This window comes from Pelorhabdus sp. sgz311001, assembly GCF_055901755.1.
The window spans coordinates 1,088,554-1,146,224 of record NZ_JBVXUT010000001.1; the positions used below are offsets into that span (position 1 = coordinate 1,088,554).

54 protein-coding genes and 1 riboswitch (2 of these 55 only partly in view) are annotated in these 57,671 nt (G+C 42.5%); of the genes, 1 reads left to right on the forward strand and 53 read right to left on the reverse strand.

All coding sequences use genetic code 11. The features are described from left to right. The 6 genes from AC0MXB_RS05610 to AC0MXB_RS05635 all read right to left on the reverse strand — a co-directional run. A protein-coding gene (locus tag AC0MXB_RS05610; protein ID WP_474038624.1) for a regulatory protein RecX crosses the window boundary here: on the reverse strand, positions 1 to 333 show its 5' portion. It extends 132 nt beyond the left edge of the window; the window shows 333 of its 465 coding nt (coding positions 1-333); its start codon is at positions 331 to 333; its stop codon lies beyond the left edge, outside the window. Next, positions 323 to 1,369 (reverse strand): recombinase RecA, encoded by a 1,047-nt coding sequence (gene recA / locus AC0MXB_RS05615; protein ID WP_474038625.1) that lies wholly within the window; start codon positions 1,367 to 1,369, stop codon positions 323 to 325. Before recA ends, AC0MXB_RS05610 begins: the two co-directional genes overlap by 11 nt. A 71-nt stretch (positions 1,370 to 1,440) precedes the next feature. Then, positions 1,441 to 3,030, reverse strand: coding sequence for a DEAD/DEAH box helicase (locus AC0MXB_RS05620; RefSeq protein WP_474038626.1), 1,590 nt, complete (start codon positions 3,028 to 3,030; stop codon positions 1,441 to 1,443). A 14-nt stretch (positions 3,031 to 3,044) separates the two neighbouring features. Then, a complete protein-coding gene (locus AC0MXB_RS05625) occupies positions 3,045 to 4,286 on the reverse strand; it encodes a competence/damage-inducible protein A (RefSeq protein ID WP_474038627.1) in 1,242 nt (413 codons plus the stop codon). Between the two features lie 39 nt (positions 4,287 to 4,325). Further along, a complete protein-coding gene (rimO, locus tag AC0MXB_RS05630; RefSeq protein WP_474038628.1) occupies positions 4,326 to 5,660 on the reverse strand; it encodes a 30S ribosomal protein S12 methylthiotransferase RimO in 1,335 nt (444 codons plus the stop codon). A gap of 12 nt (positions 5,661 to 5,672) precedes the next feature. Continuing rightward, positions 5,673 to 6,707, reverse strand: coding sequence for an ABC transporter substrate-binding protein (locus tag AC0MXB_RS05635; protein ID WP_474038629.1), 1,035 nt, complete (start codon positions 6,705 to 6,707; stop codon positions 5,673 to 5,675). Between the two features lie 171 nt (positions 6,708 to 6,878). On the opposite strand from AC0MXB_RS05635, the gene AC0MXB_RS05640 reads away from it, so the two are divergent. After that, the gene (locus tag AC0MXB_RS05640) at positions 6,879 to 7,244 is read left to right on the forward strand and encodes a hypothetical protein (protein ID WP_474038630.1); all 366 of its coding nucleotides are present in this window, start codon (positions 6,879 to 6,881) and stop codon (positions 7,242 to 7,244) included. A gap of 70 nt (positions 7,245 to 7,314) precedes the next feature. On the opposite strand, the gene AC0MXB_RS05645 is transcribed toward AC0MXB_RS05640, so the two are convergent. The 47 genes from AC0MXB_RS05645 to AC0MXB_RS05875 all read right to left on the reverse strand — a co-directional run. After that, positions 7,315 to 9,285 carry a YgiQ family radical SAM protein gene (locus tag AC0MXB_RS05645; RefSeq protein WP_474038749.1) on the reverse strand — a complete coding sequence of 657 codons (1,971 nt, stop codon included), beginning with the start codon at positions 9,283 to 9,285 and terminating at the stop codon, positions 7,315 to 7,317. Positions 9,286 to 9,298: 13 nt separating this feature from the next. Further along, on the reverse strand, positions 9,299 to 10,027 hold the full coding sequence (locus AC0MXB_RS05650) for a helix-turn-helix domain-containing protein (RefSeq protein ID WP_474038631.1): 729 nt from the start codon (positions 10,025 to 10,027) through the stop codon (positions 9,299 to 9,301). 172 nt (positions 10,028 to 10,199) lie between these two features. Beyond that, positions 10,200 to 12,455, reverse strand: coding sequence for an FtsK/SpoIIIE family DNA translocase (locus AC0MXB_RS05655; RefSeq protein ID WP_474038632.1), 2,256 nt, complete (start codon positions 12,453 to 12,455; stop codon positions 10,200 to 10,202). Positions 12,456 to 12,554: 99 nt separating this feature from the next. Further along, positions 12,555 to 12,767, reverse strand: coding sequence for a YlzJ-like family protein (locus tag AC0MXB_RS05660; RefSeq protein ID WP_474038633.1), 213 nt, complete (start codon positions 12,765 to 12,767; stop codon positions 12,555 to 12,557). Beyond that, on the reverse strand, positions 12,764 to 13,528 hold the full coding sequence (locus AC0MXB_RS05665) for a ClpP family protease (protein WP_474038634.1): 765 nt from the start codon (positions 13,526 to 13,528) through the stop codon (positions 12,764 to 12,766). Before AC0MXB_RS05665 ends, AC0MXB_RS05660 begins: the two co-directional genes overlap by 4 nt. A 148-nt stretch (positions 13,529 to 13,676) precedes the next feature. Beyond that, positions 13,677 to 15,341 carry a ribonuclease J gene (locus tag AC0MXB_RS05670; RefSeq protein ID WP_474038635.1) on the reverse strand — a complete coding sequence of 555 codons (1,665 nt, stop codon included), beginning with the start codon at positions 15,339 to 15,341 and terminating at the stop codon, positions 13,677 to 13,679. Between the two features lie 318 nt (positions 15,342 to 15,659). After that, the gene (dapA, locus tag AC0MXB_RS05675; protein WP_474038636.1) at positions 15,660 to 16,547 is read right to left on the reverse strand and encodes a 4-hydroxy-tetrahydrodipicolinate synthase; all 888 of its coding nucleotides are present in this window, start codon (positions 16,545 to 16,547) and stop codon (positions 15,660 to 15,662) included. A 34-nt stretch (positions 16,548 to 16,581) separates the two neighbouring features. After that, positions 16,582 to 17,799: an aspartate kinase gene (gene dapG / locus AC0MXB_RS05680; RefSeq protein ID WP_474038637.1), complete on the reverse strand. Its 1,218-nt coding sequence runs from the start codon at positions 17,797 to 17,799 to the stop codon at positions 16,582 to 16,584. A gap of 10 nt (positions 17,800 to 17,809) precedes the next feature. Continuing rightward, positions 17,810 to 18,841, reverse strand: coding sequence for an aspartate-semialdehyde dehydrogenase (locus AC0MXB_RS05685; RefSeq protein ID WP_474038750.1), 1,032 nt, complete (start codon positions 18,839 to 18,841; stop codon positions 17,810 to 17,812). A 47-nt stretch (positions 18,842 to 18,888) separates the two neighbouring features. Beyond that, positions 18,889 to 19,689 (reverse strand): 4-hydroxy-tetrahydrodipicolinate reductase, encoded by an 801-nt coding sequence (gene dapB, locus AC0MXB_RS05690; protein WP_474038638.1) that lies wholly within the window; start codon positions 19,687 to 19,689, stop codon positions 18,889 to 18,891. Positions 19,690 to 19,809: 120 nt separating this feature from the next. Continuing rightward, positions 19,810 to 19,985, reverse strand: a riboswitch (Lysine riboswitch). Positions 19,986 to 20,088: 103 nt separating this feature from the next. Then, positions 20,089 to 20,793: a general stress protein gene (locus AC0MXB_RS05695; protein ID WP_474038639.1), complete on the reverse strand. Its 705-nt coding sequence runs from the start codon at positions 20,791 to 20,793 to the stop codon at positions 20,089 to 20,091. A gap of 85 nt (positions 20,794 to 20,878) precedes the next feature. Beyond that, positions 20,879 to 21,133 carry a YlmC/YmxH family sporulation protein gene (locus AC0MXB_RS05700; RefSeq protein ID WP_474038640.1) on the reverse strand — a complete coding sequence of 85 codons (255 nt, stop codon included), beginning with the start codon at positions 21,131 to 21,133 and terminating at the stop codon, positions 20,879 to 20,881. A 13-nt stretch (positions 21,134 to 21,146) separates the two neighbouring features. Then, complete coding sequence (locus AC0MXB_RS05705; RefSeq protein WP_474038641.1) at positions 21,147 to 21,455, reverse strand: hypothetical protein; 309 nt, start codon at positions 21,453 to 21,455, stop codon at positions 21,147 to 21,149. A 57-nt stretch (positions 21,456 to 21,512) separates the two neighbouring features. After that, a complete protein-coding gene (dut, locus tag AC0MXB_RS05710) occupies positions 21,513 to 21,959 on the reverse strand; it encodes a dUTP diphosphatase (protein ID WP_474038642.1) in 447 nt (148 codons plus the stop codon). A gap of 1 nt (position 21,960) precedes the next feature. Further along, positions 21,961 to 23,208: a M16 family metallopeptidase gene (locus AC0MXB_RS05715; protein ID WP_474038643.1), complete on the reverse strand. Its 1,248-nt coding sequence runs from the start codon at positions 23,206 to 23,208 to the stop codon at positions 21,961 to 21,963. 161 nt (positions 23,209 to 23,369) lie between these two features. After that, on the reverse strand, positions 23,370 to 24,248 hold the full coding sequence (locus AC0MXB_RS05720) for an N-acetylmuramoyl-L-alanine amidase family protein (RefSeq protein WP_474038644.1): 879 nt from the start codon (positions 24,246 to 24,248) through the stop codon (positions 23,370 to 23,372). Positions 24,249 to 24,260: 12 nt separating this feature from the next. Continuing rightward, a complete protein-coding gene (locus AC0MXB_RS05725; RefSeq protein WP_474038645.1) occupies positions 24,261 to 25,454 on the reverse strand; it encodes a glycosyl hydrolase family 18 protein in 1,194 nt (397 codons plus the stop codon). Between the two features lie 123 nt (positions 25,455 to 25,577). Then, entirely contained in the window at positions 25,578 to 26,294 is a 717-nt protein-coding gene (locus AC0MXB_RS05730) for a polysaccharide deacetylase family protein (RefSeq protein WP_474038646.1), read from the reverse strand. A gap of 139 nt (positions 26,295 to 26,433) precedes the next feature. Next, entirely contained in the window at positions 26,434 to 27,171 is a 738-nt protein-coding gene (locus tag AC0MXB_RS05735) for a FadR/GntR family transcriptional regulator (RefSeq protein WP_474038647.1), read from the reverse strand. A 39-nt stretch (positions 27,172 to 27,210) separates the two neighbouring features. After that, positions 27,211 to 28,614, reverse strand: coding sequence for an FAD-binding oxidoreductase (locus tag AC0MXB_RS05740; protein WP_474038648.1), 1,404 nt, complete (start codon positions 28,612 to 28,614; stop codon positions 27,211 to 27,213). 226 nt (positions 28,615 to 28,840) lie between these two features. Beyond that, complete coding sequence (locus AC0MXB_RS05745; protein WP_474038649.1) at positions 28,841 to 30,427, reverse strand: L-lactate permease; 1,587 nt, start codon at positions 30,425 to 30,427, stop codon at positions 28,841 to 28,843. A gap of 332 nt (positions 30,428 to 30,759) precedes the next feature. Further along, positions 30,760 to 32,868, reverse strand: a complete 2,109-nt coding sequence (locus AC0MXB_RS05750) for a polyribonucleotide nucleotidyltransferase (protein ID WP_474038650.1) — start codon at positions 32,866 to 32,868, stop codon at positions 30,760 to 30,762. A gap of 162 nt (positions 32,869 to 33,030) precedes the next feature. Continuing rightward, positions 33,031 to 33,297 carry a 30S ribosomal protein S15 gene (gene rpsO / locus AC0MXB_RS05755; protein WP_474038651.1) on the reverse strand — a complete coding sequence of 89 codons (267 nt, stop codon included), beginning with the start codon at positions 33,295 to 33,297 and terminating at the stop codon, positions 33,031 to 33,033. Between the two features lie 129 nt (positions 33,298 to 33,426). After that, positions 33,427 to 34,353 carry a bifunctional riboflavin kinase/FAD synthetase gene (locus tag AC0MXB_RS05760; protein WP_474038652.1) on the reverse strand — a complete coding sequence of 309 codons (927 nt, stop codon included), beginning with the start codon at positions 34,351 to 34,353 and terminating at the stop codon, positions 33,427 to 33,429. A 1-nt stretch (position 34,354) separates the two neighbouring features. Continuing rightward, positions 34,355 to 35,233 carry a tRNA pseudouridine(55) synthase TruB gene (gene truB / locus AC0MXB_RS05765; protein WP_474038653.1) on the reverse strand — a complete coding sequence of 293 codons (879 nt, stop codon included), beginning with the start codon at positions 35,231 to 35,233 and terminating at the stop codon, positions 34,355 to 34,357. Further along, on the reverse strand, positions 35,230 to 36,180 hold the full coding sequence (locus AC0MXB_RS05770) for a DHH family phosphoesterase (protein WP_474038654.1): 951 nt from the start codon (positions 36,178 to 36,180) through the stop codon (positions 35,230 to 35,232). Before AC0MXB_RS05770 ends, truB begins: the two co-directional genes overlap by 4 nt. Position 36,181: 1 nt before the next feature. Then, positions 36,182 to 36,538, reverse strand: coding sequence for a 30S ribosome-binding factor RbfA (rbfA, locus tag AC0MXB_RS05775; RefSeq protein ID WP_474038751.1), 357 nt, complete (start codon positions 36,536 to 36,538; stop codon positions 36,182 to 36,184). Positions 36,539 to 36,556: 18 nt separating this feature from the next. Next, positions 36,557 to 39,196: a translation initiation factor IF-2 gene (infB, locus tag AC0MXB_RS05780; protein ID WP_474038655.1), complete on the reverse strand. Its 2,640-nt coding sequence runs from the start codon at positions 39,194 to 39,196 to the stop codon at positions 36,557 to 36,559. Between the two features lie 21 nt (positions 39,197 to 39,217). Next, the gene (locus AC0MXB_RS05785) at positions 39,218 to 39,532 is read right to left on the reverse strand and encodes a L7Ae/L30e/S12e/Gadd45 family ribosomal protein (protein ID WP_474038656.1); all 315 of its coding nucleotides are present in this window, start codon (positions 39,530 to 39,532) and stop codon (positions 39,218 to 39,220) included. Beyond that, complete coding sequence (rnpM, locus tag AC0MXB_RS05790; RefSeq protein ID WP_474038657.1) at positions 39,529 to 39,798, reverse strand: RNase P modulator RnpM; 270 nt, start codon at positions 39,796 to 39,798, stop codon at positions 39,529 to 39,531. The genes AC0MXB_RS05785 and rnpM overlap by 4 nt, the downstream gene beginning before the upstream one ends. 2 nt (positions 39,799 to 39,800) lie before the next feature. Continuing rightward, positions 39,801 to 40,847, reverse strand: a complete 1,047-nt coding sequence (gene nusA / locus AC0MXB_RS05795; RefSeq protein ID WP_474038658.1) for a transcription termination factor NusA — start codon at positions 40,845 to 40,847, stop codon at positions 39,801 to 39,803. A 26-nt stretch (positions 40,848 to 40,873) separates the two neighbouring features. Then, positions 40,874 to 41,332, reverse strand: coding sequence for a ribosome maturation factor RimP (locus tag AC0MXB_RS05800; RefSeq protein WP_474038659.1), 459 nt, complete (start codon positions 41,330 to 41,332; stop codon positions 40,874 to 40,876). Positions 41,333 to 41,517: 185 nt separating this feature from the next. Continuing rightward, complete coding sequence (locus tag AC0MXB_RS05805) at positions 41,518 to 45,198, reverse strand: PolC-type DNA polymerase III (protein WP_474038660.1); 3,681 nt, start codon at positions 45,196 to 45,198, stop codon at positions 41,518 to 41,520. Positions 45,199 to 45,317: 119 nt separating this feature from the next. Further along, positions 45,318 to 47,024: a proline--tRNA ligase gene (locus AC0MXB_RS05810; RefSeq protein ID WP_474038661.1), complete on the reverse strand. Its 1,707-nt coding sequence runs from the start codon at positions 47,022 to 47,024 to the stop codon at positions 45,318 to 45,320. An 18-nt stretch (positions 47,025 to 47,042) separates the two neighbouring features. Further along, positions 47,043 to 48,098: a flavodoxin-dependent (E)-4-hydroxy-3-methylbut-2-enyl-diphosphate synthase gene (ispG, locus tag AC0MXB_RS05815; protein ID WP_474038662.1), complete on the reverse strand. Its 1,056-nt coding sequence runs from the start codon at positions 48,096 to 48,098 to the stop codon at positions 47,043 to 47,045. Positions 48,099 to 48,125: 27 nt separating this feature from the next. Then, a complete protein-coding gene (rseP, locus tag AC0MXB_RS05820) occupies positions 48,126 to 49,157 on the reverse strand; it encodes an RIP metalloprotease RseP (RefSeq protein ID WP_474038663.1) in 1,032 nt (343 codons plus the stop codon). A gap of 40 nt (positions 49,158 to 49,197) precedes the next feature. Next, positions 49,198 to 50,355, reverse strand: coding sequence for a 1-deoxy-D-xylulose-5-phosphate reductoisomerase (locus AC0MXB_RS05825; protein ID WP_474038664.1), 1,158 nt, complete (start codon positions 50,353 to 50,355; stop codon positions 49,198 to 49,200). Positions 50,356 to 50,365: 10 nt separating this feature from the next. Further along, the gene (locus tag AC0MXB_RS05830; RefSeq protein WP_474038665.1) at positions 50,366 to 51,181 is read right to left on the reverse strand and encodes a phosphatidate cytidylyltransferase; all 816 of its coding nucleotides are present in this window, start codon (positions 51,179 to 51,181) and stop codon (positions 50,366 to 50,368) included. 13 nt (positions 51,182 to 51,194) lie between these two features. Beyond that, positions 51,195 to 51,971 carry an isoprenyl transferase gene (locus AC0MXB_RS05835; RefSeq protein WP_474038666.1) on the reverse strand — a complete coding sequence of 259 codons (777 nt, stop codon included), beginning with the start codon at positions 51,969 to 51,971 and terminating at the stop codon, positions 51,195 to 51,197. Between the two features lie 125 nt (positions 51,972 to 52,096). After that, positions 52,097 to 52,309 (reverse strand): hypothetical protein, encoded by a 213-nt coding sequence (locus tag AC0MXB_RS05840; protein ID WP_474038667.1) that lies wholly within the window; start codon positions 52,307 to 52,309, stop codon positions 52,097 to 52,099. Between the two features lie 3 nt (positions 52,310 to 52,312). Continuing rightward, complete coding sequence (gene frr / locus AC0MXB_RS05845; RefSeq protein WP_474038752.1) at positions 52,313 to 52,834, reverse strand: ribosome recycling factor; 522 nt, start codon at positions 52,832 to 52,834, stop codon at positions 52,313 to 52,315. A 28-nt stretch (positions 52,835 to 52,862) separates the two neighbouring features. Continuing rightward, entirely contained in the window at positions 52,863 to 53,597 is a 735-nt protein-coding gene (gene pyrH / locus AC0MXB_RS05850) for a UMP kinase (protein ID WP_474038668.1), read from the reverse strand. Between the two features lie 76 nt (positions 53,598 to 53,673). Next, the gene (tsf, locus tag AC0MXB_RS05855) at positions 53,674 to 54,321 is read right to left on the reverse strand and encodes a translation elongation factor Ts (protein WP_474038669.1); all 648 of its coding nucleotides are present in this window, start codon (positions 54,319 to 54,321) and stop codon (positions 53,674 to 53,676) included. 79 nt (positions 54,322 to 54,400) lie between these two features. Further along, positions 54,401 to 55,105 (reverse strand): 30S ribosomal protein S2, encoded by a 705-nt coding sequence (gene rpsB, locus AC0MXB_RS05860; RefSeq protein WP_474038670.1) that lies wholly within the window; start codon positions 55,103 to 55,105, stop codon positions 54,401 to 54,403. 184 nt (positions 55,106 to 55,289) lie between these two features. After that, positions 55,290 to 56,141 (reverse strand): DUF6115 domain-containing protein, encoded by an 852-nt coding sequence (locus AC0MXB_RS05865; protein ID WP_474038671.1) that lies wholly within the window; start codon positions 56,139 to 56,141, stop codon positions 55,290 to 55,292. Positions 56,142 to 56,163: 22 nt separating this feature from the next. Further along, entirely contained in the window at positions 56,164 to 56,505 is a 342-nt protein-coding gene (locus AC0MXB_RS05870; protein WP_474038672.1) for a hypothetical protein, read from the reverse strand. A 28-nt stretch (positions 56,506 to 56,533) separates the two neighbouring features. Then, positions 56,534 to 57,671 carry the 3' portion of a DUF342 domain-containing protein gene (locus AC0MXB_RS05875; RefSeq protein WP_474038673.1) on the reverse strand. 485 nt of this gene lie beyond the right edge of the window, so 1,138 of the gene's 1,623 nt are visible here — the last part of the coding sequence; the start codon falls outside the window, past its right edge — the gene reads right to left on this strand; the stop codon is at positions 56,534 to 56,536.

The window sequence follows — 57,671 nt, forward strand, 5'->3', positions numbered from 1 at the left end:
CACCGCTTGTGCTAAAGCAGTTTCTTGATCATAATCGTCAAAACAACTTTCAATGATCGAATCCGAAAAGCCCTTTTGCTTTAACTTCAGACCAATTAATTTAGCACCATATTTCCCACTTGCCGTAAATTTACGATAATACGCCTTAGCTAGAGCCAGATCATCTAGAAAACCATAATACGATAATTTTGCCACAGCTTCTTGCTGTTCCACTTCCGTATATCCCTGCCGCTGCATTTTTGCTGTCAGTTCCTGCACACTATAGCCGCGATGCGATAATAAGAAAAGTCCGTAAGAATAAGCGCTTTTTTGCTGTTCTTTACTAGTCTTCACGAATTGTCTCAACCTCTAGGAAACTATCGGCTTCTGTAGCTGGTTTTGCTGTGCCAATAGAAAGGGTTTCACGAATTTTCGCTTCGACTTCCGCTGCCATAGCAGCATTTTCTTTAAAAAACTCTTTGACATTTTCCCGGCCCTGGCCTAATCGGTTCGCTCCGTAAGAATACCAAGTACCGCTTTTCGTTAAAATATCCAGTTCCGTGCCAATATCGACAAGCGCCCCTTCACGTGATACGCCCTGACCATACATAATATCAAATTCAGCTTGCTTAAAAGGCGGCGCTACTTTATTTTTTACAATCTTCACTTTTGTCCGGTTCCCTACGACGTCGTTGCCGTTTTTAATGGCTTCGCCCTTGCGCACTTCCAGACGAATCGAAGCATAAAACTTTAAGGCACGTCCGCCTGTAGTCACTTCAGGATTCCCAAACATAACGCCCACTTTTTCACGAATCTGATTAATAAAAATAACGGTACAATGGGATTTACTTACAATTCCAGTAAGTTTTCTAAGCGCCTGCGACATAAGCCGAGCATGAAGACCGACATGCGAATCACCCATTTCCCCCTCAATTTCGGCTTTCGGCACAAGAGCTGCTACTGAATCAACAACGATCAAGTCTACAGCCGCACTTCTTACCAAGGCATCCGCTATTTCTAAGGCTTGCTCACCATAATCAGGCTGAGAAATTAAAAGATTTTCAATATCAACACCGAGATTGCGAGCATAATTGGGATCAAGAGCATGTTCCGCATCAATAAAAGCAGCAATTCCGCCTAATTTTTGCGCTTCCGCAATCACATGGAGCGCAACTGTCGTTTTACCGGAAGATTCCGGTCCATAAATCTCAATACAACGACCACGTGGAATTCCACCAACGCCAAGCGCAATATCCAGCGGCAGCGCACCTGTTGGAATCACTTCAATATTCATTTTCGCCGCCGCTTCGCCAAGCTTCATAATGGAGCCTTTACCAAAATCCTTTTCAATTTGACGCATAGCTATCTCTAGGGCTTTTGCTTTATCCATCTACGATCCCTCCCAAGCAGTAAATAAAATGGAAGCGGAGAGCCTCTAGCCCTCCGCTTCTTTCGGCAGTATTAGCGCCCTTTGGCCACTTCTACATTAATTTTATAACCTTTTAAAGTATTCTTGTGCATAACGGCAATCACTCGTTCGGCTACGTCTTCTGGTACTTCCACAAAAGTGAATTTTTCATAGATATTAATAACACCAATGGTATTACCAGGAATATCAGCTTCGCTCGCGACGGTCCGCACAATATCTTCTGGACGAATCTTCTGGGCTTTACCTACATTAATAAAGAGGCGAACCATACCGGGTTCTGCGCCGGAAGAACGATAATTCGGCTTTTCCGTCGCCTCCGATGCCTTTTCTTTATAACCTTCCTGCGAAAGTTTCAAGGCAGCAGCAGCAATCTCTAACGGATCATAATCTTGTACAAGTTCAGTGACGATCGACTGATAATCAGCAATCCGGCCTTGCTCGATCGTCTGAACAAGCCGTTCTTTAATCACTTCTCTCTGACGTTCTAGTACATCAGCTGGCGAAGGTAAAGCTTTACGGATAATTCGTGTTTTTGTAACTTTTTCAATGAGCTTTAATTGACGATACTCACGTGGTTGGATAAAGGTAATAGCAACACCTTTTCGTCCAGCGCGGCCAGTACGACCAATACGATGAACATAACTTTCCGGATCCTGCGGAATATCATAGTTAATAACATGAGTAATATCATCAATATCAATACCACGAGCCGCTACATCCGTAGCAATTAAAATATCAAGTTTGCTATCGCGGAATTTTTTCATCACGCGATCACGCTGTGCTTGGCTTAAATCACCGTGTAAACCATCAGCTAGATAGCCACGTGAAGAAAGCGATGCTACAAGATCATCTACGCCTTTTTTCGTACGGCAGAAAATAATCAATTGACCTGTAGTTTCACTATCAAGAACGCGGCACAAGCCTTCTAATTTTTCGCGCGTTTCATAGTACACCTGATCAATCAGTGGAACTGTTAGTTTTTCTTTGCTTATTGAAACAACAACAGCATCTTTCATATAACGCTTGGTTAAGTTCATAATCGGTCTTGGCATCGTTGCCGAGAACAGCAATGTCTGACGTTCTTCCGCCACAATGGTTTCCATAATGGCTTCAATATCGTCAACAAAGCCCATATCAAGCATTTCATCGGCTTCATCCAAAACAAGCATTTTTACATGGCTTAACTTAATCGTATTACGGCGAATATGATCAAGTAGACGTCCAGGAGTACCAATAACCACATGAACGCCGAAGCGCAGTGATTTAATTTGTCTATCAATCGCCTGACCGCCGTAAATCGGCAATGTTTTCACTCGTTTAAATTTACCAATGCGCGCTAGCTCTTCAGAAACCTGAATAGCCAGTTCTCTAGTCGGTGTAATAACAAGCCCCTGGATATTGCGGCTTGCTTCATCAATTTTTTCAATCATGGGAATCCCGAAAGCAGCTGTTTTTCCTGTACCAGTCTGAGCCTGTCCAATGACGTCATGACCTTCTAACACAAGCGGAATCGTCTGACTTTGAATCGGCGATGGTTCTTCAAATCCCATATCCTGTAATGCCGAAACAATTTTCTTATTTAACTGTAAGTTACCAAAAAGGGTATTTTCTTTATCCTTCAAAAGTACCAACCTCCTCATATTGTTAAAACATAGCGATATAATTTATTGAGCGCCGCTAAAGCGCTACGTGTTTTTATTTCCTTTCGCGTACCGGCAAATCGGTATTCCTGCCAGTTAGTTCCCCGTTCGCTGGCAAGCGCAATATAAACAAGCCCAACCGGCTTTGTTTCGGTAGCTCCTCCTGGTCCGGCAATTCCTGTGATTGCCACGCCAATCGAGGTATGAAACCGTTCACGAATGCCTTCCGCCATCTGGCAAGCAGTTTCTTTTGAAACTGCCCCATAGTCACGCAAGGTATCAGATGAGACAGCAAGTTCCTGCATTTTCACTTCATTACTATAAGATACAACGCTGCCCATAAAATAAGCAGAACTGCCGGGGACGTCAGTTAAACGACTGCTGGTTAGACCACCAGTGCATGATTCAGCTAAAGCTACGGTAAGTTCTTTTTCAAGTAAAAGACGACCGATGATCCCTTCCAGAGTATCATCATTGACACCATAAATATAGCCTTGCAGACGTTCACGAATTTTTTTCTCTAAAGAAAAAATTTTCATTTCAGCTTCCGCTTGATCCGCTCCTTTGGCCGTTAAGCGAATAATTACTTCACCGCTTCGCACTAAAAGAGCAATCGTAGGATTATTTTGGGCTAAAATATAATCACGAATTTCTTCTTCTAAGTAAGATTCGCCGATTCCGTAAGTGCGCAAAATTTTGGAGACGATCGTCCCTTGCTGACCAAACCGTTGCTCCAAGTAGGGAACAACCGATGAATGAAACATCGGCTCTAATTCAAAGGGCGGTCCTGGCAAATGGATGATTGTTTTTCCTAAATGTTCCAAGATCACTCCAGGTGCTGTTCCCCGCTCATTCTCAATCGCTAAAGCGCCCTGAGGAATCATAGCTTGACGACGATTATTATCAGACATAGTTAGTTTACGCCGCTTAAAAAACTCCGTAATTCGGTCCAGACTAACAGGATCAAGCATGAGCGGCAAAGAAAAAATTTCTGCAGAAACTTCCTTCGTAATATCTCCCTGCGTCGGCCCTAACCCACCTGACGTAATCACAATATCGGCACGCTCTAGAGCGTTTTTAAAAACCTGGGCCATCCGTTCGCGATTATCGCCTACTGTTGTCTGGTATAATACGTGAAATCCGAGAGCGTTTAACTGTTCCGCTAAAAAAGCCGCATTTGTATTAACAATCTCTCCTAGCAGCAATTCCGTTCCCGTGCTGACAAGTTCGACAATCATGCCGAAGCGCCTCCCTGTAAGGGGTTTTATCACTCCCCTTTATGATTCCAGCTTTTCTGCTAAAATATCATAAGTAAAGCCTTGTACTATTTTGGCCAAAACAAGGTCGCCTGCCTGCAGTGATCCAGCATTTTCTATATAGACGCGGCCATCCACTTCCGGCGCTTCCCGATAGGAGCGGCCGTAGACAATCTCCTTATTATCATCGGTTCTGCCTTCCACTAAAACCTCGATTATCTGTCCCTCGCTAGCAAGATTCAATTCTTCACTAACGCGGCTTTGTTCGGCCATAAGACGGTGATAGCGATCTTCTTTTACAGCTTCATCAACTTGGTTTGCCATTTTCGCCGCACTAGTACCCTCTTCTTGAGAATACATAAACACGCCGACGTTTTGAAAGCGTTGTTCTCTGACAAAATCAAGTAATTCTTGAAAATGCTCCTCTGTTTCACCAGGAAAGCCCACAATAAAAGACGTACGCACAACCACATCGGGAATGGCATCTCGCAGCTTTTGCAGCAAAGTTTTAATTTCTGCTTGCGTCTCCGGACGATGCATCGCCCGCAAAATATCATCATGAGCATGCTGCAATGGCAGATCTACATAATGAAGAATTTTCGGTTCTTTAGCCATTAATTGAATAATTTCATCAGAAAAATGAACGGGATAACCATAAAGTAACCGAATCCATTTCAGATCATTAATTTTCACAAGCGCTTTTAACAGCTCAGGTAGGCTTGGTTTACCGTAAAGATCCTGTCCATAGTTTGTGGTGTCCTGTGCAATCAAAATAATTTCTTTTGTTCCTTGCGCTACAAGACGTTTGACTTCATTTTCGATAGATTCAATAGAACGACTACGAAAATCGCCGCGAATAAAAGGAATAGCGCAATAAGCACAACGGTTGTTACAGCCATCAGCTACTTTTACATAGGCGCTGTAAAAAGGCGTTGTAGTAATCCGAGGCGTTGTATCGTCATAAATCGTCGTATTTGCATCGGCAATTAACAGACGCTGTCCCGAGAGAACTGCATTGACAGCTTCCATAATACGATGCCACGATCCAGTACCGACAATCGCGTCGATTTCCGGTAATTCATCCAAAAGATCTTGCCGATAGCGTTCACCTAAACAGCCAGCGACAATTAAACCGCGGCATCTTCCTGTCTGTTTATACTCAGCCATAGATAAAATTGTAGAAAGAGATTCTTCTTTGGCTGAATCAATAAACCCGCAGGTATTGACAATGAGTAAATCAGCATCGACCGGATCTTGTACAATCTCAACATGATTTTCAGTCAAAATACCAAGCATAACTTCTGTATCTACAAGGTTTTTGGCACAGCCAAGGCTGAGAAAACCTGCTTTTAACATGCAATTTCCCTCCTAGAGCGAACGAGGACTTAGACGAACAGACTGAATCCACTTATCCATAATAGTATGCTGCTCCACAGGCGTAAGCGGTTGACTGTCGAAAAGTTTCATATGTTTCGTCTCGTAAAATTTAGCAATATTCGTTTCAGGATTTGTTGGAACAAAATAGAATCGGTGATTTTGCAATAACTCCTGGGCTTCATTTTGCAAAATCCAGTCAATAAAGGGCGCTGCGTCAGCGCTATGCGGCCCCTGCAAAGTCAAGGCAATGCCAGTTAAAGAATAAGCCGTTCCTTCATCAGGATAAACAATCGTTAGAGGAAACCCATCATTATAATAACGAATTGTTTCACTTTGAACAGCAATGGCCACATCCGCTTCACCCATACCAGCCATTCGCACTGGCGTAGCTAAAAACTTGGCATACTGAATCACTTGAGGATGAATTTTCTTGAAGAAAGCCAAAGTAGGCTGTTCTCCCTGCAGAGAACGCAACGAATAAAGTAAACTAGCTGACGCTTCCGACGCTAAGAAATCAGTCATAGCTAAACGTACCTGACTGTCTTTCCCTAAGTCAGCCCACCGTTGAATTGGTTGAGAAAGCTTCTTGGCAAAATCGCGATTTACGGCAAATACAATCGGGTCATACCAAGTACCAACCCAAAAATTATCTTTATCCTTAAACCGGTCAGGAACTATATCGGTTTGCTCTGAGGTTACAGGCGCGAGAAGATGCTCTTTCTGGACCTGCCTCAGAACAGCCTCTGTAGCTAAAACAAGATCAGCCTGTGGCGTTTGGCGCTCATTCTGAAGTTTTTGCAACAGATCCTGGTCAGACAAAGGCACCATTTGAACTCTAATTTTTGCGGACTTTTCATATTCCTGCGCAAAAAGCGATACTTGTTCTACAGGCAAATTTGTATAGACAACGATTGACTTAAGGTTTTCCGGTGTTTGATTACCAGCGTGTCCTAATAAATCGGTACCAATAATCGCAGCAAAAACCAGAAAAAAAGATAGAAACAAGAGTGGCACATAACGTCGCATGCACATTCCTCCGTCTTGAATACGTAAAGTATCAACCTATACTATAACCTTTCTCTTCCTGATATGCAAGCAAATTATGGGCAAAGCCATAGGTTTGTCAGAAAAAATATGCTAAAATATAAGAAGACTGAAAAATCAATAACCTAATTCACCTTATAAGGAGCGAATAAAATGCAACTTCCCGCAGGACTTTTATTATTAGTTGGTTACTTAGGACTCATTGCTTTAGGTAATATAATTGGTCTATTCCATAGCTTATTTTTTGGAGATGTCGCAGGCATCTATACTTCACTTCCCGGCATCTTTCTCTACGCGTTTCCTGCCTATGGCTTGTTTAAAACCAAAAGATGGGCTTGGTTTGCAGAAATAGCCATATCCACCCTTGCTGTTTTATTAGGTCTTTTGGTATTTTTGCTCTTCAATCCACTCATGGGAATCATCGCCTGTCTGATTCATGGTCTAATTCTCTACTATTTATTCCGTAAATCCATTAAAACTCTTTATTTATCCAAACCGTCCTCAGAATCGCTTGTATAAAATATCGTAAGTTAAAGCAGGAATCTTCAGCTGGTATGCCAAAGATTCCTGCTTTATTTATACATATACATCATGACCGACGCTTTTTAAAAGGCTTTTGGCCTTTTTGTTTTGGCGACCTTGACGATTTTGGCGGTCTTGACGATTTTGACGACTTTGAGAGATTTGATGGCTTTGAAGATTTTATTGGTTTTTCTACTGTTTCTACAGTTTCAGTTTGGAGCAAATTTGCTTTCCCCTTGAAACTACGTCTAGGCCTAATAAAGCATTTAGAACCAAGACCAATCAAATCAAGTCGTCCAGCTTCTTCCAAAGCTTCATAAACGAGATCATAATTTTTAGGGTCACGGTACTGTAGGAGAGCTCGCTGCAGTCTCTTTTCGTGAGGCTGGCGCGCTACATGGACAGCTTCGCCTGTAAAAGGATTGATCCCCGTATAATACATACAAGTGGAAAGACTGCCTGGCGTTGGAATAAAGTCTTGCACTTGTTCCGGTTGGCAGTGAGTATCACGCAAGAATTCCGCCAACTCAATCGCCTCAGGCAATCCGGAGCCGGGATGACTGGACATAAAGTATGGTACAAGATATTGTTCCTTGCCCACTCTTTTGTTCATAGTCATAAAAGCTTCTTTAAACTTCAAATACACTTCCTTACTAGCTTTCCCCATGAGTTTCGTAACCGTCGGTGCTACATGTTCCGGCGCAACTTTTAACTGCCCACTCACATGATGCTCACAAAGTTCTCTAAGAAATTCTCGGTTGTTATCGGCTAGTAAATAATCATAACGAAGCCCCGAACGAATAAACACTTTTTTGACTTTCGGTAATTTCCGTAGTTGACGCAATAAGGAAAGATACTCGTCATGGGAGGTATCAATTTCTCGGCAAGGGCCTGGAAACATACACTGTTTTCCCTTACAAGCACCGCGTTCTTTCTGATGGGAACAAGCTTGATGACGAAAATTAGCTGTAGGCCCTCCTACATCATGAATATAGCCTTTAAAATCAGGAAGTTTCGTCATACCCTGTGCTTCTTTTAAGAGTGAGTCTTGACTGCGGTTTTGAATAATTCGACCTTGATGTGATACAATGGCGCAGAAAGAACACCCGCCAAAGCAACCGCGGTGACTTACAAGCGAAAACTTGACTTCTTCAATGGCTGGAACACCACCTTGCGCTTCATAGCGAGGATGGTATGTTCTTGTATAGGGTAAATCATAGACAGCATCCATTTCTTCTGTCGTCAGTGGCAAAGCGGGCGGGTTTTGCACTACATAAACAGGTCCATGGGCTTGAACAAGCTGCTTGCCGCGAACAGGATCCTGCTCTTCGTACTGGATTTTAAAAGCTTTAGCAAACGCTTGTTTATCTTGTGCCACATCATCATAGGACGGCAATTCGACATAATCCCAAAGAGCTTCTAAAGAACGGGTAGGATAACAGGTCCCACGGACAGAATGAAGTTGGTCAATAGGAATGCCTTGCGCTAGTTGATGCGCAATATCCAGAATCTGTTTTTCTCCCATCCCATAGACAACAAGATCCGCCCGGCTATCAATCACGATAGATCGTCTTACCGTATCAGACCAATAATCATAATGAGCAAACCGACGCAGACTTGCTTCGATGCCGCCTAAAATAATCGGTGTATGTTTAAAAGCTTCTCTCAGTCGCGTACAATAAACAAGACTGGCTCGTTCCGGACGATAGCCAGCCTTGCCGCCAGGTGAATAACTATCAGTACTGCGCGTTCTTTTTGCTGCTGTAAATTTATTTAACAATGAATCAAGATTTCCCGCCGAAACTAATACACCAAGCTTCGGCTTACCTAATGCTAAAAAATCCTTCGTTGACTGCCAATTAGGTTGAGCAATAATCCCGACTCGAAACCCTTCTTTTTCTAAAAGTCGACAAAGAATAGCCGGACCAAAGCTGGGATGATCTACGTAAGCATCGCCGCTTACAAACAGAAAATCAAGCTGTTCCCAGCCGCGTGCCTCCATCTCAGCCTTACTCATGGGAATAAACGATTGTTCCATCATGCACTCCTTACTATTTTACTCCCGTAGGCGTAAAGGTTTTTACTACAACATCGCCTTTTGTTCCAAGTTTTCCCTGGCTCTGTCCATTAAAAGTCACATCGACGGCGGCAGCATTTCCTGCTTTAATCACTAAAGTCTTATCAGCCTGCCACGTAAATGATTCGTTGATTTTAGGAATTCCTTCATAAAGCTGCTTACCGTCAGCCGTCACCAAAGTCCAGCACTCTGCAGTAAATTTAGCTTGCACATAAACCGGTTTTGCGTCAGCTGGTTTCGTAGCAGTCGTTGGCGTTGGCGGCACTTGAGCTGGCTGCTGTGTTTTCGCTTCTGGCGCTGGCATAGGTCCCGGTGTCTTACCGCTACTCTGGTAGGCCCAAAAGCCAATCCCCACAACAGCTACAAGCAAAATTACCATGGCAACTAGCTTGCTCGGAAAAGAACGTCCTAGAGAATCCTGTTTAATCGGTTGCGGCGTTTGCGCGATCGGCTCAGCCTCTTCCTCTGGCGGTTTTTGTGTTTGTCGATAAAGCTCTACAAGCTCTGGGCCATTTAAGCCTAAAAAATTAGCATAATTACGAATGAATCCTTTTAAATACACTTCACCTGGAATCACCTTATACTGATCTTCTTCAATTGAGGTGATATACAAAGCCCGAATACTCGTTGCCTTTTCTACTTCACTGATCGATAAATTCTGCTTTTCTCGTTCGGCACGAAGTATTTGACCTACTGTTTCCATTGTCACAACCCCCTTGATGGTTTGCCTACTTATTCGTAATGCTTTTCTGATAAAAACTTACAAATTCATATTCTCTATGAAAGACTTAGCAGCAAAGAAGTTTCTTCTAAGAAACATCAAAAAATAGTTGTTGTATTTTATAGCATAACAGAAAATTGCTTTATACGCAAAATTACTTTTCGAGAAAGTACTTCTCATAGACCTCAGCTGAGGTCATGGTGATTTCTCTCGCTTTACTGCCTAGGCTTGGTCCCACAATATGCATTTCTTCCATTGTATCAATTAAACGAGCCGCTCGTGAATAACCAACACGGAATTTTCGCTGCAACATGGAGGCGGAAGCCTGTCCTGTCTCTAGTACCAATCTTACGGCTTCTGGTAGAAGCTCATCTTCATAACTGGGCGTCTTTTCCGGTTCTTCCGTTTCCTGACTTTGAGTAACCCCTTCCGTATACTCAGGTTCGGCCTGACGAGCGCAAAAAGCGACAAGTTCCTCAACTTCATCATCTGAAATAAAAGAGCCTTGTACTCGTAGCGGCTTGGCGGCTCCCACCGGATAAAACAACATGTCCCCTTTACCTAACAATTTTTCAGCTCCAGCCATATCAAGAATTGTCCGCGAATCAATTTGTGATGAAACAGCAAAAGAAATCCTTGATGGAATATTGGCTTTAATCGTCCCTGTAATAACGTCAACGGAAGGTCTTTGCGTGGCCAGAACAAGATGGAGCCCTGCAGCACGAGCCATCTGGGCTAAACGGCAGACTGCATCTTCCACATCAACAGGCGCTACCATCATTAAATCAGCCAACTCATCAATAATAATCACAATAAGCGGTAATTTCTCTTCTGGTGTTATTTCATTATAACGGCTAATATCGCGTACGGAAGCTGCTGCAAACAGCGCATAACGCCGTTCCATTTCACGTACTGCCCAACGCAAAGCCGATGCTGCTTTTTTGGCATCCGTTACAACAGGTGTCAATAAATGAGGAATTCCATTATAATTCGATAGTTCGACCACTTTGGGATCAATTAAGATAAATTTAGCTTCTTCTGGTTTCGCCTTAAATAAAATGCTTGTAATCAGCGTATTAATGCAAACGCTCTTTCCCGAACCAGTAGCGCCTGCTACAAGCAAATGAGGCATTTTAGCTAAATCAGCAATAATGGTCTGTCCGGCAATATCTTTTCCTAAAGCTACAGAAAGATAGGATTTAGCTTGTTGAAAAGCGTCACTCTCTAGAACTTCCCGATGGGGTACACTAGCTACTTCTTTATTAGGAACTTCAATGCCAATTGCTGCTTTACCGGGAATTGGCGCCTCAATACGTACGCCAGGCGCAGCTAATTTCAAGGCAATATCATCAGCAAGATTGACTATTTTACTCACTTTTACCCCTGCGGCAGGCTCTAGTTCATAGCGCGTCACAGCTGGCCCTTGACAAGTATGAGTAATCTTAGCACTTACATGAAAGCTTGCCAAAGTAGACTCTAAAATATGGGCATTTTCCATAATCTCTTTAGCGGTTTTGTTAGATTTTTGCCGCACAGGTTTTTTCAGCATCGATAAGGGCGGCAGGCGATAAGGCAGAATCGTTTCGCCATTTTCTGCTTTCAGCGGCACTTGAAGTTCAGCCGATTCCTTATTTTCTTCACCAACCTTAGCAGACGAAAGACAAGCGACATCTTCTGGCGCTGTTTCATTTTCTTCTAACAAAGGCTTTTCCCTGTCATAAAAACTGTTTTTTTGCATATCATGAGACAAAAAGTCATCTTTTACTACTTTTTTTTCCCTCTCTTGATTATAAAAAGCATTTGATGACTTGGCAATAGGTTCCTCGTCACCTATTTCGTCATCTTGCTGGCGCCGTCGCTCCTCTAACGCACAAGCTAAGCTTTCCTTAGCCTGCAACAAGCCTTCGTCCGCCTTATCTTTTGCCTTGATTAGCGTTTCACCTAACGACCAATTCGTTGCCACCATTAAAGCACCAATCACCGCAGCAGTTAACAAAACAAAAGTCCCATAAAAACCAAACAGCTTGCGCAAGCCAAACACAATGAGCCCGCCAGATAATCCGCCGCCATTAATAAGGCTCTCGGGATAAATTTCTTGATTTAAGGGCGTTAACCAGTGATGATATAGCGCTAAAAAAAATAAAAAAAGCAAAACAAGGGCGACAAATTTAAGCGAAAAACTGATGCCTCGCCGCATCCAGACATAACGCGAACCAATAATTATGATAACAAGCGGAACTACTAACGCACCAATACCAAAAGCATAATGCAGCACTTTCGCCGTCAGTAAACCAACAGCGCCTGTACTGAGATCAAGTAAACTAATCATTGAAATAAGGCCAAGTGCTACAAGAAAAATACCCCATAATTCGTATTTAAACTCGGAGGATACTCCCGAGAAAAAGTTCAACAATGCAACCACCTCTGAGGAAATTTTCTACATTTGCCTAAGAAAACCTTTTTTTCCAAATAGACTCAAAACAAAGCCGCAAAAAAACGCTCTCTAAAGTTAAGAGCGTTTGGTAAGAATGCGCCCTGGTTGCAATTCAGGTCGCAAATAATCAGCGGGATCGGTCGATAAAAGCCGAACAAGACGATACTTACTGACAGAAAGCTCTTCAGCGAAAATGTTGCAGCCTAAATAACGCATCTGCTTATAGCCATGCTCTGGATTTGCTTCAGGAAATACAGCTTCCGGCGGCATTATTGTCCAAAGAATCATGATAAGAGCGTTCCTTTGGCTATCTTCTTGTATTCAATCAGTTGCTGTAATTTTTGCATAGCCTGAGAAACGCCGCCAATTTCGCCAATTAGGCCATAATTTACAGCATCTCTGCCGCCGACTGATGTGCCGATATCTCGCGACAAATCACCAATTTTGTAAAGCAGTTCTTTCCATTTTTCTTCAGCAATATGTGAATGAGAAACAACAAATTTATTGACTCTTTCTTGCATTTTCTCCAAATAGTCAAAAGAACTTTGCGCACCAATTACTAGCCCTGTTAGGCGGATTGGATGAATCGTCATTGTAGCACTTTCGACAATAAAAGAATGAGTTGCCGAAACAGCAATTGGTACGCCAATACTATGTCCGCCGCCCAAGACAATGGATACGGAGGGCTTAGACATACTGGCAATCATTTCGGCAATGGCTAAACCTGCTTCTACATCGCCGCCAACCGTGTTCAAAAGCAGCATAAACCCTTCAATATCGGGATTTTGTTCAATAGCTACAAGCTGGGGCATCACATGCTCATACTTTGTTGTTTTATTATTAGGCGGTAAAATCATATGTCCTTCAATCTGGCCAATAATCGTCATCACATGCAAATTACTTTTTGCTGTAGGAATTTCTGTTGTACCAAGGTCCTCTAAAGCTTCAGCAGACGGCGATTTAGCTAGCGATGTTTTTGACTTTTCTTGCTGTGGCACATTCGTTTTATCAGGACTTGGGGCAACAACTGGGTTGTCATCATGAATCACAAGTACATCCCTCCATTGATACAATACTTTTCTATTGCTAGTATTGACCATAGAGCCCATGATTCATACGTTGCTTTCGCCTAAGCGCAAAAGATGATCCGCCTAATAAGGCGGATCATCAAAAACCAGTATTTAATTTCCAGTTAAATTACACTTCCATGATAATTGGCAAAATCATCGGACGGCGCCGCGTACGTTCATACAGATATTTCCCTAACGTATCCCGTACAGTTGATTTAATTGCCGCCCACTCAGTTACACCATTACCACTACACTTTTCGAGGGCTTGCTCTACGCGCGTACGCGCTTCATCCATAAGCTGTTCTGACTCTCTTACATAAACAAAGCCACGCGAAACAATATCAGGTCCGGCTACAACACAGCCTTTTTGTTTGTCCATTGTAACCACAACAATCAAAATGCCATCTTGTGATAATTGACGACGATCGCGCAATACAATATTGCCGACATCACCGACACCTAAGCCATCAACAAGTACTTTACCTGCTGTGACTTTACCATTAATCTGGGCCTTATCCTGACTAATTTCTAAAACTTGGCCGTTTTCGCCAACAAGAATATTCTGTTTTTCCATACCAAGTTCTTGCGCTAATTTGGCATGTTTAATTAAATGCCGGTACTCGCCGTGAACAGGAATGAAAAATTTGGGACGAATTAAATTATGAATCATCTTTAATTCTTCTTGACTAGCGTGTCCTGATACGTGAATACCCGAATTTTTATCATAAATCACTTCTGCCCCTTGCTTAAACAAGAAGTCAATCGTTCTAGCAACAGATTTTTCATTCCCAGGAATGGGTGTTGCCGAGATAATCACTGTGTCCCCTGGTACAATATCAACCTTTTTATGATCAGACATAGCCATACGCGTTAAAGCGGACATCGGCTCGCCTTGACTGCCTGTTGTCAAAATAACTACACCTGAAGCGGGATAATTATTAATTTCATCAATATCAATAAGAATCCCTTCGGGAATGTTCATATAACCAAGTTCCATAGCAATATTCACTACATTGACCATGCTGCGGCCAATAATAGCCACCTTGCGCTTATACTTGCAGGCCATGTCAATCGCCTGTTGCAAACGATGAATATTGGAAGAAAAAGTTGCAATAATAATGCGTTCTCTGGCATTGCGGAATGTTTCATCAAAAGCAATACCGACTGAACTCTCGCTTTTGGTATAACCAGGTCTTTCTGCATTCGTACTGTCAGCTAACAGTGCAAGAACGCCTTGGTCGCCTAGTTCTGCAAAACGGTGAAAATCAGTTACTTTACCGTCTACGGGAGTTTGATCGAGCTTGAAATCGCCGGTATGGACAATCGTACCAAGCGGCGTTTTTATGGACAAAGAAACAGCATCGGCAATGCTGTGACTTACACGAATAAAACCAACTTTAAAAATTCCCAACTGAATTTGATCTCCCGGCTGAACCGGAACAAGATTGGCTGTCGAAACATTATTTTCTTTCAAGCGACCTTGCAAAATTCCCAGAGTCAGTCGCGTACCATAAACAGGTACATTCAGTTGCTTCAATACGTAGGGCAACGCCCCAATATGGTCTTCATGGCCATGAGTTAAAACAATTGCTTTAATCATGTCACGATTTTCAATCAAATAAGAAATATCAGGAATGACAAGATCAATCCCTAACATGTCATCTTCAGGAAACATTAGGCCGGAATCAATAACAAGTATCTCATCGCCATAACGAACGACAGTCATATTTTTTCCGATTTCGCCTAAGCCGCCCAAAGGAATAATCTGAATTTTCTGCGGTATTTTAGCCAATAAAATATACACCTCCAAAAAAACAAGTAGATTCAATTACCATAAAAGCAAGCATAGTAAAATTGCCGATTTATTTGTCCGCTCTCTCATCGGTAAAAGCCGTTCATTTACTTACAAAAAACTACTGCCGAACAATTCTTCCAGATTTATTATACACTATTTACATGTTAGCAACAAGCAAAACTTATAATTGCAACTTTATTATATACGGATTTAGATAAAGTAATACAAATGTAACACAAAGTAATACAAAAGGCTTGCCACAACAAGTAGCAAGCCTATCTGCAGTCTTTTTTCTTTTAACTTTTTAACGATAATTTATAGAGATAGCGACTGAGCCAGCTTCACGGTTGCCGCAATTTGAAGCCGCTCCTGTTCTGTTGCTGCGATCAGCGGCAACCGTAGCGGCCCTACCGCAAGGCCTAACATGGACACAGCTGTTTTAACAGGAATCGGATTTGTTGTGATGAAGAGTCCTTTATAAATGGCTAAGAGAGCCTGATGTAATTTAGCGGCACGTTTCGTATCGCCTGCCAAGAAAGACTGTATCATGCTCTGCATGGGCTTTCCGGCAATATGCGCAGCTACGCTGATTACGCCATGAGCGCCGACAGCTAAGCCTGGTAAAGCTAATGAATCATCACCGCTGTAGACTAAAAAGTCCTCAGGCGTATTGCTGACAACCTCAGCAAACTGATCAAGATTGCCGCTCGATTCTTTGACAGCTACGATATTTTTTATTTCACTAAGACGAATAATCGTACTAGGCAAGATATTGGAAGCGGTTCGGCCTGGCACATTATATATAACAATCGGCAAAGTCGTTGCATTTGCTACTGCTTTAAAGTGCTGATAAAACCCTTCTTGCGGTGGTTTATTATAATAAGGGCCTACTACCAAAGCGCCATGTACGCCTACTGCTTCAGCGGCCTGCGTCATATCGATGGTAGATTGCGTATCGTTCGTTCCAGTACCAGCAATAACGGTCGCTTTATCGCCTACTGCGGCCAGTACTGTTTTAAAAAGTTCAATTTTCTCTTGTTTCGTCATTGTAGCAGCTTCGCCAGTACTGCCAGCAACAACGAGTCCGTCTGATCCGTTACTGACAAGATACTGAGCCAATTGACTCGCGGCTTCATAATTGACCGAGCCATTGTCATGAAAAGGCGTGACCATAGCTGTTAATATTCGGCCAAAAGAATTCATGTAATTTCCTCCTCAGATAAAAAGCGTCTGCCTGTTAGGCCAGGCCAAACCGTTCATGAAGCGCTAAGAGTGCAGCTTTTACATCATCTTGCCGCACTAGTGCTGAAATGGAGGTGTGCGAATCTACTGTTTGCAAAATTTCGATTCGGCTTGTTGTCAAGGCATCAACGAAATTCGCCATAACCCCAGGAACTTCGCGCATACCGCCGCCAACTACAGAAACCTTAGCACAATCAGCTAAAATTTCTGGAGAAAAGTCAAGGTCTTTTAGCTTGGTCTGCGCAAGCGGAATATATTCCTGTTTTACTGTAAACATAATTTGCCCAGGATGAACATTAATCAGATCAACGCTAATATTGTTTTCCGCCATAGCCCGAAAAACCTGAGATGCTGCTTCATGGGACGCTGTCGAGTTTACATCAATCTTAACCTGAGCGATCGAACCAAGATAAGCAACACCGGTAGCCACTCGATCAGACACGGCAGAACCTTCACCAGTTTCTGCCGCTAATGTTGTAATGAGCGTACCAGGAGCGTCACTGAAAGTTGACTTTACAACAAGCGGGATATTTTTCTGCATAGCAATTTCTACCGCTCGTGGATGAATCACTTTCGCACCTTGATGCGCCATTTGACAAATTTCACCGTAACTCACACAGTCAAGAATCCGGGCATTCGTAACCATCCGTGGATCAGCTGTCATAATTCCGTCTACATCTGTATAAATTTCTACGCGCTCTGCCTCTAAGGCGGCGCCAAGCGCAGCGCCTGTCGTATCACTGCCGCCCCGCCCTAGAGTGGTAAATTCACCATTTTTTGTGACGCCTTGAAAACCACAAACCACAGGAATTTTACCGGCCTTAAGCAATCGTAGCAAAGGAGCTGTATCAATTTTTAGAATGCGTGCGTTGGTAAATTGATCATCTGTAATAATGCCGGCTTGACCGCCTGTCAGCATTACGCTAGCCACATCGGCAACTTGCAGCGTTGCTGCCATAACGGAAGCAGAAATCATTTCACCGCAGTAAAGCAGTGAATCCACTTCTCGCTTTGCTACTTTAGGATTGGCTTCGTTAAGGACTGATAACAGCGTATCTGTCGCATAAGGAGCGCCTTTCCGCCCCATGGCTGATACAACAACTACTGGTGCATACCCTTCAGCCATAGCTTCTTTTACTTTTTTAACAACCCGTTGGCGTGCCTCTGGCGTAGCCACAGAAGTCCCGCCAAATTTCTGAACAAGTATCCGCATTTACGACACCTCAAACTAATTCTTCTTGAATCATATACTCGGCAATTTGGAGCGCGTTCAGTGCGGCGCCTTTTCGAATCTGGTCGCCTGTTACCCAAAGATTCAAACCGTATTGTACCGACTTATCAGGACGAATTCGTCCGACAAAAACATCATCTTTATCAGAAGTAAACAGCGGCATAGGATAGATCTGCTGCGCTGGATCGTCTTCTACAATTACGCCTGGGAAAGCTGCCAAAACCTCTTTAGCTGCCTCGACAGAAAGCGGCCCTTCAAGTTCCAGATTAATGGATTCAGAATGGCTGCGATATACAGGAACGCGTACCGTTGTTGCCGTTATACCTATAGTATAGTCATTTAAGATCTTATGTGTTTCATGTACCATTTTCATTTCTTCTTTGGTATAGCCGTCTTCCACAAAAACATCAATCTGTGGCAGTAAATTAAAAGCAATCTGGTAATGCTTTGGTAAGGAAGCGCTAGGCAAAATATTCGCTTCAACCGAACGATGATTCATGACAGCTTCCACCTGATTCGTTAATTCTTCGATGCCTTCTTTACCAGCACCAGATACGGCTTGATAGGTAGAAACAACAATCCGTTTAATTTTCACGCGGTCATAAATTGGTTTTAAAGCCATAAGCATGATGATCGTTGAGCAATTCGGATTGGCAATAATACCTTTATGTTCTTTAATCGCTTCAGGATTCACTTCCGGCACAATTAAAGGAACCTCAGGATCCATACGGAAAGCGCTGGAATTGTCAATCACAACGGCACCGCTTTTTACCGCAGCAGGCGCAAAAGTTTTGCTGGCTGAACCACCGGCAAAAAGAGCAATATCAATCCCTTTAAAGGAATCTTCCGTTGCTTCTTCCACAATATAAGTTTTCCCCATAAAATCAATTTTCGTACCGGCTGAACGTTTGGAGGCCAACAATTTTAAATCATTAAAAGGAAATTTCCGTTCTTCAATCAGCGTTAAAAACTCTTTGCCAACAGCACCTGTAGCTCCTAAAATAGCAACATTTGGTTTTTTCATCATATCCACACTCCAACTCATAAAAATTTAGAATCATTTGATAAGAATTAGTCCAAAATATTTTCTAAGCCAAAAGTTAAGCCAGATGTAGTAAGCACTTTCTTACAAGCCAACGTAACGCCAGGCATAAAAGACTCGCGTGAAATACTATCGTGGCGCAGCGTCAAGGTTTGCCCTAAACCACCGAAAATAACTTCCTGATGAGCTACATAGCCTGGCAAGCGAACACTGTGCAACGGAATTCCCGCAAGCTGACCGCCGCGGCTACCAGGAATTTTCTCTACCTCATTGGGATGACCTTGTTTCATTTCTCCTCTGACTTCAGCAATCAGCTCAGCAGTGCGAAGCGCTGTACCTGAAGGAGCATCCAGTTTCTGATCATGGTGTAGTTCAATAATTTCTACATGAGGCATATATTTCGCCGCCTGCACCGAAAGCTTCATAAGTAAAATGGCGCCAATCGCAAAGTTTGGTGCTATCAAAGCATTCACACCTGTTTTTTGGCAAAGCGCGCGTACTTCCTGTACATCATCAGTAGAAAATCCGGTTGTCCCAACAACAGGTGCAACCCCATTATTCAAAGCCAAACGAATATTGGGCATCACGGCGTCAGGGTTCGTAAAATCAACCATAACGGAAGCTTTTCCTTGCTGCAAAGCTTCGGCTAAATCGGCAACAATGGGGACATTGAGCTTTCCTAAACCTACAATTTCACCAATATCTTTGCCTGCATGATGTTTATCGACTGCTCCGACCAATTCCAAAGATTCATCTCTCACAACAGCCTTTACAACCTCTTGGCCCATGCGGCCGCAAGCGCCGCTGACTAATACGGTAATCTTCTCCATGATGAAACCTCCTAAAATAAAATCAAAATAAAAACAGCCGGCTTTCAATTCACCGGCTGATAATTCTAGAAGCGCATAGAAGTAAAAAGTAAATTCCTTCAAAGGTTTTCTTCTTACATCAAATGAGATAGCGCTCCACCAAGCTTATCATTGGTGACAGTCTTATACCTATTTGGCACAAAACCAGTATAATAACCTAGCAGTTACTTATACTTCGGCAGTTAACCCTTTTCTTCCAGATCATCAACGCTACTCTTCCTGAAAGTACTCTTGTTACCTGCACCTCTATATCATAAAGATTCACAAATATGAAATTAGTAACAGTTTACACCATTCTCCTAATAGCTGTCAATGAAAATTACCAACTTTTTTGTCTTTATCAAATTTATTAACAGCGTATCACGATTGACCAATCGCGTGAGTATTCACCTCACTAGCCCCATTTTGTGTAAAAATCGAGCTTGCTTGTGATATTTTAGTTCCCGTAGTACGAACCATAGCCAAAATTTTCCCTTGCGTAATCTTTTCTTCATAATCTTTGCTGGCTTCTGCCGGAATACCATAATCAATTAAACCGCCAGCAATCCCGCCAGCTACAGCACCACTTAGAGCTGCCGCAATCGGACCGGCAGCGGCAATCGGACCAATACCGGGAATTGCCAAGGCGCCTGCGCCAACTAGCAACCCGCCAATGCCGCCAAGCGTACCGCCAGCCAAAGCCCCGTCCGTTACATCGTCATTATAAAAATCAGTCGATTCGGCGCCTTCGGCTTGCTGTTTAGCCACAATGTTAATTTCTTCTGTCGTAAATCCTTGCTGACGAAGCTGATTTACAGCCTGTTCTGCCTGGTTTTTCTGTTCAAATGAAGCAACAACCATCGTTACAGAACTGCCTGCTCCCATAGAGCCGCTTACTTGATTTCCCGATTGTGAAGATTTCGCATTAGAAACTTCTGTAGCAAGGGGCGCGCCAGATTCTATCTGACTTGGCTGATTCATAGCTCCCAGCGTAGTCGTTGACCCCGGGCGAACTGTTTGCGACAACGAAGCGTCATAAGCAGACGTAACAGTCCCCGTTTGTGAAGTATCAGTACCTTCTCTCATGTATTTCCCTCCTTAAAATGACAATAAACAAGAATGACTCTTCTTATATTGTCTCTTAAAGCAAGAGAAATATACAAAAGCAAAATTATTCGATTGCTTTCGATGAGCGTCCGTCAACTAAGATAAAATCCTGGCCAATTCGTTTAATCGTCGGCCAAGGAATCGCAGCAATTTTTTCTGAGCGGAAAAATTGCCAAAAGTCGCCATACCGTGGTAGCAGCATAGACTGAATTCTTCCTGTTGCTTCATCAAAACAAAGCTCACATTCATCAACTACGCCAAGACGTGACCCATCAGCAAGGTTAATGACTTCTTTGCCTTTCATTTCCCATAAGCGCATGCAGTCCACCTTCTCATTCTTTAGTAAAGAATATCCCCCATAAGGGCTGTAGTAAAGTGACAAGGAGCGAGAAAAAAGCGAGAGGGTCAAAGCTTAGTCCATAAATAAATAACACTTCCGGGACAGCAATTTTCAAAAAAGCCGCAGCCATAATCAGCGATAAATAAATTCCCCCTGCCGTTGCCACCAGATCTGTCAATGCCATTGATAACGGTGAAACAGCTGTTTTAAGGGCTGGGCTTTGGCGAATTCGCTTCAGTCGCCATTTGAGCGAAAAGAAAAAGCTAAGGCCCAAACAAGCAAGTAAAAATAATTCGGCCATAATCAGCCTCCTCTTTTTACTAGCTTATGCCAAAGCTTTTCCTTTAAGAAGAAAAATTTACTTGCCAGTACTGCCAAAGCCACCTTGGCGCTCTGCTGGCGTTTCATCTTGATCTACCGTGAGATAAGAATAAAAAATCCCCTGAGCTAGACGCATGCCAGGAACTATTTCAAAAGGCTCTTTGCTAAGATTTAGTAAAGCCAACATAATATGGCCCTCATTGTCTGGATTATCATAATAGTCAGCGTCAATAATTCCTTGCCCATTGGCAAGACAAATTCCAGATTTTACAGCTAAAGAAGATCGTATATGAATACCAAGATATTCATTAGACTGCATATACGCCTTTAAGCCAGTCGGTACAAGCGTTACCGTCTGTGGCATTAGAGTAAGTGTACTCACAGCGGCAATATCATAGCCAGCGCTAAAGCGAGTACTTCGCTTCGGCAAAGCAAAACCAGCTGTTTCATATTGTTTTACCCAACAAAAACCGCGTTGTTTCATCTTAAGAAAACTCCTTTCCTATCTCGAGACTTTGGATCGGACCTAAAGCGGTACAGGACACATCAGCCAAATGGATCGTATCGAGAAAATGCTGTAAGCTCTTTGGAGTAACAGCATCAATTTTAGCCACTACATCTTCTAAAGAAACAAAGCGCTCCAAAGTCAGTTCATTGCGGCCTATACGCGACATACGGCTTCCTGAGCTTTCTAAGCCTAAAAATAGATTACCCTTGAGCTGTTCTTTGCTCTTCTCTAATTCCTGAGCTGAAAATTTTTCTGATTTTAACTTTTGCCAATTTGTTAAAATCAAGTTAAGTACTTCCTGCGCGTTGGCGGGACGAGTGCCGGCATAAACGCTAAAAAGGCCGCAGTCGCGATAACTTGTCTGATACGAATACACAGAATAAGCAAGACCACGTTCTTCGCGAATTGATTGAAATAGACGCGAACTCATGGAACCGCCTAAAAGATTATTCAAAATATGCACATTATAAATATCCGGCGAAAGATAAGTAACACTGGGGAAACTGACACAAATATGAACCTGTTCTGTATCTTTTTCTTCTACTTTTAACGCAGCTTGATAGGAAGGTCGTTTGATCTCTACCGCCTTCGCCTTTCCCTGCAAAGCGCCAAAATATTTTTCTACTACGCGAACTACTTCCTCATGCTGTAAATGTCCGGCAGCAGCAATTACCATATTATCGGGCTGATAGCGAGCCTGATAATATGCCAGTAGCATTGACTGATTAAATCGTTCAATTGCTTCTTTCGTGCCCAAAATATTGCGTCCCAAGGCATGCTGAGGCCACAACTGCTGTAAATGAAGATCATGGATCATTTCTTCCGGTGCATCTTCATACATATGCAATTCCTCTAGTACAACTTGACGCTCTTTCTCTAAATCCGTTTCTTGAAATTTAGAATGAATCAACATATTCGCTAAAAGGTCCGCTGTGAATTCTAGATGATGATCTAAGACTTTCATATAAAAACAAGTATATTCTTTAGCCGTAAAGGCATTGATTTGTCCGCCGATGGCGTCAACGCGTTCCGCAAGTTCCTGTGCCGTAAACCGATCAGTTCCTTTAAATACAAGATGTTCGAGGAAATGAGAAATCCCATGATTTTCTTCTGTTTCAAAGCGCGATCCCGTACCAATCCAAACACCAAAGCTGATCGACTTTACATGTGATAGTTCTTCCGTGACAACGCGGATTCCATTTGACAGCACCGATTTTTGATACATGATAAGCTCCTTTTTTTCCATAATTCGATCTATTCTTTTCTTAATGTTCGCTTAAGCCGAATTAAATCCTGCCTTTTTCGCGTTTTCTAAAAAATGAAAGCCAAAACAAAGCAATTTAATATACTCTGTTTCGGCTTATTTGTCAATTAAAATCAGATTTTTTATAAGTTAAAATAAGAAGATATGCCTTGGAAAATTCCTTGTGCAATTTGGTTTCGGTAAGAATCACTATTTAACTGGATCGCTTCTTCCTGATTGGACATAAATCCCATTTCAATCAAAATACTTGGCATAGATGGATTACGAATTACGTAAAAATTAGCTTGCTGAACACCCTTATCAACTGCTCCAGTCGTTTGAACCAATGCCCTTTGGACTAATTGAGCCAACTGTGTTGAAGCAGCGCTAGAGTAATAAGTCGTAGCTCCATGAATTGTTGTATCATTATTTTCATTAGAGTGGATGCTGATAAATAAATCAGCCTGATTTTTTTCAGCCATCGCCACTCTTGCTGCTAATTCTTCCGTAAGTGTACTTCCGATCGGAGCCACCGTCTGATCACTGGAACGAGTCATAATCACGGTAGCACCGGATTGCCGCAACAAGTCTCTCACTTTAAGACCAACAGCTAGGTTATTATCAGACTCACGAAAACTACCGACTACTGAACCAGGATTTGTGCCACCATGACCGGGATCTATCAGAATTGTTTTACCGTAAAGAGCTCCTTTACTATTACTGCTCCCGCTATGACTTCCGCCGCTTATCCCTGTTGGCGGTAAACTCCCAGAACTGGAAGAATTACTAGAACTAGAAGCACCAATATGCAGCAGTGGTCCTAATATTTTTTCAAAAATAAAGCTAAACAAACCACCTAATAAACCACCGCCTGATGTAGGAGCTGCAACGGTTGATGTAGTAGCAGCCGTTAAAATTTGTGCTACATCAGGCGTAGCTGCGATAGCCGTGGCACTAAAAGATGCAATTTGCACGATACAAAAAATCAACAAAATTAGAATAACTCGTTGTTTCGTTCGCATAAAACTCCTCCTCTATGGAATCCATTTTGTCTGAAGCATTGGCCAAAAATCAGGATCTTCTTCACCTAACTTCCAAAGCGCCGCACCTGCTAAATCATATTTTTTCACCAAATCTAACTTATAGGCCAGACTGCGACTATTCTCAAACCATACTTGATGGCTTGTCCCATCTTTTTCTTGATAGGAAAAATGAGATGATTTACTTGTTTCGTCCCAAAGAACATTCGCTTGGTACTTTTGCTGCAACTTACTGACTTCTCCATACTCTAAACTAGTCACGCCTTTTACTGACCAATCATAACCATAGCCAGCCAAGCCAAGATATAATTTCTTCTTAGGAATAAAATTCAGAGCATAAACTACACTGCGATCTACCCAGCTTATATCAGCAATGGCTCCCGCATCACTCCAAGTTCCGTGATGATCGTAGGTCATTACAATCAGCTTGTCAGTATAACTTGCCAGGGCGGCATAATCATAGACCGCTGCCACATCATTGTTTTCATTTTCTTTTGGAAAAACATCCATCGATACGATATAGCCCTGCGGCTTTAACTCACGACTCAATTCGGCCATAAACGTAGTTAAATCTTGCTTACGTGCAGCTGATACGCCTTCAAAATCAATATTTACGCCATCTAAATGATATTTCTTAATATAGGCGCTTATACTTTCTATCGCTTGACTTCTTGCTGCTTGATTTTCTAGCATAGTATCAATTGGCGCAATTCCAGTTGTCGCTTTTGCATTATTAACAAGCAAGAGTACCTGTCGTTGATTCCTATGAGCTAACGCTACAACAGCTGTATGATCGTCGCCGCCACGATTCGTAAGATCTCCCGTCTCACTCAGAGTAGCCCAAAACGGAGCAATCGTTCCAATTTGATTTGTATGACTCAAAAAATCCTGGTAGGATGATTGATCTTGACCATACCATTCCGCATAAAAGCCAATCAGTTCTTTACCAGAAGAATTCAAAGTATTCTGGCCGGAATGATCTGCAGATGCTGATTGACCAAAAAACTTTCCTAGTAAAAGACCTATTAAAAGATCCATAATGTTTACTTGTCCAGAGCTACCGCTTGTACTAGCTGTCGTAAACAGATCCTGTGCTGAAAAAGCGGCGGCAGAGCGAAGGGGCAAAAACAAGTGAAAAACTAAAGTAATAAACAAGCAATAAGCAAATAACACCCGGCGTTTCTCCATGAAATCCTCCCGACTAATAGCTGACACAAAAAAGCGTAACAAACTCCTTATAACATTATGTAAACAATGATAACATAGCCTCCCCCAAGGGGCAATTGAACTATTTGGCAAAAAAAGCAGGCCTCACTGGGCCTGCTTTTTCGAAGCAATTACATCAGATACGGTTGTAATTTGATAACCTTCTTCCGTTAATTTTTGGATCAAACCAGGCAAAGCCTGAGACGTTGCAGCCATTGGATGCATTAAAATAATGGCGCCTGGATGAATTTTTTTCATAACTCGGCTCATGATGACTTCTGGCGATGGTTTCTGCCAATCTATCGTATCAATACTCCACAACGTCGTTGTATAACCAAGTTCTTGAGCAGCGAGAAGGACAATATCATTAAATTCACCATAGGGTGGCGCATATAAACGATTTGTTTGCCCTGTAATACTTTCAAGCAATGCAGCTGTTTGCAAAATTTGTTCTTGATTTTTTTCTTTACTCAAACGATTGGGATGAGGATGGTTATAACTGTGATTGGCAATTTCGTGACCTGCTTCAGCTAAACTTTTAACAAGATCCGGATGCTTTTCTGCCCAAATTCCGCCGATAAAAAAAGTAATATGGTAAGGCTTTAATCGTTCCGCCATAATTGGTAAAATATCTTCGCCCCAAAACACATTGCAAGCAAAAGCCACTTTCTTTTCGGCCGCGTTGCCTTGATAAATTGGCTGCGGCTTTTCAAATGCTAAAAAGGGCATAAAGAAAAGAGTAAGACACAACGCGGCACCGCCAAAAAGAAAGCACCAATTTTTCCACCTGCGTGAACCAGAAAAGATCCATACCCTAACCATCTTATCGCCGCCTCATATGATTCGTTTTCTGAAAAAAACTGACTGCCTATATTATATATATTGAACAACTAGGACGCCTATGCAAAAAGAGTCGGCATAAAGCCGACTCTTAAAAAGTAATCATTCTGTTGTAGTTATCCTAGATTTGCTCTCGCGTCTCAGTACGAATTTCCATTTCATATTTTGAATCAAATTGACTGCGTACAAAAACCATATGTTCTGTCATCGCTTCCCTAGCCTTTTTCACATCACCAGTGGCAATGGATTCATAAATTGCTTTATGCTGATGCAATAAAATGGAAGAATTTTGTCTATCACTGATAATCAAATAGCGCATATTCACGATATGATGACTCACCACTTCATGAATCGAAGAATATAAGTGATAGAGAAGACGATTATGGCTAGCTTTGGCAATCAGCGTGTGGAAATTCTTATCTACTTCCGCAAGAAGCGGACTTTCCTGAGATGTTTGAAACTCCTGTACACACGCCGCTAAAAGTTGCAATTCCTCAGGTTTAATTTTTTCAGCAGCGAGGCCGGCGCACTGTATTTCAAGCATCGCCCGCACCTCGCTTAACTCTGTCGGATTGTCCTCAAGCATAAAAACAAGTGAGAGTGGTTCAAAGAGTTTTTCTTCCGGAAAAGCAGAAGCGATAAAAGTTCCCTCACCGTGATGACTCACAATAAGGCCAAGCATCTCTAACGCTCTTAAAGCTTCTCTGATCGCTGTACGGCTTACGCCGAGTTGTACGGCCAAGTCTCTTTCTGACGGCAGCTTATCCCCCTTCACCAATCGTTTGTGATAAATCATTTCTTTGATTTGATCAATCACAAGCTCATATAATTTCCGGGTTACAATCTGCTGGAATTTCATTCTGGAGACCCCTTTTCTACAGTCAGTAAAACCAAAAAATCAATCTACAGCAATTACTTTGCCTGGGTTAAGAATATTTTTCGGATCTAAAGCTTGTTTAATTGCTTTCATCATTTTGAGTTCGACAGGATTGCCATATTCTTCTAACAGTTTCAAGCGTTTATAGCCAATGCCATGTTCACCTGACAATTTTCCGCCAACTTCGTAAACAGCTGAATAAATTTCATGCTGCAGTTTCGGCAGTTTATCATGCCATTCTTCTTCAGACAGCTGATCTTTCAAAATATTAGCATGAATATTGCCATCACCGGCATGACCCGCGCAATGAATTGCGATATTATATTTTTGACCAATTTCAGCGATTTTTTCTACAGTCTCAGGAATTTTATTCATCGGAACTACAATATCTTCCATGGAGAAAATCAAGCTGCGAGACCGATCAGCTTCAGCATAAGCTTTTCTTGCTTTCCAAATTCGTACAGGATCAGCTACAAGAACGCTCATAGCGCCATGTTCAGTAGCCAATTCATCAATTGTAACGCATTGTTCTTCCAGAAGTTCTTCATTGTCGCCTTCAATAGAGATAATGATATAGTGACCATCTTCACTATTTGGCAATTTTTCATTCAAGAACTTTTCACAACATTTAATCGACTCATTGTCCATAAATTCAACACAAACAGGCGTAATTCCTGCTGCCATAACCTTAGGTACAATGCCAATTGCTGTCTTCAAATCAGGGAATACAGCTAAAAGATCAAATACATTTTTCGCCAAAGGAACCAGTTTGAGATAGCATTTGGTAATAACGCCTAGCGTTCCTTCCGAACCAATCATCAAATTAACAAGGCTATAGCCAGTAGAATCTTTTTTGCATTTGCCGCCTAATGTTACAAGTTCGCCATCAGCTGTTACAATTTCCACACCATTAACCTGTTGACGAGTCGTACCGTATTTTACGGCTTTATTACCGCCAGCGTTTGTAGCTACGTTACCTCCGATAAAAGAACTGTCACCGCTGCAGGGATCGCCAGCATAGAGGAAGCCTTTTTCATTGGCAGCTTTTTGTACATTGGCTGTCGTAGCGCCAGGTTCTACCACCATAAACATATTTTCTTCATCAATTTCTAAAATTTTATTCATCCGTTCTACGGAAAGAACGATGCCGCCGTATAAAGCAACTGATGCGCTTGTGAAAGCCGTACCGCCGCCACGAGCGATAATGGGTACATTGTTATCAGAAGCCAATTTTACAATTTTAGCTACTTCTTCTGCCGTTTCTGGTAAAACAACCGCTTCCGGCAATTTCGTATAGTGAGAATCAGTCAATTCATCATGAGAATAAGGTTCTAATTTGTCTGCATCAGTATAAACAAATTTTTCACCAACAACGCCTTTTAACTGTTCAACTAATTCTTTTGTCACTTGATTGTACTTGCTCATGATATCGTCTCCTTTTTTATAAGTGGTAAAGTGGTATTACCAATTTTCCTTACTCTCAGAATACTTTGTTTACTATTTTTTGTCTATCAGAGAAATTCGGCAAAAAAACTTCTTATTGAGCCTTATAGGCAGTATTTAGCAAATTCTTTGCCTTCATTCAAGTCTTTGCGATATTTTACAATAAATTTGATCCCTATCCGATAAATCTTCATCGCTACTATGATTTTTATAAAAAGAGATGAGTAGCGTTTACGAAATATACCCAAGCCCCTAACAGCAGCGTATAAAGTAAACAATATCCAGCTGTAGCACGAAGAATATCGCCTTCAATTCCGACTTGCCCGGTCGCCGATGTAGCAATAGCAATACTTTGCGGCGAAATCATCTTGCCAGCTGTAGCGCCGCTTGTATTGGAAGCTGTGATCCAGGTTGGATCGGCGCCAATTTGAATCGCTGTCTGTTTTTGTAAAGCGCCAAACAAGACATTGGCATTTGTATCACTGCCAGTAACAAAAGTGCCAAGAGCGCCGATAATCGGTGCAATAAAGGGATAAAAGCTGCCTGTAGTTTGGGCAAGAGCAAAGGCAATATCCGATACCATGCCAGCATAACCCATAACTTTAGCCAAAGCAACAATCGAAACAACTGTAATTGTTGTTTTCTGAAGTTGTACGCAGGTTTTTTTGAAAACAGCACCCAAATCGCTGCCAGAAGCACCTTGCAATAAGCCGCCAATCAGTGCGCCTAGCAAAATTAACGTGCCAGGTGTTAAAATCCAGGCAATCGACATAGGCTTGCCGCCTGGTCCGTAATAAATCTGCACGGAAGATTGAATGGTTCCCAGCATTTTGCTTACAGCCGGCCAAACGGCGTTGTTCGTTCCTAAAATAAACACAAATAAAAGTACATAAGGTGACCAAGCAATACATTGCTCTTTAAAAGTCGTTTCAAAAACAACTTTTTTCTGCGCCGTATTTGCTTCATCAGGGAAACGCCAATCCTCAGCAGGCGGCGATATTTTATTCCAAAGAACAATGACAGCCATTGAGCAAACAGATCCAACAATGGATGTGAGTTCCGGTCCCATATAAGCGGCAATAATCAATTGCGGCACGGCAAAAGCAAACCCGGCAGCAATCGCCATACCAGTGACCCCTTTAAAACCGGAAACACTTTTTGTCATAATCCAAATTAGCGCAAGTGGTATTACAATTACGAAAGGAGTTAACTGAATCGCACAGTCTAAAGTCAATCTAAGTACATCAAGATCAGCTACTTTAGCCAAGGTAATTACAGGAATCCCTACAGCGCCAAAAGCAACTGGCACTGTATTGGCAATCAAGCAGATGACAGAGGCGAAAAAAGGATGAAATCCTAAACTGATTAGGATGGCAGCTGGAATTGCAACAGCCGTACCAAACCCGGCAGCCGCTTCCAAAAAAGCGCCGAAGCCCCAAGCGATTAAGAGCGCCTGGACACGGCGGTCACTGGAAAAGCTAGCCATGACACCTTTAATTTTATCCATTGCCCCTGTTTGTAGCGTCATATTATAAGTAAAAATAGCTGCAAAAATAACCCATAGAATTGGCCAGATAGCCAAAACAGCTCCGTCTAAAGCGCCTGTTATTACCAGACTAACTGGCATTTGCCAGGCAAGAGCCGCGAGAGCCATACTTAGAACCATAGCAATAAAGCAGGTCTTATGAGCCGGCATTTTCCATACGCCAAGACTTAACAAAAGCCATAAGAGTGGAATAAAAGCTACAAGAGCTGATAATCCAATGCCAAGCGGATGTTGGACAATTTGCCACATAATATTGAATCCCCTCACTTATTCTTTTATCTGTGACGAAAAAAACGATGGCGATTTTCCATAAATCACTCTGTGTAAACGCTAGACGCCTTTCTGACCGCTCATACCCTTTTCTGTAACTGTTTCTCCCCTATATCCAAGCCTCCTTTCATCATTCGATTAAGGAAAGAGACCTGATGGTCAGACCAGTAATCCAACAATTTCATTATAAAACTTTTTATCTATATAGTCTATATTTTTAAATATTTGTGAAAAAAATAACCATTCAAAACAATTTGTAGGCAAAATATTTATATAAAAAAAGAACCAGCTATCAGCTGATTCTTCTGTTATTATTCGGCTTTATCGCTACTTTGTTCTTTTTCTTGCTGCAATAAAAGCTCTTTGTGTGAAAGATTTACACGGCCCTGACGATCAATTTCAGTGACTTTAACCTGAATTTCATCACCGACAGCAACAACATCTTCAACCTTAGCCACTCGTTCCTTGGCTAATTGGGAAATATGAACAAGTCCTTCTTTCCCTGGCAAGATTTCCACAAAAGCGCCGAAATTCATGAGACGTGTTACCTTGCCATTATAAATACCGCCAACTTCTACATCGCGTACGAGATTCTCAATCCAAGCAACAGCCTTATCGCCAGCTTCGCGCTGCACAGCAGCAATAAAGACTTTACCATCATCTTCAATATCAATGGTAACGCCTGTTTCTTCAATAATCTTTTTGATAATCTTACCACCTGGCCCAATTACATCGCGAATTTTATCAGGATGAATCTGCATAGTAATAATGCGTGGCGCGTAAGCAGAAAGCTCACTGCGTGGTACAGAAAGCGCTTCAAGCATTTTCCCGCGAATATGCATACGGCCTCGTTTGGCTTGTTCCAAAGCCGCTTGAAGAATTTCTCGCGTAATACCGGCAATTTTAATATCCATCTGAATCGCTGTAATCCCTTGATCTGTGCCAGCTACCTTAAAGTCCATATCGCCGAGCGCATCTTCCATCCCTTGAATATCCGTCAAAATAGTGAAGTGCTCGCCGTCTTTTACAAGCCCCATCGCCACACCGGCTACAGGCCGTTTAATAGGAACACCAGCATCCATCAAAGACAAACTGCTGCCGCAGACACTGGCCATAGAACTAGAACCATTTGATTCTAAAATTTCTGATACAAGTCGAATGGCATAAGGAAACTCAGTTTCTGATGGAATAACTGGTAACAAGGCTCGTTCTGCCAAGGCGCCATGACCGATTTCACGGCGACCAGGACTACGCTGCGGTCGTGTTTCGCCAGTGCTATAAGGTGGGAAGTTGTAGTGATGCATGTAGCGCTTCGAATCTTCCACGCCAACACCGTCTAAAATCTGAGCGTCGCCTAAAGCGCCGAGAGTAGTCAAAGTTAAGGCTTGCGTTTGCCCACGCGTAAAGAGCGCTGAACCATGCGTTCTCGCGAGTAAGCCAACTTCGCAAGTAATTGGACGAACTTCTTCTAGCGCACGACCATCAGGACGAATTTTATCAACAGTAATCATGCGGCGTACAATTTGTTTTAAGAGCTTTTGCATTACATAGCTTACAGCCTTGCCGTTTTCCGGATAGACTTCTGCAAAGTGTTCCGCTGCCTGACTTTTCACTGTCTGAATCTGTTCTTCGCGGATCTGTTTATCAGGATGCTTTACAGCCTCTGTTAACGGATCTGTCAAATAGGCACGTACAGCCGCATCGATTTCAGGATCTACAGCAAAGAGTTTTACTTCCATTTTTTCTTTGCCCACTTCGGCCATCATTTTCTCCTGGAATGCCACGAGTTCTTGAATGACTTTATGGCCAAACATAATTGCTTCTAACACGGTTTCTTCGCTGAGTTCATGAGCGCCGGCTTCTACCATCAACACGGCATCTTTCGTACCAGCTACAGCCAGATTTAATTCGCTTTTCGCTTGCTGATCCACACTAGGATTCACAATATATTCGCCATCAATCAGACCAATACGCACCCCACCGATCGGACCATTAAAGGGAATATCCGAAATACTTAAGGCGCAGGAAGCACCGATCATCGCGGCCATATCTGGCGGATTATCCTGTTCAACTGATAAAACTGTTGCAATGATTTGTACGTCATTACGGAAACCTTCCGCAAATAAGGGACGAATGGGGCGGTCAATCAAGCGGCAAGTTAAGATTGCCGACTCACTAGGACGCCCTTCCCGTTTAATAAATCCTCCAGGAATTTTCCCTACAGAATAAAGTTTTTCCTCATAATCCACTGTCAAAGGAAAAAAGTCAACGCCTTCGCGCGGCGCTGCTGAAGCAGTAGCTGTAACAAGAACAGCCGTATCGCCATAACGGACAAGAACGGCGCCGTTTGCTTGTTTTGCCATCTTGCCTGTCTCTACGGTCAGCTCACGCCCACCTATTTCAATAGAAAAACTATGCATACCCGATAATCCTCCTCTTTTTCTAACCCATTTCTTTATCCAAAGATAATCTCTTCGACATTTTTCTTATTATTTCCTGTTTCCAAGAAATTAAACAAGAGAAAAAGGAAACAGGCCATATTCTTTCCCATATAATAAAAAAGCGGTCTAAGCCGCTTTTTTTTACTTGCGAAGATGTAATTTTTCAATAATGGTGCGGTAACGTTCGATTTCAGTTTTGCGAAGATAGTTCAGCAAACCACGACGCTGACCAACCATTTTCAAAAGACCACGACGAGAATGATGATCTTTCTTATGTTCTTTCAAATGATTCGTCAAGTAGTTAATTCTTTCCGTAAGAATTGCAATTTGTACTTCCGGTGATCCCGTGTCACTTTCATGAACACGATAGGTTTCAATTAGCTGTTGTTTTAATTCTGGTGTTAACATAATAAAAAAGCCTCCTTAAAGTCATTAGAATCGCCAATAGCCAAGAACATCGCTGGAGAATCGACGACCCTCGCTATGGTTTCCTTCGAATCCTTGCTTATTTTAGCATAGGTCTTTGCAAAAGTAAAGCTAGCCCTTAGAGAAAAATTTGCGAGCCTTTTGTATATCTATTTCCATTTGCGCAATTAAAGCATTAACATCTGAAAAAGTGATTTCTTGGCGTAAATGTTCCTGCATAAATACAGAAACTTCCTGCCCGTACAAACTTCCCGAAAAATCCAGCAAAAATACTTCTAGGCGCCGCTCTTCACCATGAAAAGTAGGATTTGAACCAATGTTAGCCACTCCTTGGTAAACCATTTCAGCCACTTTCATAGTTACCGCATAAACACCGTCAGCAGGTAATAATATACTTGGATCTACCGCAACATTCGCGGTGGGAAACCCGAGCAGACGGCCACGCTGATCACCAGTAACGACAAGCCCCTGCAATTCATAGGGCCTGCCAAGAAAGTTCATCGCTTCCTGTACTTTTCCGTCTGTTAACAAACTGCGAATTAAAGTAGAACTAACAGTGGCACCGTCTTTCGTAACCATAGCAAAAACCTCAACGGCAAACCCCAAGAGCTGACCGGCTTGGCGCATCATTTCGCTATTGCCTTGTCCCTTATAACCATAGGAATAATTGTCACCAATGACAATTAAATAGGGCTGAAGACTCTCCACAAGCAACGCAACAAAATTCTGCGGCGTAATTTTAAAAAACTCTTCGGTAAAAGGAATCGTCACAAGTATATCTAGCCCCATATCTGCTAGTAGCTGCGCTTTACGCTCTTGGGTCATTAAAAGTTTTGGCGAATGATCTGGGAAAAGAATAGCGCGGGGATGATTACTGAAAGTAAATAAAACGCTAACTCCGCCTGACTCTTTTGCCGAAGTAATTACTTTTTCCACAAGCTGGCGATGACCAATGTGCAATCCGTCAAAAGTCCCTAAGGCAATGGCCGCAGGGGAAAGCTGCGTCGGCAAATCTGCCAAACTTTTGTATATCTTCATCTTAGAGTCTCTCCTCAGCTCCTAGAACTTTTTGCGGCAAAAGCTTTTTACCGCAATCCGACTGTTTGCCAATTCCTAGCAAGTCTCCCTGCTTCGTAAAAACTGCGTAAGTTGTACCAACTGCTCCAGATAAAAGCAGAAAGCGACCGTGAATAAAATCGTCAGCTTCCTTATCATTTAGCTGACGCATCGGCAAATCTCTAAGTACCTGGCTAGGCGCTACAAGATATTTAAGAGGCTCTTTCGCTATTTCCTCCGCTGTAGCAGCTGAAGCAATTGAAAATCCGCCGACAGCAGTTCGAAGTAAGAAGGTAACCGTACCGTGCATGTGCAGGCTTCTTGCTAAATCCCTGCCTAAAGACCTGATGTAAGTGCCTTTCGAACAAATTACATCAAATAAAACACTTTGCTCTTGAACTGCCAGAAGATCAATTGCCTCAATTTCGACTTTACGACTAGGCACTTCGACTGTTTTTCCTTCCCGCGCTAGTTCATAAAGTTTTTTCCCGCCTTGTTTAATAGCGGAATAAATCGGCGGTGTTTGTTCAATGGTGCCCAGAAAAGCAGCCAAAGCGGCTTGAATCTCTTGTTCACCGAGCTTACGCACAGGACTTTTAGCTGTAATCTGACCAGCTTCATCACCAGAGTCAGTCTCATAGCCGAAAGTAAGTTCAACACGATACTGTTTATTGGCATTTGTCATATATTCAATGAGGCGTGTAGCCTGCCCTATGGCGACAGGTAACACTCCGGCCGCTGCCGGATCAAGTGTTCCGGCATGCCCCACTTTTTTTAGACCATAGGTGCGCCGCACAAAAGAAACGACATCATGCGATGTCATACCTGGCGGCTTTAAAAAATTCAGAAACCCACTTGTCATTCCTTATTCTCCAATTCCCGAACCGCTAGCTTACATATCATTTCTTTGGCTGCAGAGATAGTGCCTATAAAGGTGCACCCTGCTGCCCGTACATGACCGCCGCCGCCAAGAGCCAAAGCAATTTTACTGACATCGACGTGTTTAGAGCGCATACTGATCCGAACAGTCTGTTCATCAACTACTTTGAATAAAGCAGAAACCTCTACTCCCTCTATACTGCGCGGATAATTGATTAGCCCCTCGGTATGATCACTGCCTTTGGCTAAAACTTCTGGCGATGCCGTCAAAAAAGCAATTTGATTATCAGCAAAAAATTCCAGCGTTTTAAGAATATCTGCCATAGTAGTAAGACTTTCTACCGAACGCAATTCTAGCGTTTCGGCAATTTTATGGGGCTGCGCTCCAGCCTCCATCAGTTCGGCAGCAAAACGCATCGTCTGCGGTGAAGTGTTGGTATATCGGAAGAAGCCAGAGTCTGTAGCAATCCCGGTATAAAGACAAACAGCCATATCAGCCGAAACAACTGCTTTCGTTTCTCTAAGTAATCCGTAAATAATTTCTGAGGTGGCCGAAGCCGCTGTATCCAAAAAGAGATAGTCCGCAAAAGCCGTATTTGATACGTGATGATCAATATTTAGCACTGGCGCCTTCACAGTTTCCTTGACTTTGCCTAGGCGTTCTTCATCACTAGCATCAAGGACGACAAGAAGATCCGCCTGAACCGGTGAAACAGGCTGAAAAATATTCTCATGGCCGGGAAGAAAAAAAAGATAGGGCGGGACAATATCGTCAAGCAGCATGTCTACTTTTTTCCCTTGTTGACATAAGTAAAAATAAAGACCTAGCATTGCACCCAGACAATCTCCGTCTGGGTGCACATGAGGCGTCAAAACAATATGCTGGGCCTCGGCAAAAAGCTCATGCACTTTTGCTGCTGTAACCTTCATCTTATTGACCGCCTTCTTCCGCCTTAATCTTCAACAGAAGTTTTTGTATATGATCACTATAATTTAATGATTCATCAAGATGGAGCGTCAATTCCGGTGTCATACGCAGGCGAATGCGTTTGCCCACTTCAGAACGCATATGGCCGAGAGCTCGTTGCAAGCCCTCCCACGTAGCAGCCTTTTCTTCATCACTGCCCATGAGGCTTAAGTATACCTTCGCACTGCGCAAATCTCCTGTAGCCTCTACCTGTGTTACGGTAACAAAGCCAATTCGGGGATCTTTCAGCTCTGTGAGAATCATTTTGCTTAATTCTTGTTTAATAAGTTCCTGTACTTTTTCAACGCGCAGTTGACCCATCACTTTTTCCTTCCTTTCTTACGACTGGACGGATGGTTTTACTTCTTCCATAACGAAGGCTTCAATAATATCGCCTTCCTTAATATCGCGGAATTTTTCCACAGTAACGCCACATTCATAACCAGTTGCTACTTCTTTCGCATCATCTTTAAAGCGTTTCAGTCCATCCACAACGCCTTCATGAATAACAATGCCATCGCGAATAATTCGAACTTGCGATTTATTCGTGATTTTGCCTTCAAGTACGTAAGAACCAGCAATCGTAACTGAGGAAATCGTAAAGACTTTACGCACTTCCACACGACCAAGCACATTCTCTTTAAAGGTAGGTGCGAGCATACCAGTAATAGCCGCCTGTACATCATTAATGGCATCATAAATTACACGATACGTACGGATATCTACTTTTTCTGCTTCCGCCGCTTTACGTGCATTATTGTCAGGACGTACATTAAAACCGATAATGAGTGTATTTGATGCAGAAGCCAACATGACATCAGATTCGTTAATGGCGCCGACAGCCGCATGAATTACATTTACACGTACTTCATCATTTTTCAGATTCAAGAGCGCTTGTTTCAGCGCCTCAATAGAGCCTTGTACATCCGCTTTTACAACAATATTTAACTCTTTTAAATTACCTTCTTGAATTTGCTTGAAAATATCTTCCAAGGAAACTTTCGAAGACTGTTGCATTTCTTCTGTACGCTTTTTCGCCAATCGTTTTTCAGCAATACCACGAGCAATTTTTTCATCGACAGCTTCTAAAATATCGCCTGCTTCCGGCACATCAGAAAGCCCTAAAACTTCAACAGGTGTAGACGGACCCGCTTTTTTTACTTTTTCACCGCGGTCATTAACCATAGCTCTTACTTTACCATGAGCGGTACCAGCAATAATGGAATCGCCAATACGAAGTGTCCCCTTTTGCACAAGCACGGTAGCAACAGGGCCACGACCTTTGTCAAGCTGCGCTTCGACGATGGTACCATAAGCCATCCGATCTGGATTGGCTTTTAGTTCTTGCATTTCAGCAACTAAAAGAATCATTTCTAATAGTTCTGGAATGCCGCTTTTCTGATGAGCTGAAACGGGTACCATAATGGTATCGCCGCCCCAGTCTTCTGGAATCAAGCCATGATCTGCTAACTGTTGTTTTACTCGGTCAGGATTAGCTCCGGTCCGATCCATTTTATTAATGGCTACGATAATTGGTACATTGGCCGACTTCGAGTGATTAATTGCTTCAATCGTCTGAGGCATCACACCATCATCAGCCGCTACAACGAGAATCGAAATATCTGTTACTTGAGCACCGCGGGCACGCATAGCTGTAAAGGCTTCATGACCAGGCGTATCAAGAAATACGATTCGTTTGCCTTGATAATTCACCTGATAGGCACCGATATGCTGCGTAATGCCACCCGCTTCAGAAGCCGTTACATTCGCTTTACGTATCGAATCCAACAACGATGTCTTACCATGGTCAACATGGCCCATAACAGTTACAACAGGCGAACGCGGCACAAGATCCTTCGGGTCATCAATGACTTCCGGCGTTTCTGTCGGATCTACTTCTGGCGGCAAAGCTTCTACTGTCACACCAAATTCTGCACCTAAAAGCACAGCCGTGTCAAAGTCGATTTCCTGATTAATTGTGGCCATAACGCCAAGCCCCATGAGCTTTTTAATAATTTCACCAGCTTCACGGCTGCATTTAGAAGCAAAGTTTTTAACACTAATCTGTTCACCCACTAAGATATGGGTTGGTTTCGGAATTTCCATTTTGGGCGCTGGCGGCGCCTGATGTGTTCTATGGCGATTATTATTTTGGGGACGGTTCCGATTCTGATTGTTATTCTGTCCACGGCCGGCAAAGTTATTATTGCGCGACTGCTGATTTCCGTTACGATTTCCTGGCGTATTATTTCTATTATTCTGTCCCGGTCGATTACCGCCAGCAGGGCGATTTGTCGTCTGTGGGCGATAATTAGTACCTTGCTGCTGAGTATTACCACTATGTTGTGTATTACTATTATGTTGTGTATTACTATTATGTTGTGTATTACTATTATGCTGTGTATTACCGCTATACTGCGTATTACCGCTACGCTGCATATTACCACTATGTTGCGTATTACCGCTATGTTGTGTATTACCACTACGCTGTGTATTATTATAAGGCGGTCGATTATTTGTATTTCTTTGTTCATTACCGCGATTTTGGCCTTGGTAATTTGGCCGATTATTGTAGGTTCCGCTCTGTTGCGAGGCGCCTTGATGCTGATTATTAGGCGATTTCACACCGGGAGCGCCTGTTTGCTGGCGCGGCTGATTGCCCTGACCGTAACTTCGTTGTTGCTGCGAATATTGCGGCCGTCCACCTGATGGATTTTGTCCTTGTCGATTTGCAGCTTGCGGTCTTGCCTGTGATGAATTGTTAGACACAGCCTGTTTTGGCGCAGTCTGTTCTTTATGTACCGTCGGCGTCGGTGTAGCTTTTCTGGCAAAAGTCCGATCAACCAAAGCTTTCGCCGCCTCATCAACGCTGCTCATATGGTTCTTCGCCACCATATTATTGCGCGTTAAAATATCAATAATAACTTTACTTGTTGTATCATATTCTTTTGCTAACTCATAGACTCTGTATTTTGACATTGAGCCACCCCCAAATTTCTCTTACTCTCCCATTTGACTAAACTCCTTATGTACAGCATTAGAAAAACCTTTATCTGTAAGAACCAGCGCAGCGCGCTCTCCCTTGCCGACAGCCAATCCAAGCTCCACCTTCGTCAGTGCTGTAATACAAGGCACCTGATAATAAGAAGCCATATCATTATAGCCTTTTTTTGTAGCCTCCGAAGCATCCTGCGCAATTACGAGCAAATGGGCCTGTCCTGCCTTGACCGTTTTTTGCACTTGTGCATCGCCAGAAGCAATTTTTCCTGCTTTTTGCGCTAAGCCAAATAAAGAAAACATTTTTTTTACATTCATTCTTGTTCCACCGATTCCAGCAATACTTGATACACCGCCGGATCAATCACTTGTTTTAACGAGCGTTCCAAGCGCTTCCCTTTAAAAGCTTGTTCTAAACAAACTTTGCTTTTGCAGACATAGGCGCCTCGCCCAGCTTTCTTACCAGTCGGATCAATCGATACTTCGCCTTCGGGCGAACGAACAATTCGCGTCAACTCTTTTTTGTTTTTCAACTCTTGACAACCAACGCACAATCGCTGCGGTATCTTTTTTTGCTTCATCATGATTACTCCTCAGCAGCCAGCGCCTGCGATTCTGACTTGATGTCAATTTTCCAGCCTGTCAATTTAGCGGCCAGCCGCGCATTCTGACCTTCTTTGCCAATAGCTAGAGAAAGCTGATAGTCAGGCACAATCACTTTTGATACTTTTTCAATTTCATTGACTTCTACGGAAACAACTTTTGCCGGGCTTAAAGCATTGGCAATATATTTTTCCGGATCAGTATTCCATTTTACAATATCAATTTTTTCGCCTTTTAGTTCATTTACGATTGTCTGTACTCGCATGCCTTTATGACCGACGCAAGAACCGACTGGATCAATATCTTCATCACGAGAATGAACCGAAATTTTGGAACGCAAACCAGGTTCTCTCGCTACCGATTTAATTTCTACAATGCCATCATGGATTTCGGGAACTTCCAATTCAAACAGACGTTTCAACAGACCAGGATGCGTTCTAGATACCATAATTTGCGGCCCTTTTGTCGTCTTTTTCACTTCAATAATATATGTCTTTAACCGATCACCGTGTTTATAGGCTTCCCCTGCCATCTGTTCTGACGGCGCCAAAATAGCCTCTGCTTTTCCTAGATCAATAAATACATTTTTCTGTTCAATACGCTGTACAATGCCTGTTACAATATCGCTTTCCCGACTAGAAAACTCTTCGTAAATAATGCCCCGTTCCGCTTCACGAATCCGTTGTACTACGACTTGTTTAGCTGTTTGAGCCGCAATCCGACCAAAATTTTTCGGCGTCACTTCAATTTCAACTACGTCTTCAAGCTCATAACGCCAGTCCATAGCTCTGGCATCTTTCAAGTCAATCTCCAGACGCTCATCTTTCACTGCTTCCACTACAGTTTTACGAGCATATACATGAATCTCGCCAGTCACTCGATCTAATGACACGCGCACATTCTGAGCCGAACCGAAATTTCGTTTATAAGCAGAAATTAACGCCGCTTCAATGGCATCGAACAGCACCACAGGAGCAATTCCTTTCTCCCTTCCTAATTCTTCAAAAGCCTGCATAAACTCTGCATTCATTATTTTTCCCCCTATTTAATTTTCCTCTAAAATTCAATGTATAATCTAACTTGCGAAACCTTGTCTTTGGGAAAAGAGCGACGTTCACCATCAAGATCCAGCAAAATGCAGCCATCTTCCAAGCCAAGCAGAATTCCATCAAAACTTTTTTGCCCATCGAGCGGCGCAAAAGTATGAACAGTTACCTTATCGCCTTTATGACGAACAAAATCCCGCTCTTTTCGCAGTTGCCGATCAAGACCGGGTGAAGAAACTTCCAAATAGTAACTTTCCGGAATAGGGTCTAGCTCATCAAGTTTATTTTCGAGCTGTTCACTAACAAATTGGCAGTCTTCTAGTTCAACACCGCCAGGCTTATCAAGATAAACACGCAAAAACCAATCCCGTTCTTTTACATATTCTACGTCAACGACTTCCATGTCACGACCTTGGATAATTTCAACAACCAGACTTTCCACAAGTGCTTCAACTCTTGCATTTGCCATTCACTCATAACCCCCATATAAAACATTACAATTATTATTTCCTAATAATGCCACTTGTTATACTGGTTAAATCACTGATCACCCATAAGAGGAAAGAGTGGGCATAGACCCACTCTCCGAGAAAACTAAGATTTCATACTCTAGTAATTATATCATAAACGATCATCGGTGACAACTATGCCGCTTCAACCAAAAAGCATCATCTGATCGGTTTCCGACATGCCATTCAGGCAGTTTTGCGAACGCAAAAGCTCAATAATCGTTTTCGAAATATGACTACGAGTTCTAAGATCTTCAATAGAAGAAAATGAGCGTTCTTCACGGGCTTGCACAATGTGCAAAGCGGCATTATCGCCTAATCCTTGTAGCCCCGCCAATGGCGGTAAAAGACCATTATCAACAATGCTAAATTTTGTTGCATCAGAACGATAAAGATCTACCTTATGAAAGGTGAAACCACGTAAATACATTTCCAAGGCCATTTCTAAGATCGTTTGCAGACTCTTTTCCTTCACAGCTAAAGTATTGCCTTTTTGTTCAAATTCTAGCAACTTGCGTTTAATAGCTAGTAGACCTTCACAAATCAGCGACGCATCAAAATCGTCAGCTCGTACCGTAAAATAAGAAGCGTAAAAGGCGAGCGGATAATGAACCTTGCAGTAAGCAATCCGATAAGCCATCATAACATACGCCACAGCATGAGCCTTAGGAAACATGTACTTGATTTTCTGACAAGATTCAATATACCAGTCAGGTACCGACTTGGCCTTCATCTTTTCCACCATATCAGGTTTTACGCCCTTGCCCTTACGGACACTCTCCATAATTTTAAAAGCATCAGAAGGATCAAGGCCCTTATGAATTAGATAAACCATGATATCATCACGTGCCGAAATGGCTTCTGAAAGTTTCGCTGTACCAGCCTTAATCAAATCCTGCGCATTATTCAGCCATACATCCGTTCCATGCGAAAAACCACTAATTCGAACAAGTTCACTAAATTTTTGTGGTTTCGTATCTTCTAGCATCTGCCGCACAAATTTCGTACCAAATTCAGGAATACCAAAAGTACCGACAGTACTACCCAACTCAGAAGGCGTTAGATTTAAGGCCGTTGTTGATGAAAAAAGGCTCATTGTTGCATCATCATCAAAAGGAAGCGTTTTGGCATCAAGTCCAGTAATATCCTCTAGCATACGAATCACTGTCGGATCGTCATGTCCCAGAATATCAAGCTTTACGAGCCGACTGCTAATGGAATGATAATCAAAATGTGTCGTAATGGTCGACGAATTTTTATCATCAGCCGGATATTGAATCGGTGTAAAATGGTGCACATCCATATCGCGCGGGACAACCATAATACCACCAGGATGCTGGCCTGTTGTCCGTTTTACGCCAGTGCAGCCAGAAACTAAATGATTAATATGGGCATTTCGCACATTTTCGCCGCGATCAGTATAATAGTTTTTCACAAACCCATAAGCCGTTTTTTCCGCAATCGTTGAAATGGTTCCAGCACGAAATACATTATCCTTACCAAAAAGCTCTTCTGTATACTTATGAGCCACAGGCTGATAATCGCCAGAAAAGTTAAGATCAATATCAGGAACTTTATCACCATGGAAGCCCATAAAAACCGCAAAGGGAATATCATGGCCGTTTTTGGCCATCGGTTTATGGCAAGTGGGACAATCCTTATCAGGTAAATCGAAACCACTGCCATAGGTACCGTCGGTAACAAACTCGCTATGCTTACATAGCGGGCAGCGCCAGTGAGGCGGCAGTGAATTTACTTCTGTAATATCCGTCATATGTGCGACAAAAGAAGAGCCGACAGATCCCCGCGAACCAACAAGGTAACCATCATCAAGCGATTTTTTTACAAGTTTGTGAGCAATCAAATATAAAACAGCAAAACCATGATTTATAATCGAATCAAGTTCATATTTTAAACGATCAGCCACAATTTGCGGCAAAGGTTCGCCATAAAGCGCCTTAGCTTTTTCATAGGACATGCTTTCAATCGCTTCTTCTGCACCAGGAATCTGCGGTGAATAGAGTTCATCAGGAATTGGCTTAAAGACTTCCACCGAAGCGGCTACGGCCTGAGGGTTCTTGACAACAACTTCGTAAGCCCGTTCCTTGCCTAAATAGGAAAATTCGATCAGCATTTCTTCTGTTGTATGAAGATACAAGGGCGGCTGTAGGGCCGCATCGGCATAATGCTGACCACACATTAAAATTTTCCGATAGACTTCATCTTCAGGATGAAGAAAGTGAACGTCGCCAGTAGCTACAACCAGCTTATTCAACTTATCAGCCAATTCTACGACCTTACGATTAATCTGCCGCAAGCCTTCATGATCAGGCACCATTCCCTGACGGACTAGAAATTCATTATTACCGATTGGTTGTATTTCTAAATAATCGTAGAAAGAAGCGATTTCTAACAATTTTTCCTCTGATGCACCAGCGACAATAGCACGAATTAATTCACCGGCTTCGCAGGCAGAACCAATAATCAAGCCTTCACGATGTTCGGCTAAGACCCGGCGGGGAAGACGCGGTTTGCGATGCAAATATTTTAGATGAGAGATCGATACTAGCCGATAGAGATTACGTAAACCGATCAAGTTTTTCGCCAAAATAATAACATGATTTGATTTCGTAATATCTTCCTCGCAAAGATAGCCTTCCATCCCATAGATAATCTTTATCCCCGCTTTTTCAGCCACTTCCTGTGCTTCTGGAAAAGCTTGTACGACGCCATGATCTGTAATCGCAATAGCTGGATGTCCCCAATCAGCAGCTGTCTGCACCAGACTTTTTACCGAAGCAACACCATCGAGCGTACTCATTCTAGTATGAGCATGAAGTTCCACTCTTTTTTCAGCGGCTTCATCAGAACGCTTGACCTTAGCGGTGCCGCGACAAAGGCTATCGGCAAAGAGCACTAACTCCAAGGCAAATTTATCATATTGTACAGATCCTTTTACTTTTACAGCCATTCCTTTTTTTAGGGCAGCCGCCACTTTTTCATACTGTTCTTTCGTATCAAAAAATGCTTTGCCGCTGATTCCGTCTGTATCATCAGCCAGATCAAAGGTCAATAAAAACCGGCCCGAACGAAGCTCTTTTAGATCAAAGTTAACAATTTGACCCGAAAGGACCACATTGCGCTGCTCTTCCTGAATTTCATGAATTGGTACCGATGTATCTTTAAAATTCTTACCGAAAATTAACGGACTGTCTTCTTTCTTACTATCCGCTTCTTGCAAATGTCCTTGTATGGCTTCCAAATACTCTGGCGTAATAAAATCATCGTCAGAAGGTGGCGGTACTTCTTCATTACAGGCAATGTCGATGCTAACAGACTGACCTAATTCACTTAAAAAGAATTTTTCCAGTCGTAACTGCACCTGATTTTTCTCTAACATGTAAGCTGTCATCTGGCCACTTGTCTCTAAGAGCAGGCGATTTCCCTGTACACGGCGCTCTGCCGACATGAGTAAATGCTTTAAACCTAAGTCACGCTGCGCCAGTTGTTGAACGACTTTTTCCCATTCTTGTTCCACATATTCAGACAAAGCCACTTTGACAACTGGCATAAAGGTAAAATTGACATAAGCAAGACCGCAGTTTTCTGTCAAATAGGCTTTCGCTTGTTCTAATAAGGCAGTCGAAACAGTTTGGCGATTACATAGAAAAACGTTCCAACCTCCTTTGATTGTATCCACTTCGACTTTCTGAATCGTGCTTTGACAAAAGATTTCTTTATCAGCATCAGAAGCCGGCAAGGTGTCTACGAAAGCAAAAAACTGCTCTGCGTGCTGCTGATCTGGAATTACACAATACGTATGCATAGGCTCCTCTCCACTGTTTAAAATCTATCATTTCGCTTTATGATTATTGTATCATATTTTTTTACTTGTGATTAAAAAAAGGCAGTGTGAGCATCACGCACCACTGCCTTTTCCTTTTCTTACAGCCCTTGCAGTAAAGTTTTTACAGCCTCTAAATAATTCGAAGCATCAAAGAAATACTGTTCGCCAGTGCGGCGTACTTTCACTTCCAGTTTGCCTTCGGCTAAAGTCTTAGGTCCTACGGTAATTTTTAAAGGATAACCAATCAGATCAGCATCTTTAAATTTCACACCAGGCCGTTCGGCACGATCATCAAGAACCGTTTCAATCCCAGCCTTTTGCAAAGTTTCATAAACCGTTTTAGCAAAAGCGATTTGCTCGGCATCTTTGACATTGACGGGAACAACAACAGCATGATACGGGGCAATCGGCACAGGCCAAATAATGCCATATTCATCATTATGCTGTTCAATCGCTGCAGCCATAGTTCGGCTAACGCCAATACCGTAGCAGCCCATAACCATCGGTTTTGATTTACCGTTTTCGTCAATATAGGTAGCATCAAGGGACTCACTGTATTTCGTAAAGAGCTTGAACACCTGTCCTGCCTCAATGCCGCGAGCCGTTTTCACCGGTGCACCACAACGCGGACAAGGATCGCCAGCCGCAATCAAACGAATATCTTTCACAATAGCTGCCGTAAAATCCCGTGTTGGATTGACGTTGCGATAATGTTTATCTACTTCATTGGCGCCACAAACCGCATTTTTCAAGTTCATCACAGTAGGATCGGCCACAATGGTTACATCTTTAAGTCCTACAGGTCCTAAAAAGCCCGCTGAACTATGGAGCTTATTTACAATCGCCTCGTCAGATGCCAAAGTAAGATCAATGCACCCCACTGCATTTTGCAATTTCACTTCATTGACCGTATGGTCGCCACGCACTAAAGCAACGATTAGTTCACCTTTTTCCGTCTGATAAGCAAGCGACTTAATCGTTTGCTCTGGTGAAACCTGTAAAAAGGCACAAACTTCAGCAATTGTTTTTTGCGCCGGTGTAGCAACAGCCACAAGTGCTTCAGCTGTTTCATCAGGAGCAGATAGCGCCGCCAGCTCGGCTTTTTCTACATTAGCTGCATAATCGCAGGCAGAACAAAAAGCAATCGCTGCTTCCCCCGCTTCTGCTAACACCATAAATTCGTGAGAACCACTACCGCCAATTTGCCCCGAGTCAGCCTCAACCGGACGGAAAGTGAGACCGCAGCGTGTGAAAATTCGCGTATAAGCATCATACATTTTCTGATAACTTACATCAAGACCCGCTTCATCACGATCAAAAGAATAAAGATCCTTCATGATAAACTCGCGTCCCCGCATTAAACCAAAACGTGGCCGAATTTCATCACGATATTTATTTTGAATTTGATAGAGCATAACAGGCAACTGTCGATAAGACTTGACTTCCGCTCGTACCAATGTAGTAATAATTTCTTCATGGGTTGGTCCCAAGCAAAAATCGCGATTATGACGATCTTTTAACCGGAACATCTCATCGCCATACACATCCCAACGGCCCGATTCTTTCCACAGTTCCGCTGGTTGAATAATCGGCATTAAGAGTTCTTGACCGCCTGCTTCATCCATTTCTTCCCGAATAATTGCTTCGATTTTTTTTAGCACGCGAAGCGCTAAAGGCAAATAAGTATATACACCGCCTGCCGCTTTACGAATCATGCCAGCCCGCAGCATTAGCTTGTGACTGATAATCTCCGCTTCGGCCGGTGTTTCTCTAAGTGTCGGCGCATAAAGTCTTGATGCTAACATCGTATATCCTCCCTACTATTAAACCATCTTATCTATTTCAGCAAACAAAGCACTCAGAAGTTCCGTTTCCGGTACTTTTCGTACAATCTCGCCTTTTACAAACAACAGCCCTTCGCCTTTACCGCCAGCAATACCTATATCAGCTTCTTTGGCTTCACCCGGACCATTTACAACACAACCCATTACCGCAACTTTGAGCGGTTTTTTCACTGTAGCAAGATACTCTTCTACTTGAGCCGCAATCGGTGCCAATTCAATATTACAACGACCGCAGGTAGGACAAGAAATCAGTGTCGGTCCATATTCTTTAAGACCAAGGGCTTTTAAAATTTCATTACCTGCTTTCACTTCGACAACAGGATCGCCTGTTAAGGAAACACGAAGTGTATCACCAATTCCTTCTGACAATAGACCGCCAATGCCGATTGCCGACTTAACAAGACCAGATTGATACGTACCAGCTTCCGTTACGCCAAGATGCAACGGATAACTACTGGTCTCTGCCATTAGACGGTAAGCCGTCATTGTCAGCGGAACATCATGGGCCTTTAAAGATATCTTTATATCGTAAAAGTCTTCCTGTTCCAACAAACGAATATGTTCTAGAGCGCTCTCAACTAGCGCTGCAGCTGTAGGATGACCGCCATGCTTTGCTAAGAGTTTTTTATCAAGCGATCCAGCATTAACCCCGATTCGAATGGGGATTCCCGCTTGTTTTGCCGCTTTGGTAACTGCTTTGACCTTCGTTTGATCGCCAATGTTGCCAGGATTAATTCTTAGACCGTCAATTCCTCGCTCAATGACAGTAAGCGCCAGCTTATGATCAAAATGAATATCAGCAATTAACGGTAAAGCAGTCTGTTCTTTTATGGCGAAAATCGCCTCGGCTGCTTGCTGGTCTGGTATGGCCAGACGAACAATATCACAACCAGCAGCTGCAAGTCGTTCAATCTGCTCTACTGTCGCCGCCACATCATCGGTTTTCGTATTGGTCATAGACTGTACGGAAATAGGGGCAAAACCGCCTACAGCAACAGATCCAATGTGAATCTGTCTCGTTTTTCTTCGTTCCATCGTCTGATCCCTCATCCATCTGTGAAATTAAAACAAATTCAATCTCGCTATATCTTTCATGGTAGCAAGAGCCATAAGCATTAATAACAACACCATACCGATCATTTGCACAATTTGAGCGCTACGTCGTCCTAAAGGCTTACCGCGAAGCGCTTCAATCGCTAAAGTAACAATATGACCACCATCTAAAACGGGTACAGGAAACAAGTTGATTAGCCCAAGATTAATACTTAAAAAAGCAGCAAATTGCAGCAGTGGTAAAATGCCAAGCTGCGCAACCTGACCAGTCATTTGCGCGACACCAATCGGGCCAGCAACTTCAGCGGCAATTTGACCTGATACCATTTGGCCAATTCCTACAAGCATGCCGCTCGCCACAACATAGGTTTGCTTAACAGAAAGCCCCATCGCTTCAAATATGCCGACTTTTTGATTTTCAATAATTGGCATTACGCCAATAACACCACGGTTTCCTTTTGGGTCGAACTCTGGCACAACTTTTGTTGTAACAGTAGCTTTATCGCGCACAACCGTAATTTCAAGGGGTTGACCGGCTTGGCCTTGCACCGCAGCAACAAACTGACTCCAAGTAGCGATTGTCGTACCATTTACCGACTGAATTCGATCCCCCTGCAAAAATCCAGCCCGTTCGGCTGGTCGTTCCGCCATGACCGAACCAATCACAGGCTCTGGTGAAACTTTATCAATGCCTGCGGAAAAAAAGACAATCGCAAAGAGCAACACAGGCAGTAAAAAATTCATAGCTGAACCTGCTACAATCACGAGCATTCTCGCCCAAATCGGCTTAGACTGAAAAGATCGTTCATCTTGCTCTTCATCAGGATCCATTCCGGCAATCTTATTAAATCCGCCTAACGGAATTAAGCGTAAGGAATAGAGAGTTTCACCGCGACGGACTGAGAAAATACTTTTGCCAAAACCAATAGCAAATTCATCGACACGCATTCCCGTCCATTTTGCTGTTGCAAAATGACCTAACTCATGGACAAAAACCAAAAGACCAAACACAAAAACAGTTGCAATAACTGTAATCGACAACAGATCATTCACCACCTTATTAAAATGTCCTGTATGAATCTTACAAGCTAAATTTCGTGATAGACTTTGCCGCCTGCTCTCTAGCCCAAGCATCAGCAACAAACACACTGTCGATCGACCATTCAGACATTCCCTGATGCGCTGCCAACGTTGCTTCAATGAGTGAGGCAATGGCTAGATAAGGAATTTTGCCAGCTACAAAAGCCTGAACGGCAATTTCATTGGCAGCATTAAAAACACAAGGATAAGACTTTCCCTGCCGTCCTGCTTCATAAGCCAGCTTTAATGCGGGAAATCGAATTAAATCAGGTTGTTCAAACGTTAATGATAAAGCTTGGCGAAAATCAAGCTGGGGATAATGCCCTGGTAACCGCGCAGGATAAGAAAAAGCATATTGAATAGGCAATCTCATATCAGGTTGTCCCAGCTGTGCTATAACCGATCCATCGATGGTCTGAATCATCGAATGAACAATACTTTGCGGATGAACTACTACATCAATGTCATCATAAGGCAACGAAAAAAGCCAATGCGCCTCAATCACTTCCAACCCTTTATTGGCTAGTGTTGAAGAATCTATCGTTACCTTCGGACCCATATTCCAATTTGGATGACACAGGCACTTCTCCACTGTAACAGATTGCAATTCTGTCATCGTAGAGTTTCGAAACGGACCGCCGGAAGCAGTGAGAAAAATTTTATGAAGCCGATTTTCTCCTAGGCCTTGCAAGCATTGAAAAATTGCACTATGTTCACTATCCACAGGCAAAAGCTTCACAGAGTGCTGCTTCGCTAAGGCTGTGACAAATTCACCAGCAGCTACCAGTGTTTCTTTATTCGCTAAAGCAATATGTTTCCCTGCTTTGATCGCAGCAATCGTTGGTTTGAGTCCTGCAAACCCTACAAGCGAAGTTAAAACAGTTTGAGCATCCGTCTCAGTCGCTGCAGCAAGCAAGCCATCTTCGCCCATCAAAATACGCGTCGGTCCCTTATAGCGCTGGCAGAGCCGTTTTGCTGCCGCTTCATCGGTAAGAACAGCTACTTTAGGCCGAAATATATTGATCTGTTCTTCGAGCAGTCGATCATTGCTTTGCGCCGTCAAGGCAGCAACAGTAAACAACTGCGGAAAATGAGAAATAACTTCTAAAGCCTGAGTCCCAATAGAACCAGTACTTCCCAAAATTGCTATTGTATGCATAGTTTCTCCTCTAGCCTAACAAGGCAATGACATAATAATATACTGCAGGAACAGCAAATAAAATACTATCAAAACGATCTAAAATTCCACCATGCCCTGGCAGAATCGTGCCAGAGTCTTTAATTTGAGCAAATCGTTTTATAGCCGATTCAGCTAAGTCACCTAACGGGGCCATAACACCGACTAAAATCCCCATAGCTAAACTATGTAGCCAGGGAAGGCCAACATAAACACTAAAAGAAAGCACCACTAAGAGACTACCACAAACACCGCCGATAGATCCTTCAATTGTTTTACTAGGACTAATAGCTGGGCAAAGTCTGTGCTTGCCAAACCGAGAGCCAATAAAATAAGCAAAGGTGTCACTAGCCCATGTACCTAAAAATGCAAGCCATAAATAAGCAGTGCTATAGGTCAAACTACCAAAGCAAAGTATCCTCTCGTCATAAAAGCGCAACAAAATAAGGTGAGAAAAAGTGAGCCCAATATAGCTGATTCCTAATATAGTAAAGGCCACATCGGAAATAGCGCACTTTTCACGAAATAATATACAATGAGCCAGTGATAGCAAATTTACGCAAGTTAACAGACCAATCATTTCACTACTATTTCCCAACCAGGCGCAGGCTGGCAACAAGAATACTGTGAAGGCGCCTAGCCAATAATTGCAACGAATCTCTCGCGTAAGCAGCATGCGGCAATACTCATGCCATGCGAGCAGCGTAATAAGTAAAATGGTTAAAACATAAGGCCACTGTCCGTAATTGACTACCCACACAGTATAAGCCATTCCGATCAGGGCCGTAAGAATTCGCTTTCCCAGCATCTTGACACCCACTTTATTTTTTCAATCCGCCAAACCGTCGATCCCTCTTTTGATAGTCAAGAATTGCTTCCACTAACAGTTCTGGCGTAAAATCCGGCCAATTTGTTTTTGTAAACCAAAATTCGGTATAAGCAGACTGCCATAATAAAAAATTACTGATCCGTTGGTCGCCACTTGGCCGAATTAAAAGCTCCGGGTCAGGTAAAGTTTTCGTAAATAAGGCATCACTTATACTCTCTTCCGTAATCGCTTCTATAGCAAGCGTTCCAGCCTGTACCTGACGAGCTAAAATTTGAAAAGCCTGTACAAGTTCAGCCCGACCACCGTAATTCACCGCTAAATTCAAAACAAGCCCTTGATTCTGCGCCGTATACTGAACAGCCTCATTCATCTTAGTTTGTAATAGAGGCGATAGTTTTGATAAATCGCCGCTAAATATAATACGAACTTGATTTTGATGCAATTCTTCAACCTCATTATCAAGATAAGAAGAAAAAAGTTGCATTAATAAATCAACTTCATCTTTTGGCCGTTTCCAGTTTTCCGTAGAAAACGCATAAGCCGTGATAGCACCTACCCCAATATCGGAAGCAAAACGAACAATCTTTTTTAGTGTTACCGCTCCGGCCTTATGACCAAAAGAGCGCAACAAACCACGATTTTGTGCCCAGCGACCATTGCCATCCATAATAATGGCAATATGCTTAGGAATCCTATCCATCTTCAATTTTTTCATTGCCGTAGAAAGTTCTGTCGAGGTCTTATTTCGCTTTAAAAACCACTTTAACATGCATAAACCACCCGTCAATAAACTTTTGAATTTTATGATGAGTAGAAAACCCCCTCACACGAGGGGGTTTAAAAGCTACGATAGCACCCTTAAGGGCAAACCGCCACACAGGTACTGCTGTTTGGTTATAAATATGAAGGAACTATCCTTGCAGCAAGAATCAATTCACAATGATTTTCCGTACTCTTACACTGACGCAACACATATAAATCTTCTTTCATTAATTTACTGCGTCCTAATGGCGGCTCAGTTACGACATAAGAATAAGAAATTCCCGCTTCTTGTAATTTTCGAACAGCTATTGTCATAGGATAGCCAATTAAATTTAAAGAAGACACTGTTTACACTTCCATAATTTCTTTTTCTTTCACTACTGCGGCTTGATCAATTTCTTTAATAAATCGATCAGTCAGCTTCTGCATGTCATCTTGTGCTTTTTTTAATTCGTCTTCAGAAATAGTATGATCTTTTTCCATCTTTTTTAAGGCATCATTTGCGTCACGCCGCACATTTCTTACAACGACACGGCCTTCTTCCGCTTTCTTATGTAACATTTTTACATATTCTGCACGGCGGTCCTGAGTAAGTTGAGGAATGGCCAGTCGAATCACAACGCCATCACTATTAGGCATGAGACCTAAATCAGATTTTAAAATCGCTTTTTCAATAGGAGAAAGCATCGTTTTTTCCCAAGGTTGAATGACAATAATACGCGGTTCCGGCACAGAAATATTGGCAACCTGATTCACAGGTGTAGGCGTACCATAATAATCCACCGTAATTTTGTCAAGCAAAGCAGGCGTAGCACGACCTGTACGAATACTAGCCATATCGCGACGCACAGCTTCCAATGCTTTTTTCATTTTCTCTTCATGGGCAGTATAAACCTCTTTAGTGGTCAATTTTATTACCTCCCACAATTGTTCCAATGTCTTTACCAAGTACAGCCTGCAGTATATTGCCTGGCTCATCAATGCTAAAAACAACCATTGGAATTTCATTATCCATACATAAAGACGTGGCTGTAGAGTCCATAACAGCTAAGCCGCGTTGCAATACTTCAATATATTCTAGTTCTTTAAACTTCTTTGCATCGGGATTATGGCGAGGATCACAGTCATAAACCCCATCAGCATTTTTCTTAGCCATTAAAATAACATCTGCTTCAATCTCAGCAGCACGCAATGCCGCTGTCGTATCGGTCGAAAAGTAAGGATTTCCCGTTCCAGCAGCAAAAATAACAACACGGCCTTTTTCCAAATGACGAATTGCTTTACGGCGAATATAAGGTTCAGCAACTTGACGCATCTCAATTGCTGTCTGTACACGCGTATCAACACCGCACTGTTCTAAAGCATCTTGCAAAGCCAATGAATTCATAACCGTAGCCAACATCCCCATATAATCAGCTGTTGCCCGATCCATGCCTTTGGCACTACCAGCAAGTCCGCGCCAAATATTACCGCCACCAACAACAAGTGCTACTTCTACGCCAGTATCGCGAATTTGTCGAATTTCCTTTGCTATGCTATCAACTGTCACAGGATCAATGCCGTATCCTATATTCCCCGCCATTGCTTCGCCGCTTAGTTTCAAAACAACCCGTTTATATTTCGATTGTTCCAAAAAAAACCCTCCGCCTTTCATCTCAAATCTCTCTTCTTGTAGTAAAGAAGAGAACACAAACGTGTTCTCTTTGTTCTTATTGCTTTACAGCAGCTTGTACTTCAGCAGCAAAATCATTTGATTTTTTTTCTAAACCTTCGCCAAGCTGGAAGCGGCAAAAACGGCGTATCGAAATATTTTCACCGATTTTACTGATTTTTTCATTGATCAACTGCGTGATTGTTACATCAGGATTCTTTATGTAAGTTTGTTCCATCAGGCAGATTTCTTTATAGAATTTTTCAACACGGCCTGTAATCATTTTTTCTACAATATTAGCCGGTTTTCCTTCATTTAAAGCCTGTGCTTTCAGAACTTCTTTTTCATGTTCTACTAAATCGGCCGGAACTTCTTCACGACGCACATAGAGAGGATTGGCAGCAGCAATCTGCATAGCTACGTCTTTAGCCAGTTCTTTAAAATCATCGGTTTTAGCAACAAAATCAGTTTCACAGTTCAATTCAAGCATAACGCCGATGCGTCCGCCGCCGTGAATATAAGATTCTACGACGCCTTCTGCAGCAATTCGTCCAGCTTTTTTCGCAGCGGCTGCTAAACCTTTTTCACGTAAAAAGTCAACTGCTTTATCCATATCACCCTCAGTTGCAGCCAAAGCTTTTTTACAATCCATCATACCTGCACCAGTACGTTCGCGCAAGTCTTTTACCATTCCTGCTGTAATCATTCATGTGCCTCCTATTTATTAGTAAAGGTAAGGAACACAAACAGCGTCTGTCCCCTTACCTTTAAGAAATTATTTTCGATTATTCAGCGTCAGCTAACTGTTCGCCTTGCTTGCCTTCTAAAACTGCATCTGCCATTTTGCCTGTAAGAAGTTTTACAGCACGAATAGCATCATCATTACCAGGAATTACTTGGTCAATTTCATCAGGATCGCAGTTCGTATCAACAATAGCGACGATAGGAATACCCAGTTTGCGTGCTTCGGCAATTGCAATGCGTTCTTTACGAGGATCGATTACAAATAAAGCGCCAGGAAGCTGCTGCATATTTTTGATGCCGCCTAAGAATTTCTGCAGACGTTCCATTTCATGACGAAGAGTTAAAACTTCTTTCTTCGGCAGAACATCAAACGTTCCGTCTTCTTCCATTTTTTCCAATTCTTTTAAACGGCTAATCCGTTTTTGAATTGTTTGGAAGTTTGTGAGCATACCGCCCAACCATCTTTCATTTACGTAAAACATTTCGCAGCGAGCAGCTTCTTCTTTAACAGCTTCCTGCGCTTGTTTTTTCGTACCGACAAAAAGAATCGTTTTGCCTTCACCTGCTAGGTTACGAACAAAATTGTAAGCTTCCTCAACTTTTTTTACGGTTTTCTGTAAATCGATAATATAAATCCCGTTACGTTCCGTAAAAATGTAGGTAGCCATTTTAGGGTTCCATCTTCTTGTTTGGTGACCAAAGTGGACACCTGCTTCCAATAGTTGTTTCATTGAAATTACTGACATGGTATAGCACCTCCTGTTATTTTCCGCCGCAACTCGCATTTTTGACTGGAACCTTTATGGCACTGCCAGCCCCATTGAATTGCGTGTGAATTATACCGGAATATATTTTATCATAAATAAACGATAGATACAAGCACAAATTTTAATTTATCGTAAATGCCCTTTAACTTTTAATATGAGCAATTTATGATGTCTTATTCAATTCAAGAAATAATAAAATCTCGCCTTTGCCTAAACCTGTTACCTTAGAAATTTCCGTAACAGTATAACCTTGTTGCGCCATAGCCAATACAACAGGTCGTTGTTGTTGTATTGATTGATCTAGTTTAGCAATGTCTTGTTCGACCGAAGCTTTATGTTGCTCCGCCGCTAGCGCATCAGCCAATCTAGTGTCTGGTTCACTCGAATTAACTGCTTGGGGCTGATTTACCGTCTCATCGGAAGTCACTGCTTCCGTTTCCAGTGATGCTGGCGCTAAAATAGAAGTTTCTCGTTGGTGTTGATATTGATTAAAAGCATAAGGAACCACTTTCTCAAGCGGCTCCGGCTGTGATGACAGCTTTTGTTCCGTTTCTCGAACCTGATAGAGTGGGATCGCTTCTTGTAATTCCACTCTATTACGCGCTAAGGAAAGATCTTCTTTGGCTAATTGCATAAGAGCAGTTTTTTGAGTATTAGCGAGTACAGTATTAACAACTTTGGCTTCCGATATTTTTTCATCAAGTTCATTCATTTTTTTATCTGTGTCAGACAAGGCTTGGCTCATGGAAGTCAATTTACTTTCACTTTGACGAATGGTTTCACCCATCCTTTCCATTTTATGGTCAGCTTCTGCCAACAGCGATTCAAGCTGAATAATATGTCCTTCTAGATTTTTAATTACTGTATCAGCAGTAAGCTCTAGCTGATCTTGCAAATCATTTGCTGGTTTCGCTAATTGATTGCTAAAACGTTGTTTAAGCAAATCCTGTTTTGAAAAAGCTAGTAAAGCTAATGCCAACAAAAACGTGACCGCCACAACTACTGTAGTTAACATAAAGACACCTCAATTACCCTGCTCAAGTTTTAATATCAATAGTATGACCTCGTACTGGATCGCTAGGAATCACCGTTTTGGGCAGTGACATAGCATTTTCTTCTTGCGACGAATCACGCTTTGAAAACTGTTTTTGGGAATGGCCTTTTTCTTGTTCACGCTCTTGATCGCGTGTAATTTTTCCGCCTTCTGACTTATCGCTTTGCTGTACTTGCTGCTGGCGGTGATTTGTTACAGTTTTAAATTGTTCGCTAACAATCTGCTGATCTAACGCGGGCTGTTGGTTCGCAATTTGTTGCATTTTTCCGACATCAGTTGTTCGTGGAATCAACACTTGCATCTCCATGGGCCTAATGCCATTCATTGCTATCACCACCTACTAAGATCAAAGCTTACCGATAAGAACCAACCACAATTTCCCCATCATCCTCATAAAAGGAAACAAATTTCATGTTTTCCCTTATAGGTTTCACTAAAGTGCCTACTACAACTTTCACCCCTGGATATACTGTATCAGCTATCTTAATTTTGCCATAGCGCATATCATCAAACATGGCCTCAATTTCTGTCAGACGTTTTTTATGCGTTTCTTGCTGGCCCATTAAATGAAATTGCGCTTTTGTCATTTTTAACAACATTTCCCGTTTATCAGGCGACAATTTTTCTGGATCAACTGATTTCAAAATAGTCAGAGCTTTTTGTGCTTGCTCTAAGGTAACATTCAGTTTCTTCATTTCCCGTCGAAGAAACTGATGTTCTTCTCTAAGCATCGGATTTACACCGACTTCTAGATCTGTACTAACAGACATATAGGTTCCAGCAACTTTTGCGCGAATTTCCTCGCCAGCTGACACAGTTCCGCCAGCAATTAAACCTTTACGTCCTTCGACAATAATTTTCTTAGCCGCACTGACCCTGCTATGTAAAATTACATCAGCTACAAGAACTTCCCCGCCGGCAAATACTGTAGCATTTTCAATGAACTTTGCCGTCACATTTTCTAAGGCTTTTACATAACCACGGTTCATTCCCTGAATTCCAGTTCGAACTAATACATTTTTGCCTTCTACTGTGCCACCGGCAATAGCCCCCATAACCTCTATATCGCCGGCTGCCTTTACGGAAAACCCAGATTGAACAGACCCACGAATTGTGACACTACCGATAAAGTCAATGTTACCAGTAGACAAGTCAACATCACCCTTGATTTCAATCACTGGAACCACATTCACTTTACCATTCGTCAAAAGAGCTTGGCCAGCAATATCGGCAACAATTCGATTTTCTTCAATCCGAACATTTTTCCCTACAGGAAGCGGTAAATCCTTGCCTGGTTTAGGTGAAATATCCGTCCCTAAAATATCTTTTCCTGGTGAGCCACTTGTTGCTGGAATTTTTTCTGCTAATACATCATCTTGCTTAACAACGGTAAACAAATTAAGATCTTTATAATCAACCGTCCCATTGTCCTTTTCAACAGGACGACCACGATTTGCATCGTCAAAAAGCACTTTTATTTCTGAACTTTTA

Excerpts from the sequence above, each read along its gene's own strand:
- recA (WP_474038625.1), bottom strand. The coding sequence starts at position 1,369 with ATGGATAAAGCAAAAGCCCTAGAGATAGCTATGCGTCAAATTGAAAAG.
- AC0MXB_RS05625 (WP_474038627.1), bottom strand. The coding sequence starts at position 4,286 with ATGATTGTCGAACTTGTCAGCACGGGAACGGAATTGCTGCTAGGAGAG.
- rimO (WP_474038628.1), bottom strand. The coding sequence starts at position 5,660 with ATGTTAAAAGCAGGTTTTCTCAGCCTTGGCTGTGCCAAAAACCTTGTA.
- AC0MXB_RS05635 (WP_474038629.1), bottom strand. The coding sequence starts at position 6,707 with ATGCGACGTTATGTGCCACTCTTGTTTCTATCTTTTTTTCTGGTTTTT.
- AC0MXB_RS05640 (WP_474038630.1), top strand. The coding sequence starts at position 6,879 with ATGCAACTTCCCGCAGGACTTTTATTATTAGTTGGTTACTTAGGACTC.
- AC0MXB_RS05645 (WP_474038749.1), bottom strand. The coding sequence starts at position 9,285 with ATGGAACAATCGTTTATTCCCATGAGTAAGGCTGAGATGGAGGCACGC.
- AC0MXB_RS05650 (WP_474038631.1), bottom strand. The coding sequence starts at position 10,027 with ATGGAAACAGTAGGTCAAATACTTCGTGCCGAACGAGAAAAGCAGAAT.
- AC0MXB_RS05660 (WP_474038633.1), bottom strand. The coding sequence starts at position 12,767 with ATGATTCTTTGGACAATAATGCCGCCGGAAGCTGTATTTCCTGAAGCA.
- dapA (WP_474038636.1), bottom strand. The coding sequence starts at position 16,547 with ATGAATTCTTTTGGCCGAATATTAACAGCTATGGTCACGCCTTTTCAT.
- dapG (WP_474038637.1), bottom strand. The coding sequence starts at position 17,799 with ATGCGGATACTTGTTCAGAAATTTGGCGGGACTTCTGTGGCTACGCCA.
- AC0MXB_RS05685 (WP_474038750.1), bottom strand. The coding sequence starts at position 18,841 with ATGAAAAAACCAAATGTTGCTATTTTAGGAGCTACAGGTGCTGTTGGC.
- dapB (WP_474038638.1), bottom strand. The coding sequence starts at position 19,689 with ATGGAGAAGATTACCGTATTAGTCAGCGGCGCTTGCGGCCGCATGGGC.
- AC0MXB_RS05695 (WP_474038639.1), bottom strand. The coding sequence starts at position 20,793 with ATGAGAGAAGGTACTGATACTTCACAAACGGGGACTGTTACGTCTGCT.
- AC0MXB_RS05700 (WP_474038640.1), bottom strand. The coding sequence starts at position 21,133 with ATGCGCTTATGGGAAATGAAAGGCAAAGAAGTCATTAACCTTGCTGAT.
- AC0MXB_RS05705 (WP_474038641.1), bottom strand. The coding sequence starts at position 21,455 with ATGGCCGAATTATTTTTACTTGCTTGTTTGGGCCTTAGCTTTTTCTTT.
- dut (WP_474038642.1), bottom strand. The coding sequence starts at position 21,959 with ATGAAACAACGCGGTTTTTGTTGGGTAAAACAATATGAAACAGCTGGT.
- AC0MXB_RS05715 (WP_474038643.1), bottom strand. The coding sequence starts at position 23,208 with ATGTATCAAAAATCGGTGCTGTCAAATGGAATCCGCGTTGTCACGGAA.
- AC0MXB_RS05720 (WP_474038644.1), bottom strand. The coding sequence starts at position 24,248 with ATGCGAACGAAACAACGAGTTATTCTAATTTTGTTGATTTTTTGTATC.
- AC0MXB_RS05725 (WP_474038645.1), bottom strand. The coding sequence starts at position 25,454 with ATGGAGAAACGCCGGGTGTTATTTGCTTATTGCTTGTTTATTACTTTA.
- AC0MXB_RS05730 (WP_474038646.1), bottom strand. The coding sequence starts at position 26,294 with ATGGTTAGGGTATGGATCTTTTCTGGTTCACGCAGGTGGAAAAATTGG.
- AC0MXB_RS05735 (WP_474038647.1), bottom strand. The coding sequence starts at position 27,171 with ATGAAATTCCAGCAGATTGTAACCCGGAAATTATATGAGCTTGTGATT.
- AC0MXB_RS05740 (WP_474038648.1), bottom strand. The coding sequence starts at position 28,614 with ATGAGCAAGTACAATCAAGTGACAAAAGAATTAGTTGAACAGTTAAAA.
- AC0MXB_RS05745 (WP_474038649.1), bottom strand. The coding sequence starts at position 30,427 with ATGTGGCAAATTGTCCAACATCCGCTTGGCATTGGATTATCAGCTCTT.
- AC0MXB_RS05750 (WP_474038650.1), bottom strand. The coding sequence starts at position 32,868 with ATGCATAGTTTTTCTATTGAAATAGGTGGGCGTGAGCTGACCGTAGAG.
- rpsO (WP_474038651.1), bottom strand. The coding sequence starts at position 33,297 with ATGTTAACACCAGAATTAAAACAACAGCTAATTGAAACCTATCGTGTT.
- AC0MXB_RS05760 (WP_474038652.1), bottom strand. The coding sequence starts at position 34,353 with ATGAAGATATACAAAAGTTTGGCAGATTTGCCGACGCAGCTTTCCCCT.
- truB (WP_474038653.1), bottom strand. The coding sequence starts at position 35,233 with ATGACAAGTGGGTTTCTGAATTTTTTAAAGCCGCCAGGTATGACATCG.
- AC0MXB_RS05770 (WP_474038654.1), bottom strand. The coding sequence starts at position 36,180 with ATGAAGGTTACAGCAGCAAAAGTGCATGAGCTTTTTGCCGAGGCCCAG.
- rbfA (WP_474038751.1), bottom strand. The coding sequence starts at position 36,538 with ATGGGTCAACTGCGCGTTGAAAAAGTACAGGAACTTATTAAACAAGAA.
- infB (WP_474038655.1), bottom strand. The coding sequence starts at position 39,196 with ATGTCAAAATACAGAGTCTATGAGTTAGCAAAAGAATATGATACAACA.
- AC0MXB_RS05785 (WP_474038656.1), bottom strand. The coding sequence starts at position 39,532 with ATGAATGTAAAAAAAATGTTTTCTTTATTTGGCTTAGCGCAAAAAGCA.
- rnpM (WP_474038657.1), bottom strand. The coding sequence starts at position 39,798 with ATGATGAAGCAAAAAAAGATACCGCAGCGATTGTGCGTTGGTTGTCAA.
- nusA (WP_474038658.1), bottom strand. The coding sequence starts at position 40,847 with ATGAATGCAGAGTTTATGCAGGCTTTTGAAGAATTAGGAAGGGAGAAA.
- AC0MXB_RS05800 (WP_474038659.1), bottom strand. The coding sequence starts at position 41,332 with ATGGCAAATGCAAGAGTTGAAGCACTTGTGGAAAGTCTGGTTGTTGAA.
- AC0MXB_RS05805 (WP_474038660.1), bottom strand. The coding sequence starts at position 45,198 with ATGCATACGTATTGTGTAATTCCAGATCAGCAGCACGCAGAGCAGTTT.
- AC0MXB_RS05810 (WP_474038661.1), bottom strand. The coding sequence starts at position 47,024 with ATGTTAGCATCAAGACTTTATGCGCCGACACTTAGAGAAACACCGGCC.
- ispG (WP_474038662.1), bottom strand. The coding sequence starts at position 48,098 with ATGGAACGAAGAAAAACGAGACAGATTCACATTGGATCTGTTGCTGTA.
- AC0MXB_RS05825 (WP_474038664.1), bottom strand. The coding sequence starts at position 50,355 with ATGCATACAATAGCAATTTTGGGAAGTACTGGTTCTATTGGGACTCAG.
- AC0MXB_RS05830 (WP_474038665.1), bottom strand. The coding sequence starts at position 51,181 with ATGCTGGGAAAGCGAATTCTTACGGCCCTGATCGGAATGGCTTATACT.
- AC0MXB_RS05835 (WP_474038666.1), bottom strand. The coding sequence starts at position 51,971 with ATGTTAAAGTGGTTTTTAAAGCGAAATAAGACCTCGACAGAACTTTCT.
- frr (WP_474038752.1), bottom strand. The coding sequence starts at position 52,834 with ATGAAAAAAGCATTGGAAGCTGTGCGTCGCGATATGGCTAGTATTCGT.
- tsf (WP_474038669.1), bottom strand. The coding sequence starts at position 54,321 with ATGATTACAGCAGGAATGGTAAAAGACTTGCGCGAACGTACTGGTGCA.
- rpsB (WP_474038670.1), bottom strand. The coding sequence starts at position 55,105 with ATGTCAGTAATTTCAATGAAACAACTATTGGAAGCAGGTGTCCACTTT.
- AC0MXB_RS05865 (WP_474038671.1), bottom strand. The coding sequence starts at position 56,141 with ATGTTAACTACAGTAGTTGTGGCGGTCACGTTTTTGTTGGCATTAGCT.
- AC0MXB_RS05870 (WP_474038672.1), bottom strand. The coding sequence starts at position 56,505 with ATGAATGGCATTAGGCCCATGGAGATGCAAGTGTTGATTCCACGAACA.